General features: G+C 40.0%; 54 protein-coding genes (2 of these 54 cut by a window edge). 37 read left to right on the top strand and 17 right to left on the bottom strand.

Annotation, left to right across the window (positions count from 1 at the left end):
* Positions 1–346, top strand: partial view of an ABC transporter substrate-binding protein gene (locus tag H6G69_RS15505; RefSeq protein ID WP_313951071.1) — the final stretch only. It extends 902 nt beyond the left edge of the window; only the last 346 of its 1,248 coding nucleotides appear in the window; its start codon lies beyond the left edge, outside the window; its stop codon occupies positions 344–346.
* Positions 347–468: 122 nt separating this feature from the next.
* On the opposite strand, the gene H6G69_RS15500 is transcribed toward H6G69_RS15505, so the two are convergent.
* Positions 469–1,545, bottom strand: coding sequence for a patatin-like phospholipase family protein (locus H6G69_RS15500; protein WP_190688535.1), 1,077 nt, complete (start codon positions 1,543–1,545; stop codon positions 469–471).
* A gap of 356 nt (positions 1,546–1,901) precedes the next feature.
* Positions 1,902–4,340, bottom strand: coding sequence for a 26S protease regulatory subunit (locus H6G69_RS15495; protein ID WP_190688532.1), 2,439 nt, complete (start codon positions 4,338–4,340; stop codon positions 1,902–1,904).
* Between the two features lie 136 nt (positions 4,341–4,476).
* Here H6G69_RS15495 and H6G69_RS15490 point away from each other — a divergent pair, with 136 nt between their 5' ends.
* The 9 genes from H6G69_RS15490 to H6G69_RS15450 all read left to right on the top strand — a co-directional run bounded on the left by H6G69_RS15490 (position 4,477) and on the right by H6G69_RS15450 (position 10,790).
* Positions 4,477–5,385 carry an ABC transporter permease subunit gene (locus H6G69_RS15490; RefSeq protein ID WP_190688529.1) on the top strand — a complete coding sequence of 303 codons (909 nt, stop codon included), beginning with the start codon at positions 4,477–4,479 and terminating at the stop codon, positions 5,383–5,385.
* On the top strand, positions 5,382–6,218 hold the full coding sequence (locus tag H6G69_RS15485) for a carbohydrate ABC transporter permease (RefSeq protein ID WP_190688526.1): 837 nt from the start codon (positions 5,382–5,384) through the stop codon (positions 6,216–6,218). Before H6G69_RS15490 ends, H6G69_RS15485 begins: the two co-directional genes overlap by 4 nt.
* A gap of 247 nt (positions 6,219–6,465) precedes the next feature.
* Positions 6,466–6,732, top strand: coding sequence for a hypothetical protein (locus tag H6G69_RS15480; protein WP_190688523.1), 267 nt, complete (start codon positions 6,466–6,468; stop codon positions 6,730–6,732).
* Between the two features lie 65 nt (positions 6,733–6,797).
* Positions 6,798–7,289, top strand: coding sequence for a photosystem II cytochrome c-550 (psbV, locus tag H6G69_RS15475; protein ID WP_190688521.1), 492 nt, complete (start codon positions 6,798–6,800; stop codon positions 7,287–7,289).
* Positions 7,290–7,712: 423 nt separating this feature from the next.
* On the top strand, positions 7,713–8,132 hold the full coding sequence (gene petE / locus H6G69_RS15470; protein ID WP_190688518.1) for a plastocyanin: 420 nt from the start codon (positions 7,713–7,715) through the stop codon (positions 8,130–8,132).
* Positions 8,133–8,601: 469 nt separating this feature from the next.
* Positions 8,602–8,946, top strand: coding sequence for a cytochrome c6 PetJ (gene petJ, locus H6G69_RS15465; protein WP_190688515.1), 345 nt, complete (start codon positions 8,602–8,604; stop codon positions 8,944–8,946).
* A gap of 52 nt (positions 8,947–8,998) precedes the next feature.
* Positions 8,999–9,430: an EamA family transporter gene (locus H6G69_RS15460; protein WP_190688512.1), complete on the top strand. Its 432-nt coding sequence runs from the start codon at positions 8,999–9,001 to the stop codon at positions 9,428–9,430.
* A gap of 181 nt (positions 9,431–9,611) precedes the next feature.
* Positions 9,612–9,995 carry a nuclear transport factor 2 family protein gene (locus tag H6G69_RS15455; RefSeq protein ID WP_190688509.1) on the top strand — a complete coding sequence of 128 codons (384 nt, stop codon included), beginning with the start codon at positions 9,612–9,614 and terminating at the stop codon, positions 9,993–9,995.
* Positions 9,996–10,199: 204 nt separating this feature from the next.
* A complete protein-coding gene (locus H6G69_RS15450) occupies positions 10,200–10,790 on the top strand; it encodes a PadR family transcriptional regulator (protein ID WP_190688506.1) in 591 nt (196 codons plus the stop codon).
* 106 nt (positions 10,791–10,896) lie between these two features.
* On the opposite strand, the gene H6G69_RS15445 is transcribed toward H6G69_RS15450, so the two are convergent.
* Together H6G69_RS15445 and H6G69_RS15440 are read right to left on the bottom strand one after the other, a co-directional pair.
* On the bottom strand, positions 10,897–12,195 hold the full coding sequence (locus H6G69_RS15445) for an APC family permease (RefSeq protein ID WP_190688503.1): 1,299 nt from the start codon (positions 12,193–12,195) through the stop codon (positions 10,897–10,899).
* A 91-nt stretch (positions 12,196–12,286) separates the two neighbouring features.
* The gene (locus tag H6G69_RS15440; protein ID WP_190688626.1) at positions 12,287–12,880 is read right to left on the bottom strand and encodes a Uma2 family endonuclease; all 594 of its coding nucleotides are present in this window, start codon (positions 12,878–12,880) and stop codon (positions 12,287–12,289) included.
* A 101-nt stretch (positions 12,881–12,981) separates the two neighbouring features.
* Here H6G69_RS15440 and H6G69_RS15435 point away from each other — a divergent pair, with 101 nt between their 5' ends.
* The 12 genes from H6G69_RS15435 (at position 12,982) to H6G69_RS15380 (ending at position 26,056) form a co-directional block, all read left to right on the top strand.
* On the top strand, positions 12,982–13,335 hold the full coding sequence (locus H6G69_RS15435; protein WP_190688500.1) for a hypothetical protein: 354 nt from the start codon (positions 12,982–12,984) through the stop codon (positions 13,333–13,335).
* A gap of 95 nt (positions 13,336–13,430) precedes the next feature.
* Entirely contained in the window at positions 13,431–13,781 is a 351-nt protein-coding gene (locus H6G69_RS15430) for a YtxH domain-containing protein (protein WP_190688497.1), read from the top strand.
* A gap of 11 nt (positions 13,782–13,792) precedes the next feature.
* Positions 13,793–14,305: a hypothetical protein gene (locus tag H6G69_RS15425; RefSeq protein WP_190688493.1), complete on the top strand. Its 513-nt coding sequence runs from the start codon at positions 13,793–13,795 to the stop codon at positions 14,303–14,305.
* 454 nt (positions 14,306–14,759) lie between these two features.
* Positions 14,760–15,137, top strand: coding sequence for a hypothetical protein (locus tag H6G69_RS15420; protein WP_190688491.1), 378 nt, complete (start codon positions 14,760–14,762; stop codon positions 15,135–15,137).
* Between the two features lie 87 nt (positions 15,138–15,224).
* Entirely contained in the window at positions 15,225–16,967 is a 1,743-nt protein-coding gene (locus H6G69_RS15415; protein WP_190688623.1) for an ABC transporter ATP-binding protein, read from the top strand.
* On the top strand, positions 16,964–18,748 hold the full coding sequence (locus tag H6G69_RS15410; RefSeq protein WP_190688489.1) for an ABC transporter ATP-binding protein: 1,785 nt from the start codon (positions 16,964–16,966) through the stop codon (positions 18,746–18,748). Before H6G69_RS15415 ends, H6G69_RS15410 begins: the two co-directional genes overlap by 4 nt.
* A 202-nt stretch (positions 18,749–18,950) precedes the next feature.
* Positions 18,951–20,594 (top strand): pentapeptide repeat-containing protein, encoded by a 1,644-nt coding sequence (locus H6G69_RS15405; RefSeq protein ID WP_190688486.1) that lies wholly within the window; start codon positions 18,951–18,953, stop codon positions 20,592–20,594.
* A 188-nt stretch (positions 20,595–20,782) separates the two neighbouring features.
* Positions 20,783–22,330, top strand: a complete 1,548-nt coding sequence (locus H6G69_RS15400; RefSeq protein ID WP_190688483.1) for an FAD-dependent oxidoreductase — start codon at positions 20,783–20,785, stop codon at positions 22,328–22,330.
* 145 nt (positions 22,331–22,475) lie between these two features.
* Positions 22,476–23,450, top strand: a complete 975-nt coding sequence (locus H6G69_RS15395; protein WP_190688480.1) for a GTP-binding protein — start codon at positions 22,476–22,478, stop codon at positions 23,448–23,450.
* Complete coding sequence (locus H6G69_RS15390; protein ID WP_190688477.1) at positions 23,438–23,656, top strand: hypothetical protein; 219 nt, start codon at positions 23,438–23,440, stop codon at positions 23,654–23,656. Before H6G69_RS15395 ends, H6G69_RS15390 begins: the two co-directional genes overlap by 13 nt.
* Positions 23,657–23,736: 80 nt before the next feature.
* The gene (locus tag H6G69_RS15385) at positions 23,737–24,768 is read left to right on the top strand and encodes a WD40 repeat domain-containing protein (RefSeq protein WP_190688474.1); all 1,032 of its coding nucleotides are present in this window, start codon (positions 23,737–23,739) and stop codon (positions 24,766–24,768) included.
* A gap of 298 nt (positions 24,769–25,066) precedes the next feature.
* On the top strand, positions 25,067–26,056 hold the full coding sequence (locus H6G69_RS15380; RefSeq protein WP_190688471.1) for a metal ABC transporter solute-binding protein, Zn/Mn family: 990 nt from the start codon (positions 25,067–25,069) through the stop codon (positions 26,054–26,056).
* Here H6G69_RS15380 and H6G69_RS34385 read toward each other — a convergent pair whose 3' ends face one another.
* From H6G69_RS34385 to H6G69_RS15360, 5 genes are all read right to left on the bottom strand, one after another.
* Positions 26,057–26,185 carry a hypothetical protein gene (locus H6G69_RS34385; protein ID WP_277883395.1) on the bottom strand — a complete coding sequence of 43 codons (129 nt, stop codon included), beginning with the start codon at positions 26,183–26,185 and terminating at the stop codon, positions 26,057–26,059.
* Between the two features lie 393 nt (positions 26,186–26,578).
* Complete coding sequence (locus H6G69_RS15375) at positions 26,579–27,076, bottom strand: DUF427 domain-containing protein (protein ID WP_190688457.1); 498 nt, start codon at positions 27,074–27,076, stop codon at positions 26,579–26,581.
* 99 nt (positions 27,077–27,175) lie between these two features.
* Positions 27,176–28,756 (bottom strand): HlyD family efflux transporter periplasmic adaptor subunit, encoded by a 1,581-nt coding sequence (locus tag H6G69_RS15370; RefSeq protein WP_190688455.1) that lies wholly within the window; start codon positions 28,754–28,756, stop codon positions 27,176–27,178.
* A 54-nt stretch (positions 28,757–28,810) separates the two neighbouring features.
* Positions 28,811–31,810: a peptidase domain-containing ABC transporter gene (locus tag H6G69_RS15365; RefSeq protein ID WP_190688451.1), complete on the bottom strand. Its 3,000-nt coding sequence runs from the start codon at positions 31,808–31,810 to the stop codon at positions 28,811–28,813.
* Between the two features lie 541 nt (positions 31,811–32,351).
* On the bottom strand, positions 32,352–34,364 hold the full coding sequence (locus H6G69_RS15360; RefSeq protein WP_190688448.1) for a sensor histidine kinase: 2,013 nt from the start codon (positions 34,362–34,364) through the stop codon (positions 32,352–32,354).
* A gap of 293 nt (positions 34,365–34,657) precedes the next feature.
* On the opposite strand from H6G69_RS15360, the gene H6G69_RS15355 reads away from it, so the two are divergent.
* The 3 genes from H6G69_RS15355 (at position 34,658) to H6G69_RS15345 (ending at position 38,904) form a co-directional block, all read left to right on the top strand.
* Positions 34,658–35,344, top strand: a complete 687-nt coding sequence (locus H6G69_RS15355; RefSeq protein WP_190688445.1) for a RibD family protein — start codon at positions 34,658–34,660, stop codon at positions 35,342–35,344.
* Between the two features lie 241 nt (positions 35,345–35,585).
* Positions 35,586–36,773 carry a GNAT family N-acetyltransferase gene (locus H6G69_RS15350; RefSeq protein WP_190688443.1) on the top strand — a complete coding sequence of 396 codons (1,188 nt, stop codon included), beginning with the start codon at positions 35,586–35,588 and terminating at the stop codon, positions 36,771–36,773.
* A 568-nt stretch (positions 36,774–37,341) separates the two neighbouring features.
* Entirely contained in the window at positions 37,342–38,904 is a 1,563-nt protein-coding gene (locus H6G69_RS15345; protein ID WP_190688439.1) for a 4-hydroxyphenylacetate 3-hydroxylase N-terminal domain-containing protein, read from the top strand.
* Between the two features lie 216 nt (positions 38,905–39,120).
* On the opposite strand, the gene H6G69_RS15340 is transcribed toward H6G69_RS15345, so the two are convergent.
* On the bottom strand, positions 39,121–40,242 hold the full coding sequence (locus tag H6G69_RS15340) for a tetratricopeptide repeat protein (protein ID WP_190688435.1): 1,122 nt from the start codon (positions 40,240–40,242) through the stop codon (positions 39,121–39,123).
* A gap of 423 nt (positions 40,243–40,665) precedes the next feature.
* On the opposite strand from H6G69_RS15340, the gene H6G69_RS15335 reads away from it, so the two are divergent.
* Positions 40,666–40,974, top strand: a complete 309-nt coding sequence (locus H6G69_RS15335) for an RNA-binding protein (RefSeq protein ID WP_190688432.1) — start codon at positions 40,666–40,668, stop codon at positions 40,972–40,974.
* Positions 40,975–41,213: 239 nt separating this feature from the next.
* On the opposite strand, the gene H6G69_RS15330 is transcribed toward H6G69_RS15335, so the two are convergent.
* The gene (locus H6G69_RS15330; protein ID WP_190688429.1) at positions 41,214–41,867 is read right to left on the bottom strand and encodes a hypothetical protein; all 654 of its coding nucleotides are present in this window, start codon (positions 41,865–41,867) and stop codon (positions 41,214–41,216) included.
* Between the two features lie 621 nt (positions 41,868–42,488).
* Here H6G69_RS15330 and H6G69_RS15325 point away from each other — a divergent pair.
* The 4 genes from H6G69_RS15325 to H6G69_RS15310 are packed head-to-tail and all read left to right on the top strand — an operon-like array spanning position 42,489 to position 46,025.
* Positions 42,489–43,946 carry an APC family permease gene (locus H6G69_RS15325; protein WP_190688426.1) on the top strand — a complete coding sequence of 486 codons (1,458 nt, stop codon included), beginning with the start codon at positions 42,489–42,491 and terminating at the stop codon, positions 43,944–43,946.
* Positions 43,947–43,966: 20 nt separating this feature from the next.
* Entirely contained in the window at positions 43,967–44,605 is a 639-nt protein-coding gene (locus tag H6G69_RS15320; RefSeq protein WP_190688423.1) for a cadmium resistance transporter, read from the top strand.
* Positions 44,606–44,656: 51 nt separating this feature from the next.
* A complete protein-coding gene (locus tag H6G69_RS15315; RefSeq protein WP_190688420.1) occupies positions 44,657–45,493 on the top strand; it encodes a sulfite exporter TauE/SafE family protein in 837 nt (278 codons plus the stop codon).
* Between the two features lies 1 nt (position 45,494).
* Positions 45,495–46,025 carry a DUF1634 domain-containing protein gene (locus tag H6G69_RS15310; RefSeq protein WP_190688418.1) on the top strand — a complete coding sequence of 177 codons (531 nt, stop codon included), beginning with the start codon at positions 45,495–45,497 and terminating at the stop codon, positions 46,023–46,025.
* 422 nt (positions 46,026–46,447) lie between these two features.
* Here H6G69_RS15310 and H6G69_RS15305 read toward each other — a convergent pair whose 3' ends face one another.
* Positions 46,448–46,717 carry a hypothetical protein gene (locus H6G69_RS15305; RefSeq protein ID WP_190688415.1) on the bottom strand — a complete coding sequence of 90 codons (270 nt, stop codon included), beginning with the start codon at positions 46,715–46,717 and terminating at the stop codon, positions 46,448–46,450.
* A 260-nt stretch (positions 46,718–46,977) separates the two neighbouring features.
* Between H6G69_RS15305 and H6G69_RS15300 the strand changes: the two genes are divergently transcribed.
* A complete protein-coding gene (locus H6G69_RS15300) occupies positions 46,978–47,445 on the top strand; it encodes a hypothetical protein (RefSeq protein ID WP_190688412.1) in 468 nt (155 codons plus the stop codon).
* A gap of 72 nt (positions 47,446–47,517) precedes the next feature.
* On the opposite strand, the gene H6G69_RS15295 is transcribed toward H6G69_RS15300, so the two are convergent.
* Complete coding sequence (locus H6G69_RS15295) at positions 47,518–48,324, bottom strand: prohibitin family protein (RefSeq protein ID WP_190688409.1); 807 nt, start codon at positions 48,322–48,324, stop codon at positions 47,518–47,520.
* A 310-nt stretch (positions 48,325–48,634) separates the two neighbouring features.
* Between H6G69_RS15295 and H6G69_RS15290 the strand changes: the two genes are divergently transcribed.
* The gene (locus tag H6G69_RS15290; protein WP_190688405.1) at positions 48,635–48,919 is read left to right on the top strand and encodes a hypothetical protein; all 285 of its coding nucleotides are present in this window, start codon (positions 48,635–48,637) and stop codon (positions 48,917–48,919) included.
* Positions 48,920–48,926: 7 nt separating this feature from the next.
* Here the strand turns inward: H6G69_RS15290 and H6G69_RS15285 are convergent, their stop codons facing one another.
* Both H6G69_RS15285 and H6G69_RS15280 read right to left on the bottom strand, forming a co-directional pair.
* Entirely contained in the window at positions 48,927–49,292 is a 366-nt protein-coding gene (locus tag H6G69_RS15285; RefSeq protein WP_190688402.1) for a Lin0512 family protein, read from the bottom strand.
* A 435-nt stretch (positions 49,293–49,727) separates the two neighbouring features.
* A complete protein-coding gene (locus H6G69_RS15280) occupies positions 49,728–51,377 on the bottom strand; it encodes an alpha/beta hydrolase (RefSeq protein ID WP_190688399.1) in 1,650 nt (549 codons plus the stop codon).
* A gap of 111 nt (positions 51,378–51,488) precedes the next feature.
* On the opposite strand from H6G69_RS15280, the gene H6G69_RS15275 reads away from it, so the two are divergent.
* Positions 51,489–51,953: a hypothetical protein gene (locus H6G69_RS15275; protein WP_190688396.1), complete on the top strand. Its 465-nt coding sequence runs from the start codon at positions 51,489–51,491 to the stop codon at positions 51,951–51,953.
* Positions 51,954–52,009: 56 nt separating this feature from the next.
* Positions 52,010–52,489 (top strand): GNAT family N-acetyltransferase, encoded by a 480-nt coding sequence (locus tag H6G69_RS15270; protein WP_190688393.1) that lies wholly within the window; start codon positions 52,010–52,012, stop codon positions 52,487–52,489.
* A gap of 235 nt (positions 52,490–52,724) precedes the next feature.
* Here the strand turns inward: H6G69_RS15270 and H6G69_RS15265 are convergent, their stop codons facing one another.
* On the bottom strand, positions 52,725–53,756 hold the full coding sequence (locus H6G69_RS15265) for a M20/M25/M40 family metallo-hydrolase (protein WP_190688390.1): 1,032 nt from the start codon (positions 53,754–53,756) through the stop codon (positions 52,725–52,727).
* A gap of 176 nt (positions 53,757–53,932) precedes the next feature.
* Here H6G69_RS15265 and H6G69_RS15260 point away from each other — a divergent pair, with 176 nt between their 5' ends.
* Both H6G69_RS15260 and H6G69_RS15255 read left to right on the top strand, forming a co-directional pair.
* The gene (locus tag H6G69_RS15260; RefSeq protein ID WP_190688387.1) at positions 53,933–55,126 is read left to right on the top strand and encodes a sulfite exporter TauE/SafE family protein; all 1,194 of its coding nucleotides are present in this window, start codon (positions 53,933–53,935) and stop codon (positions 55,124–55,126) included.
* Positions 55,127–55,167: 41 nt separating this feature from the next.
* On the top strand, positions 55,168–55,767 hold the full coding sequence (locus tag H6G69_RS15255; protein WP_190688384.1) for a hypothetical protein: 600 nt from the start codon (positions 55,168–55,170) through the stop codon (positions 55,765–55,767).
* Between the two features lie 5 nt (positions 55,768–55,772).
* Here H6G69_RS15255 and galE read toward each other — a convergent pair whose 3' ends face one another.
* Complete coding sequence (gene galE / locus H6G69_RS15250) at positions 55,773–56,771, bottom strand: UDP-glucose 4-epimerase GalE (RefSeq protein WP_190688382.1); 999 nt, start codon at positions 56,769–56,771, stop codon at positions 55,773–55,775.
* A 515-nt stretch (positions 56,772–57,286) separates the two neighbouring features.
* Between galE and H6G69_RS15245 the strand changes: the two genes are divergently transcribed.
* Positions 57,287–57,671: the 5' portion of a hypothetical protein gene (locus tag H6G69_RS15245; RefSeq protein ID WP_190688379.1), read on the top strand. The gene runs 320 nt beyond the window's last position; the window shows 385 of its 705 coding nt (coding positions 1–385); the start codon lies at positions 57,287–57,289; its stop codon lies beyond the right edge, outside the window.

The following is a 57,671-nucleotide window of genomic DNA, read 5'->3' as shown; positions in this document are numbered from 1 at the left end:
AGCCTATGTAATGAACAAGCAATCTCAGCATAAAGCTGAAGCTTGGGAGTTGATTTCTTACCTGACTGGTAAAGCCGGAATGCAAAAATGGACAGCCACAGGATTTGCGCTACCAACCAGAAAATCGGTAGCGCAAAAATTAGGTTATGACAAAGATATTCTGCGAAAACCATTGCTTGCAGGAGTTAGTTATGCAACACCGTGGCAAGTTGGTAAATATCCCGCAGCAATTGTAAATAATTTTGATAATCAGTTTGTCAGTGCTTTTTTAGGACAACAAACATTAAATCAGGCAATGATCAGGGCGCAAAATGCAGCGAATCAGCAAATTAAAGTGATGGAATAACTCTGTTAAAATAATAGGCGATCGCTTGTTTATTCTGGTGTTGAGTAAGATAGCGATCGCACTTTCTAAATTTTACCTCAAATAACTATTTCTAGCTTTGAGATGTTCTTGCTTCAGACTAACTAAATAGTCACTAAATCTTGAGCTTTAATGAAGGTCTGAATTTCAGTCTTTCTGGCTGCGGCATATTTTGATGCAGCCTCCAGTAAATCATCAATATTTTCTTTACTGGCATTATCCATTGCTTCATTAATTCGTTTTTTTGTATATTTATTTACTTGGTCATCGTGATCAAGCAATTTTTTATTTTCAAATCTTTCATTTAAATCAAATTGCAACCTTAAGTAACCGTTGGGATTAAACGCCTGAATAATTGCCTCACACGCAGCAGTCGCAATTTGAATTTGTCCTCCCATAAATACATCAGTAATATGTTCTGCCCAGGTCAGTTTACCCCAATTGAGAATTCCTGCGTATTCAAAAGGTTCAGTAGTTCTGCCAGTGCCAATCGAAAGGATAGAGATATCTTCAAGGTGAAATTCTTTATTTTTAATTTCCTCTTTTTTCACAGACAAAACATGACATAGTGCCGCCATTGCTGGACAATTTGCACTCACACCTCCATCAACGTGAGGAAATGACCACTCAAAATTGTCTAATTCTGGGTCTTTCCATCTAAATTCATAAGGATGAAAAAATGTAGGTGCTGATGCAGAACTAGCACAAATTTCCCAGAGTTTCATATCGTTGAACCAACGTTTTTTCTCATAGCAACCACTTTGAAAAAAGGTGGTATTGCGATGTAGCATGTCATAAGCTAATATTAATAGCTCTGGTTTTGGTGTTTTTTCATGCAGTTCTCGAAGCGTAGTTTCTTTGAACTGATCTTTTAAAACTCGAATGAGTCCATCATTAGAATATTTCGGGCCAAAGAGCCAGCTGGTGATTTGTTGGGGGATATTTTGCTTAAAGATTGTTTCTCCTTTGTTTTGATAAATACCAATCATCTCTTCAATTGATTTACCCATCACTAAACCAGCAGCCAAAATTGACCCAGTAGATGTTCCGGCTATTAAATCAAAGTATTGGTTTAAAGGTTTACCAAGCTGTGATTCAACTTCTTGCAGAATTTTTGCAGTTACAACTCCTCTAATTCCACCACCATCTAAAGCTAAAATCTTATATTTTCCCGATGACATATGCAAATCCACCTGAATTAATTGTGTAAATATTCTCCTAACACAACAAAAAACAGATATTTCACTCTCACATCTTGCGGTAATAAAGATGATGAAATTAGAAAAAATCCTTCATGAAAATAATATTGAAATTATTTGATGTGTTAGGAGTTAACCTTCAAGTGAATACTTTAAGACAGTACATTTGCTGGACGTTTCAGTATATTTACTGAAAAAATGGTTAAGTTTAAATGATTTTTATCAAAAAATTTTAATATTATCAATTATCAAGATAGTGTCAGCGTGCGTTACGCTATCGATAACGCACTACTGTCAAGAGTTTGAGAATTACATAATACCAAATTCAGGCGATCGCCCTACTCAATTTCCCACTCTACTCTCAAGGTTTCCAGCTTTGGATTTTTGACACTCAATCTCTTACACTCATCCAAAAATTCTTTTACCTGTTCTTGAGTCAAACTCAAACCACCATCTTGAAGATTATGAATATAAGTAATCACATCGGAAGTTGTCAAATATGAACTTATCTCTTCCAACAAAATAGCATTATTGACTTCTCGACAAACTAACTCAATATCCGATGAAGTAAATCTAATACTTTTCTCAGCTAACATTTCAAAATTAACCGACTGTTCCAAATTAATTTGTGATAAATAATGCTGAAATATTTCGGCTCTTTCTGCTTGATTAGGCGGAAAAATTGGTACTTTCCAGTCTAATCTGCCCGAACGTTTTAAAGCATTATCAATGCCACTCAAATAATTAGTCGCAGCAATCACAATCACATCACTATTTTTAATATTGTTCAGTTCAATCAATAATTGATTAATAGTGGCTCTTTGGTCAGTATGGGAATTATCATCATTCCGGTTGAAACCAATACTATCTAATTCATCAATAAATAATACCGAAGGAGCTTTTTTCTTAGCTTGGACAAAAATATCACGAATATTTTTCTGGCTTTGACCTATCCAGACACTGACAATATCAGCCGGGGAAAATTTAAAGAAATATCGACCAGATTCATGAGCAAACGCATTGGCTAGTAATGTTTTACCACAACCAGGTAATCCATAAAACAAAATCCCCCCAATCGCGCCTTTATGCCCTTTAGATTGTAATTTCAGCAGTTTATTTAATTTTTCTTTTTCTTCGTTAAGACCTTTAACTTGGCTAAAGTCCAGTTTGACTTGCTTGCTAACTGGGGTGATTTGTTTTGTAACTTGTCTTTTAACTCTATATTCAAAAGTCGGATAATCAATGGTGTCAAAGGCAACAGGTACTAATTGATGTTTTTCATAATCTGGTGTCATCACTATAGTTTTAAAGTTTGCACCATAATATTCTGAAAGTTTATGCTCTAAAATCTCTTTAGTTTTTTTGAGTTGATAGTAGTTGCGAGCAATTTCAAATCCCGGTACAACTAACCAAATACTTTCTAAGGTATTGGGCCATACTTGAGATTTTCGCAAAATTCTCTTAATCATATCAAAAAACAGATTGCTGTCAGAAAACTCTTGATATTTGAGAGTTTCGATTTCCACAACAATTTTATTTTTAATATATACTTCTACTTTTTCAGTTTGATATTCTTCATATTCAGATTCTTCCTCATCGCTATTATCTTCATCTTGAGAAGTTAATTCAACTTCACAGCCAATGTGCGATAATTCATATCCCAGACTTTCTAAGGTTTTGATAGCAAAATATTTCAGATAGATATATTCAATGCTTTCTTGTTGCCACTTCAAATGATAAAGATGTTTAGGATTCATCTTCAGTAATAATTGCGATTCGGCTTGAATTTGCGCTTTTTGCAGTTCTAAAAAATAATTGAGCAGAGAAACATCATCTTCATCAGTTTGATAATAAGGTAGTTCTAATAACAAACGGAAGTGAGCCAATATCTCTTCTTTTTGTGTAATAGCAGCTTCCTGAGAATATTTACATCTGAGGGTAAAAGTAAAAGGAATTTTACTAGCAACTGTATCGACTAAATGTCCTAAGCTATCTTCTTTTTGTTGGGCTTGAATTTCTAATAAGGATGGACAATGAAATAAAATGAACGATTGCGTCGAATTATATTTATTTAAAGATAAAGATATAGATTCAAATTGCTCGTCAAATTTTTCTGAATCTAATAATTCTAAACCAGTGTCACCTAAAATCACACTTGTCATAGTTGAACGATAAAAGTGAAATATGTTAGCACCCTTAATTGAGTTTTCTTTTTCATTTTCACAATCATCATCCGAATCAATAATTTTAGTGGAAAATTGGCGCACAGAAGAACTGGCCACTTCAGTTAATCCTTGATATTGAAACTTTCTAATCAGTTCGTAATTAAAAATTTTGACAACAATATCAGAAAAAAAATCGACATCTTGGGGGATGAGAAAAATTCCCATCGGTTGATTTGAATCTAAACAAGCTTGAAAGCGTTCATATTCTTGATCGGAGCCAAAGTCAAATAGATAATAAAAGAAATCATGTTTAACTTGAATTACTTGTTTTAGTTTTTGATTTACTGATTCAGAATTCACTAATTCCTCAGCTAGTTCTACACCTTTAAGTGAAATGTCGATTTTGGTGTCTAAGGGAATATATAAATCAAAAGTAGGGTCAGCACACAAACCTAAGTTATCAAGATTTGCATTAAACTCATCAATAAACGCTTGACTTCTGCGTTGATAACCAAACTGTTCCATAATAGTTTTAACCCGCAGACTTTTTCTGGCTTTACCAGTTCTTTGGAGTTCATTTTTAATAGAACTTAAGTAGGCGGTATACGACATTTTGTATCCTCAAAGAAACCAAACTTATATTTCCCTAAATTAAATCTAGAGTTAACTTACACAAGTAAGCGATACCATAAATAATCATGCACCACCTATCGCTTCAACTAGGCAGGTATTAGGCGGAGGTTAAGTTGTGTTGCAAATCAGCAGGCGGCAAAACAGTCCTAGGTGGAATTTGACAGAAAATCTGGCTGGATATCTGTTTCTTGCGCCGACTATTTTGGTTTTGGGTACTTTTGTCGTCTTACCAATTCTTGATGCAGTCTTTCTGTCATTCCACAAAGTACAACTGCTTGGGGGAATTGAGTATGAGTTTATCGGTTTTCGCAATTTTGGCCGTTTAGTAGAAGATGAACGGGTGTGGATAGCTTTGAAAAATACGGCAGAATACGTTGCTATTGTCGTACCTTCGCAAACTATTTTGGCGTTAGTTATGGCGGTAACTTTGAATTCGGGAATTCGCGGCAAAAACTTGTGGCGTATCCTCTACTTTTTACCCACGGTGACATCTTCGGCGGTGCTGACGCTGATTTTTATGTGGATTTATAACACGGATGGGTTACTGAATGATGTTTTGGCTTTTTTAGGCTTACCTACTTATAACTGGTTGGGTGATCCGGCGGTAGCACTTAAAGGCATCATGATGATGAATATCTGGTCAACTGCGCCGTTTTATATGGTGATTTATCTAGCAGCGTTGCAGGATATTCCACAAAAATTGTATGAGGCGGCAGAACTAGATGGGGCCAATGCTTGGCAGCAGTTTATTCACATTACAATTCCGTTGTTAAAGCCTGTAACTTTTTTTGTTGTCGCTATTGGCATCATTGGGACTTTTCAATTATTTGACCAGTCTTATATTTTTTCTGCTGGGACTGGCGGGCCGAATAATGCGACTTTGACTTTGGTGTTGCTGATTTACCAAGCTGTATTTCGCAATTTACAGATGGGTTATGCTGCTGCGATCGCATTTTTACTAGCATTAGTCATCATCACCATAACTATAATCCAACGGCGTTTATTTGGAGGCGAAAAAATTTGAATACAATTTCTCGCACTCCTTGGTTGAAAGTATTGTTATACGTGGTGTTGACGCTGTATGCAGTTATTACCGTAGTTCCCTTTGTTTGGGCATTGTCAGCATCATTTAAACCACTATCAGAAATCGTTAACGGTGGCAGTGACTTTATCCCCAAAAATTTTACCTTAGATAATTACAAGCAAATATTTGTACAAGAACCACTATTTTGGCGTTGGCTGTTCAACAGTGTATTTATCGCCGTCAGCGTGACCATATTAAACCTGATATTTAACTCAATGGCGGGATATGCCTTGGCAAGACTGCGCTTTGTGGGCAAAAACTTCTGGTTCTTTTTGATTTTGGCAGTGTTGGCAGTACCAGCGCAAATTACCTTGATTCCGACATTTTTGATTTTAAAGGCGATCGGTTGGCTAAATTCTTATCAAGGTATGATTGTGCCTGGGATGGTAAATGCCACTTTTATCTTTATGATGCGGCAGTTTTTTGTGAATTTTCCCAAAGAACTAGAAGAAGCCGCGCAATTAGATGGCTTAAATACCTGGGGCATTTTTAGATATATTGTTATACCTTTAGCCAAACCCGCACTAGCCGCCCAGGCTGTTTTTGTCTTTATGGGTAGCTGGAATAATTTCTTATTGCCTGTAGTTATCTTATTTGACCCCGAAATGTTCACCTTACCTTTAGGCTTAAACACATTTAAAGGTCTATACATCAGCTATTGGAACTACATCATGGCAGCATCGATGGTATTTACCCTGCCTGCTTTAGGTATATATGCTTTCTTCAATCGCTATTTTATCCAAAGTGCCACCTTTACAGGCGGTAAAGGGTAGTCATTTGTCAATAGTCATTAGTCATTTGTAACTCCCCCACTCGTTCAAAATAGCAAGCCGACAAAAATGCTCAAGAAAAATTTCATACTTCATACTTCACACTTCATACTTCATACTTCACACTTCATACTTCATACTTCACACTTCTTCCCACCCCCTACTCCAAATTTTGGGCAACAAATTGCACACCTAACGTGATATTGGTATTACAGCGACTCAATCTCTATTTGTCAGTTAACAAAACATTATGGATTTTGCATATCTACCGAGCGCAGAGATAGCAACAGACTACAGTATGACTGTAGAGAAAGTGTTTTCTTTGTGTAACCAATGGGAAATTGCCTATAAATGCCAAAAGGCTAATTGGGCGTTAGACAATGCAAAAGCAATTATGGCGCAAAGGTCGCCTGAAATTTACCATCAAGGCACTAGCAACTCGGTTAATGATACCAGAGTCACCTTATGGGCGATTTCAGGCTTGAGCGAATCTTTAATAACATATAACCACCGTTAGCGGCACAGAGATTGAGCATCGCATGATTTAGCTGTGTTGAGCGTCAAAATTTTTAAGGGGAAACAATGTTTAGAAGATTAATTGGCGTTGTTGTGGTTACTGTGATACTGACATTTCAGTTGATGGTTGCTAGCGCTACAGCTGTGGAACTAGACAAAGCTACCAGAACAGTGCCATTAAATGACAAGGGTGAAAATATCACACTGAGCCTCAAACAAGTTAAAGAAGGCAAACGTTTATTTCAGTACGCTTGCGCGCAATGTCATGTTGGTGGCGTTACCAAAACCAACCAAAACGTAGGTCTGGAACCAGAAGCATTAGCACTGGCTACACCAAACCGGAATAACATTGAAGGTTTGGTAGATTACATAAAAAATCCCACTACTTATGATGGGGAAGAGGAAATCTCTGAATTACACCCCAGCCTCAAGAGTGCAGATATTTTCACAGCAATGCGTAATCTCACTGAAGATGATTTAGTCTCTATAGCTGGTCACATTCTCCTACAACCCAAAGTTGTAGGCAGCAAATGGGGCGGCGGCAAAATCTATTACTAAAATTCAGGCTGATTACTGAGTTATGGGGAATTGGGTACTGGGAAGAAAAAAGTCTGAAGTCAGAAGCATGAAGTATGAAATTTCAATTGTGACATCCTTCAACCTTAAGACTTCGCTCTTAATACTTCACAGTACCTAATTCCCAGTTTTTAATAATTTTTTAGTAGTTGGGATTGATTGTTGAGTTTGCTTTGGACTTGAAAATCAAGGGAATGTAAAAAACGTTACTATTCCATCCTGCCATCAGCCAAAAATTTTTAGTGCTAGGCAGTCTAGTAATTATTGCTGATGGGTAAGTTTTTGCATATTGGTTGAATGCCAGATTATTAAAAAAAATTGGATCTACGACATATTGTCATACTTTGGCGTTGATTTTATTTAAAATGAAATAGGGAAATCAAAACTATCTGTTAGGAGAAAGCCATGAAATTGATTGCGGCCAGTCTGCGACGCTTGAGCCTAGCTGTATTGACAATTATTTTAGTTGTAAGCAGCTTTGCTATTTTTACACCTTCAGCGTCTGCTGAAACCCATATCATCAAGTTGGGTAGCGATAAAGGAATGCTGGCATTTGAACCCAAGAAGTTAACAGTGAAGCCCGGCGATACAATTGAATGGGTCAACAACAAAGTTCCTCCCCATAACGTTGTGTTTGATGCGGCTCTCAACCCTGCCAAAAGTGGAGATTTAGCGAAATCTTTGTCTCACAAAAGCTTGCTTATGAGTCCTGGTCAAAAAGAAACCACCACTATCCCCGCTGATGCACCTGCTGGTGATTACACCTTCTATTGTGAACCTCACCGTGGTGCTGGTATGGTTGGCCACATCATTGTTGAAGGCTAAAAATAGCACTGTAGAAACTAGTTAGTTTTCTAGGCTCTTCAGTCAGATTCACAAACTAACAAATGCCATAACCTGGCGCATACAAAAAATTAACTAATAGCGGTGACGAGTTTTATTTCCGCCCAGAATGCTCAACAGTGCATAAGCAATGTCAGAGATAGACTCGTCACCGCTAATTTTATGCAAATTTACAACAGAGCCAGCGAAAAGTTGAGCTAGTTCTTTGAGCAGACAACACTGTTGTTGGTTTTGCCGACTTGTAGCAACAGTGTTTTTGCTCCCATCTTTTGCCTTGTCTGAATTACAATATTTGATTTTTGAAAAAATTGGTATATCCTACAATACCTGATTTACTGCTGCTTGTTTCCTCACTCCACAAGTATTTTCAGCAATCAAACCAGATTCCTATATAAAATGTTTAGTGGAGAATTTTGTTTAATCGCTGGAGCCTGTTTGCGAGGAGAATGATTTGAGAATACTTTTATTAATCTTATTTCTGGCGATCGCTCTCTTTAATTTAAAATTTACTGATGTCGCACTAGCGGCTGAGGCATCCAACGGTGCTAAAATCTTCAGTGACAACTGTTCTTCATGCCATATCGGTGGCGGTAATATCTTAATCCCTGAGAAAACTTTACACAAAGAAGCTCTGTCCAAATATCTTGCAGATTATAATACCGACTCCATTCAAGCAATTATTCATCAGGTGCAGAATGGCAAAAATGCTATGCCATCTTTCAAAAATAAGTTAACTCCCGAAGAAATTGTGGATGTTGCTGGATATGTTTTTCAAAAATCAGAACAGGGTTGGTAGTAAACTCATTGAATGAGCTTGCGATCGCAACCTTGATTGCTAGGATATAACGATGAACAGCAACACAAATATATGGTGGATATATGGCTTACTGTCGGCTGGTTTTGCCGCTTTAACCACCATATTTGGCAAAATCGGTGTAGAAAATGTAAATTCTAATTTAGCAACAGCTATCCGCACAGTTGTAATTTTGGTAGTTGCTTGGGGAATTGTCTTTTTTCAAGGTAACGCTGCTAAAGTTTTAGAAATTTCTCCCAAGACTATGTTGTTTTTAATATTATCTGGCATAGCAACTGGTTTGTCTTGGATTTTTTATTTTAGAGCCTTACAAACAGGAAAAGCATCATTAGTTGCACCTATAGATAAATTTAGTTTGGTATTAGTTTTGTTATTTTCTGTCATATTTCTTGGCGAACCTGTAAATTGGAAAGTTGTATTAGGCAATTTATTAGTAGTTTTAGGTACTTTAGTTATAATATTTTGATATTTAAGTGGCTTCGATATTGCACTTCTCGGCTTCAATTTAGTTCTAAAACACATCTCACTGCCAAAAGCATACTGCCTTATTCAAATCTCACTGTGTCTTGCTATTTAGCCACCCTTGCTCACTGGCTTCACAGCCTGTAGTATGAACTTATCTAGGGTCAAATTCAACAACAAACAGCATGGATGCCACCCACAAAGCCCAGGTCATCGCTAACGAGAAAAAACTCCTAAAAGCGATGAAAACCAATAACGTGGAACTTTTAGATCAACTGCTGCACGATGAGCTTCTGTTTAACGGGCCTAGTGGCGAAACGGCAACTAAAGCGATGGATATAAAAAATTACCGTTCGGGAAACATCAACCTGCATACAGTTGAATCAAGCGATCTAATGCTAAACATGATCGCAGACGACGTTGTTGTTGCTGTCACGGTAGAGATCAAAGGAAACTATTTAGGGCAAGAAATTGATGGCAAATTCCGCTATCTCAGGGTTTGGAAGCTATTTGAAAACAACTGGAAAGTGATTGCAGGAAGCGTGGTTACGTTAAGCACCGACAACTGAAGACTGGCATACCACTCATCACACTTGATTTTCATTTTCATCCGTAAATCCTAACGATATAACTGCCAAACCCCACAAACGCTTGTATATAGGCAGTTTCACAAGTATTGAAAATTTTTTGTTGACAAATCCGATATATCGCAATATATTGAATACAGCGATAACGATATATCGTGATATTTCAACAAACACAAGGAATTACATATGTTTAGACAATTTCATCCACATTTTCCGATACCAGCCCATGCAGAAGAAGGATTTGCCCATCATTCCATGAGTGGACGTGGACGACATGGACATGGAAAATTAGGTTCATCAGGTGGTGGCTGGGGAGACGAACCGCCTCGTCACCGTCGTGGCGACATTAAATTTATGCTGCTTGGGCTTTTATCAGAGCGTCCTCAGCATGGTTACGAATTGATTAAAGAGCTAGAAACCCGTCATGGAGGCTTTCGCCGCCTTAGTCCTGGTTCTGTTTATCCAACACTTCAAATGTTGGAAGAAGGCGGTTATTTAACTAGTGAGCAAGTCGAAGGTAAGCGTGTCTACACAATTACAGATAGTGGTAGACAATTACTGGGCGAACGCCACCCGCAGGCTGATTCCCACAACGCTCACGACAGGTTGGCAGACAACAAGCCTTCGGAATTGATTGATTTGCGGCGCGCTTTAACCGAGTTAAATGATGTTGTTGCACAGGTGGCTCGTAGTGGCAATTTAGAACAAGCAAATCGAATACGCGATTTACTTGTTCAGGCAAAGCGTGAGATTTATAAATTTCTGTCCGAGCAATAAGTAGTTTGATGATGGAAATTATTTGCGTAGTCAGGGAGTAGGGAGTAGGGAATAGTAGTAGGAAAGAGTAAGTTTGGACGTTCAAAAATCAAATATGAGTCCTATATTAGCTATCTTTATTACCTACTATCCGTCGGGTTTTATGCCAAATTAAACCAACCGCAATTAACCCTAAGCCAAATTGCCAGATAGCAGACTCTACCCAAAAAGCCAGAAATAAACAAGATAACAGACCAAACCAGCCTACCCATAAGGGATATAGCCTTTCGGATGAACTGAGTTTGAGGGAAGCTAAGTTAGTAATTGCGTAATAAATTAAAACGCTAAAAGCACTAAACGACCAAGTAGTTTTGACGTTACCTAACAATACTAAAATTGCGATCGCAATTCCCACCACAACTACAGCCCAGTATGGCGAATTTTGTTCACGGTTTAATCTGGCTAAAAATCGCGGCGCATCTCCACGACGACCCATTGCGAGTAACACGCGAGATAAGCCTAACACTAAGTTTAATAGTACACCTAACATAGCAGTCATCGCGCCGATAGCTAAAACCAAAGCGGCACTTGAACCTGCTAAACTCCGCGCTACTACTTCTAGTGGTGCGGCTTTTGCTTGTCCTGTAGCATCAGTTAAAAAATCTACGCCTACAGCCCCAATACCAACAGTTGCGACAACTATATATAACAGCATTGTCAGCAACAAACAAATAATCATCGCTTTAGGAATTGTATCTCTAGGCGATCGCGCTTCTTCTCCCATTGTGGCAATACGGCCGTAACCAGTGTAAGCCACAAACATCAGCGCGCTAGTATGAAGTACTGCCCCTGGAGAACTAGTAAAAAATGGCGTGAGATTTGCTATACCCGTAGTTGCAGCACGGGGTAAACAAATCAAAATAAATAAACCTAAAGATAATAAAGTTACTGAAACAATTACAGTATTAGCTAAATTAGACCGTCGAATTCCACTTAACACAATCACGGTCATTACTACCACAGCTAATACTGCCACAGGTATAACCCAATTGCTACTCCAACCTAAAATATTCAGAAAATACCCAGCAAAACCTAAAGCAGCAGTAGCAGCCGAAGCAGTTTTCGCTACTAAAAACATCCAACCAGCAGTGAAACCAAAAGCCGGAGTTAGATATTTATAACCATATTCATAAGTACCACCACTCACAGCATGATTAGCTGCTAACTGGGCGCTGTTTAAACCATTACAAGTCGCCACAATTGCCCCTATGACCACTGCCAGAATTACCGCCGGGCCAGCTATTCCCGCAGCGATACCAATACTCACAAATACACCCGTTCCCACAATTGAACCGAGTCCCATCAGGGTTGCACCAAAAACCCCTAACTCGCGTTTGAGTTGGGGCGGTGAATTGCTAACGGACATCTTGCGGCTCTCCTGATTTAGATTGATAGAAAGGATATCACTACATCAAGGTTGGTCGATAGTAGCGGCGATACAAAATAAAAAGCTCAATTTACAAATTCAAAATGAGGCTTAAATCTAAAACAAACCCTGGTAAAACATCTTCGCCCGAAAGTTGGGGTGGTTGGTCAACCGAAAAGTTCAGCGTTTCCACCGCAACACCAGGGCGGTAAATTTCGACTAAGGGTGTGATAGGGTCAATCAACCAACCTAAACGCGCACCATTATCTTTATACTCCTGCATTTTGGCCCGCAGTGTTTTAAGCGAATCAGTTTGAGAGCGCAACTCAATTACAAAATCGGGACACAGTGGTGGGAAGCGTCGCCGTTGGTCAGTGGTGAGTGCATCCCAGCGTTCTTGTTTTATCCAAGAAACATCTGGCGAACGATAAGCACCATTTGGTAAGCGAAATTCTGTAGAAGAGTCAAATACTTTGCCTAGCTTGGTTTGACGATTCCATAAGTTTACTTCGGTTGTGAGTTCCGAATTTTGGATGCCGCTTTCGCCGCCAGTTGGGGGCATAATTATCAGTTCTCCTTCGGCGGTAAGTTCGATGCGCCACTCATCATTGGCTATACACAGTTGATAAAACTGCTCGTCTGTCAAACCTACGGCAGGTGGTATGTTGAGGATAAGAGTTTCCATAGGTATTTTGCCAAGAAGATTAATTTTATTATGAGCGATCGCTTGCTTAGTTCCTCTCACAGCCTTTTAAGGCCTAACCTCCACTGCTATTAAAAGTAACAATGGTAACGCTAGTAGTCATTATTAACACTCTCATTTCCCTCATGTTGTTATTCATTGCTTGGCAAATTTGGCAGATTAAGCAGCGAATAGCATTGATCACAGACAGGTTGAATTTTTATGAACAATGTAGCTATGCTTTTTTATCTCAAGCACCGATAAATCTGGAAATTAGTCAAAGAAATATCAATAACCTCCGTCAGGGTAATCAATCTCTACAATTAAAAATCCAACAAGTGCAGCAAATTGTTAGTCTCCTATTGTTAGCAAACCGCTATTTCCCTAGACGTAATTCTGCCTTTTTGAGAAAGACAGCAACCAAAGCTACCAAAAGTAGTGGCAACATTCCACGATAAGAAATTGTCACAATAAATTAACTGAAGAACCATTATTCTAGTTATTCAAGAGAGAAAACCCACCTAAAATAGGTGTAAGGAGAGAAACAGTCAAAATGTCTAATAACCGTTCTGGAGTCTTTTTCGGCGGTTTGATGCTGGGAGCTACTATTGGGGCTTTAACTGGGCTGCTGATTGCTCCTCGTACAGGGCGCGAAACGCGTAAACTTCTGAAGAAATCTGCTGATGCTATCCCAGAATTAGCAGAAGATTTATCAACGAGTGTACAAATTCAGGCAGACCGTCTGTCTAACAATGCACTTAAAAACTGGGATGAAACGTTAGATAGACTCAAAGAAGCGATCGCAGCTGGTATAGATGCAACTCAGCGCGAAAGTCAAGTCTTAAAACGAGAAGCAGATCCAGAAGACTCAGATCCGCTTCCTCAGCCTTTGGAACGTTCATAAACAGCATAACCGTGATTGATCCCCTGTTTTGGTTGGGACTATCCCTACTTTTAGTTGCCGCCAGTTTGACGGCTGTGTTAGTGGCGGCTATACCCGCTTTGCAAGAGGTAGCACGCGCCGCCCGCAGTGCCGAAAAGTTTTTTGACACTCTCTCACGCGAACTACCACCAACTTTAAATTCCATCCGTACGACAGGCATTGAAATCACTGACTTAACCAACGATGTAAGTGAAGGTGTCAAAAGTGCTGGGCAAGTCGTTAAACAAGTTGACCAAGGCATTGATGGTGCAAAAAAGCAAGCACAAAATCTGCAAGTAGGAACTCGCAGCATTTTTGTGGGGATGAAAACCGCTTGGAAAACTTTTACACGTACCAAATCTAGCAAGCGAAACGTCGAACGTTTACCCAGTGCCGAAAAACAACTAACATTGCGAGAACGGGAAACTTTAAGACAAGAAAATCGCCGCCTCAAGGCAGAAGCTTATCGCTCTAACGATAGTTATGATGAGGATGAGTTTTCTTAACATTAGAGAATGGGAACGACGACAAAATCTCAGTCGTTCCCTGATGGTGTGTTGTTATTAACAGCTTAATAAAGTGTTTAGTTTTCTGGTTAAATTCTTAAAAAGTATTCATAAATATTTTGAGACTGGGTGTAGGGGATAAAGAAATTGCCAGATCGCACCAGATATATTATCAAACAGAATACATACGTCAGTCGCCAGAATTGGGAATTTCATGGGAACGCGAAGCGCGAGTCTTCAAGCGTCTTGATTCTGTCTCCTGGCTTTTGCAGCCTTCTTCAAATAACTTAAACAGTCTCAACAGTACCAAGAGTTAAAAATTTAACCACTGGTATAAAACTTAATTTACACATATAGCTATAGCCAGATACGCTAGAACATAAATTCCTCATAAAATCCATACAAAAAAGACCTTCCAGCCTATTCTTGGTTACTGCTAGAAAGGTGCAAACAAATGGTTAATAACACACAACTCGTCTACGAGCCAAAACCGCAAGCAGCAAGCAATCTGCAAGAAAAAGAGAAGCTAGTTAGTTTCATGCAGAATCGCCGTGCTGTCAAACGGTTAATGAGACGGCAGTCTGCCGCCGATCGCCTGTTTAAAGCTATCATGATTTTCTCTATCTTGAGTGTCAACTTATTTGGCATAGGTGCATTGGGCTGCTGGGGATTAGAGATCATTGAGGCGACAACCAAACCGATAGTTATCAGCCAAGAGCAAAAGTGGCAAGAACGCAAACATATCTGTTTAGGTTGGATGTTTTTTAGTTTGGCCAGCTTTTTTGGCAGTGCTTCTTTGGGGAAGAAATCTGAACAATTCCAGAATAAATAGCCAGACACAAGCCCAAAGATAATTTTTTACAAGATACAGGGGTAAATACCATTGGTTCAACAACCAGAAGCCCAAAAAAATTCTTCGATGCAAGCAATTAAGCGTGTCTTAGAAAGCTTGCGTAATTATCGATGGACTTCATTAGGAGCATTATTCAGCCTTTTATTATTAACAGCTGCTAATGCGCTGACACCCCAACTCTTCCGTTGGGGAATCGATCAAGGCATTACTAAACAAGATTTACGCATAATTCTTTATAGTGCAGCCTGGATGGTAGTTGCCGCGATCGCGCGCGGTGTGTTTAACTTTGGTCAAAGCTACTTGGCAGAAGCGGCTTCGCAAGGTGTCGCCTATGACTTGCGAAACAAAATTTTTAGCAAAATCCAAAATCTCAGTTTTAGCTATCACGACCAGTCACAAACATCCCAACTGCTGACTCGTGTTACCAGCGACATCGAACAAATCCGCACCTTTATCGGTACTAGTTTAATTCAGGTGATTGGTGCGCTCGTTTCTTTGGTAAGTGTGGCAATAATTTTGCTGGTGATGAATTGGCGACTAGCCATAATTACCTTAACAGTAGTCCCAATCACCGCCTTATTGATGGCATTATTTGTTACTCGTAATAGCCGACTATTCGGACAGATACAAGAACAACTCAGCAATCTTAACTCCGTATTGCAAGAAAATCTCTTTGGGATCAGGGTAGTTAAAGCTTTTGTGCGCGAGTCGGCCGAAAAGTCGCGTTACACGACTCTCAACAATGCCCTAGTCACGGCTAATATGACGACGATTCGCGCCATCCGCAACACATTTCCCTTCATATTTTTGCTGAGTAATGTGGTGACTCTGGCGGTTTTTGGTTATGGCGGTGCGCTAGTGATTGATAACAGATTCTCAATAGGGGAACTGGTAGCTTTTAATTCTTATTTGGCGTTAATTTTACAACCTATTTTATTAATTGGCTTTGCTGCCCCGGCGATCGCTCAAGCCACGGCTTCGGCGGGACGGGTTTATGAAATAGTCGATGCAGCCATCGAAATCCGCGATCGCCCAGATGCCGTTGATTTTGATACCTGCGGCGGTAGAATTACCTTTGAAAACGTTTCTTTTCGCTATCCTGGGGCAACCACCGAAGCTCTCAAGAATGTTTCGTTTGAAACTAAACCCAGAGAACTCATAGCAGTTTTAGGGATGACGGGTTCTGGCAAAAGTACCATTATGAACTTGATCCCCCGCTTTTATGATGTGACCGAAGGCGCAGTGCGGATTGATGGGCGAGATGTGCGGGATTTTACCTTCAAAAGTCTCCGATCGCATATCGGGATCGTATTTCAAGAAACTACCTTGTTCTCAGGCACTATCCGCGAAAATATTGCCTACGCTAAACCAAATGCCAGTTTAGAAGCAGTAATCGAAGTAGCGAAAACTGCCCAAATGCATGATTTTATCAGTAGCTTGCCGGATGGCTACGAAACGATAGTTGGGGAACGGGGCGTTGGCTTATCTGGGGGACAAAAGCAACGTATAGCGATCGCTCGTACCTTATTAACCGATTACAGTATTCTGATTTTGGATGACAGTACCTCTGCGGTAGATGCAAAAACCGCTTCCCAAATCCAAGCTGAACTAGATGATTTAATCCGTCAAAAAGCTTGTGTCACTTTTGTTGTAGCTCAACGCATCAGTACCGTCAAAAATGCCGATCGCATTTTTCTAATTGATAAAGGCAGACTAGTTGCTCAAGGAACCCATGAAGAATTAATGCAAACCAGCCCACTCTATGGTGCGATTTTGGAATCTCAAGTTAAACGCAAGGAGAACAAATGACAGCTACAGGCGCGATGATGGCATCCGAATCGCAAAAAACACACAAAAAATCTACCATACAGCGATTTTTACAATACTTTCGACCCTACCGCAAAGAAATTCCCATAGCCTTGACATTAGTTATCATTGGTGCATCTACCCAGGCGATCGGGCCGTTCTTACTGGGCTGGTCAATTGACAATTTAATTGCCAAGGGAGATTGGCAGGGTTTGTTGCTGCTATTAGCGTTATTAGGTTTAATCTACGCAATCGGAATTTGGGCAATTCGTGGGCAAATTGTCCGCGTCGGCTGGATAATGCAGCGATTGTTGGCGCAACTGCGGCAAGATATTTTCAACAAACTTCAAAGTCTACCACTCAGTTTTTTTGACCGCAGTGAAGCAGGCGATTTAATGAGCCGCCTATTGAATGATGTCAACACTGTAAATCAGGCATTTGGACAAACTATCGCCCAAATGCTAGGTAACATTTTTAGTTTGGTGGGCATTGTTATCGCTATGCTCTCCATCAACTTGCAACTTGGCTTATTGAGTAACCTAGTTGTACCGTTAATGATTTTGACTACAAGCTTGTTTGCTCGCTGGGCTAGAGCCAGATTCCGTGTCACTCGCCAAACCATCGGTGAACTGTCTGCCAAGTTAGAAGAAGATATTGGCAGTGTGCGCGAAGCCCAAGCATTTAACCGCGTCAATCTCAACATTGCCGAATTCGACATCCTCAACGCCGCAAATCGTGATGCGAACGTTCAAGCTGTAGCGATTACCTCAGCATTTTTGCCTTCAATTGATTTTCTCAACACCTTAGCCACCGCCGGGGTTTTGGCTTATGGTGGCTATCTGGCTGTCACCGGAGCCGCAACAGTAGGTGTAGTCACATCCTTTTTGCTTTACGTCCAGCAGTTCTTCCGCCCGATTCAAATTCTCAGCCAGTTTTACACCCAAGCGCAGTCAGCCTTTGCCGGGTTAGAGCGAATTTTCTTGCTATTGGATGAACCATCCCAACTCAACGACGCGCCCGATGCTGTAGAAATGCGAGCCATACAAGGCGAGGTCACATTCGAGAATGTCAAATTTGGCTATAACCCAGGGCAACTTGTTCTTAAGGGTGTGAATTTACATGCATACCCTGGGCAGATGATTGCATTAGTAGGGGGAACTGGTTCCGGTAAAACGACAATCATCAACATGATTTTGCGGTTTTATGATGTGACTGGTGGAGCAGTCAAAATTGATGGCATTGATGTAAGAAGCGTAACGCAAGCAAGTTTGCGCCGTCAGATTGGCATTGTCTTGCAAGACAATATTTTGTTTAGCGGTACTGTAGCCGAAAATATTGCCTTTGGTCGTCCTCAAGCTACTCAAGCAGAGATTGAAGCCGCAGCCCAACTAGCAAATGTGCATGACTTCATCACCTCACTGCCCCAAGGTTACACAACTCAACTAGGCGAACGGGGCGCGCCTCTGAGCCAAGGACAACGACAATTAATTAGTATCGCCCGTGCAGTATTGATTGATCCGCGCATTCTGATTCTTGATGAAGCAACTAGCAGTATAGATACGCGTACAGAAGAACTAGTACAAATTGCGATCGCCCGTTTATTACGAGGTCGTACCAGCTTTGTCATTGCCCACCGCCTTAGTACCGTTACCCAAGCTTCCCAAGTTTTGGTAATTCAGCAAGGGCAAATTGTCGAACAAGGTACTCATCAAGAACTAATTGCACGGCAAGGTGTCTACGCTAACCTTTATGCTCTGCAATTAGGCACAGCAACAGTCAATTAAAGTATAGAAGCTTACGCCTAAATCCTCTTTAACTCCGTGTCCTCTGCGTCCTCTGTGGTTCGATAATTAAATAAACCGTAATGTTTAGACATATTAACGTCGTATTCTGTAAAATTAGCTTTTGATTTAGCAATATAATAAATTAAGTATTAGCATATTTAAGCGCGTAATAAAATAAGCTCTAATTTCAGTAAAATTAAACATGAATTTAGACTTCTCAGAAAAAAATCTTCAAGGACGTAACTTTCAAGGACAAGACCTTGCAGGGGCAAACTTCAGCTATGCTGACATTCGCGGAGCAAATTTTACCAACGCCAACCTCAAAGGCGCAAATTTTAGCCATGCTCAAGCCGGACTGCAACGCAGTTGGGCGTTTTTTTTAGTCTTTGTCTCCTGTTTAGTCGCAGGACTCGCCGGATTTTTTTGGGCATTTAATGGTTATTTGGTGTCACAGATATTTAACGGCTCTAGTTTGCACAATCAAATTTCTGGTTGGACTGCTTTAATTGCCATCATTAGCTTTGCTGCAATTATCAATCGCTACGGCATAGAAGCCAAAACCTTGATGAAAGCCATAAGCATCGCTGGAGTTATAGCCGGAGCCTTAACTCTTGTTGGAGCCTTTGCCTCATCTGTCGCCATCGGTTTTGCCGTCGCGGGAGCCGTCGCTTTTGCTATTGCTGGCGGCTTTGGTATTGCTGTCGAATTTGCCGTTGCCTTTGTTGGCACTTTTGCAATAGCAGGAGCCAATTCATTCTTGTTTGCCGGAGTTTTTGCTGGGTTATTTGCCACAGCCGGAACCTTATTTAGTCTTGATATGGCGCGTAAAGCGATGAAGGGATCTCAAAAATATTCCTTAATTCGCCATCTTGCTATTGTTTTTGCCGCAATGGGAGGTACAAGTTTTCGCAGTGCAGATTTAACCGATGCAGACTTTACCGCCGCGATGCTCAAAAGTACAGATTTTAGAAATGCAATTCTGACTAATACTATTTGGCATAATGCCAAAATGCTTGACCATATTTTGCCTGGGTCAACATATCTGCAAAACAAACAAGTCCGTAAATTAGTAGTTACAGGACAGGGACAGGAAAAAAATTTTGATGGTCAAAACTTACGCGGGATCAATGTACAAAAAGCCAACTTAGCCAATGCTAGTTTAATTGGTACTGATCTGCGAGAAGCTAATTTACAAACGGCTTATTTATCAGGAGCAAAATTAAAGCAAACTCAATTAGGTGGGGCTGATTTAACAGGTGCAACCCTTACAGGAGCTTATATTGAAGATTGGCAAATTAGCAGAGAAACTAACTTACAAAAAGTGAAGTGTGAGTATGTGTTTACGCGCTTACCCACACTAGATGAGCCTGAGCCTTTCCGCAAACCTGACAATATTCAAGAAACGTTTGCACAAGGAGAATTTGCTGATTTTATCCAACCAATTTTTAATACTCTAGACCTATACCACAATCAAAAAATTAATCCTAGTGCTATTGCCATTGCGTTGATCAATTTGGCGGCAAACCATCCAGAAGCAGAATTAGAAATTGTAGCCTTAGAGAAGCGGGGAAAAAATACTTTTTTATTGAAAGTGAAAACTGCTAATAATATCAATAAATCTCAACTGAGCGCAGAATATTTTACTGATTATAACCACCTCAAGACTTTACAGCCAAGTCAACAATTATCAATTATAGAAAAAGATTCACAAATTCAGAGTTTAGCAAAAGTACTCAGAACTATAATTCAGCAATCAAAATTTTATCCACAAGAAGATACTAGAGTAGCAAATATGAATAGCATAAATATTCAAAGTAGTAATAATGCCGCCAACATATCATCATAATCAGGAAACTAGATTTGAAAAAGATGATGTAAGGCTTGACAGACTACTAATCAAGCCTTCCATCATCAAAAATCTAGTACAGGTTGGCGCAAATAAACAGACCATCGGAAATTGCTAAAAAGCTTGTGGTATCAGTATTCTTTCTTTTTACTTTTGCCTTGTTGTACTAGTCTCTAGCCTCTTATTGTATGCCTACTTCCCTAACACAAGAAATTCTGGCTCAACTACCGGGTGATGTTTTGCGCGGTTTGCGGCACACTGATGAAATTCTCAAATCGATTAGAGAGAATAATGCACCAATACCAACAGTAGTCAAGGAAAGTAAAGAAAATTTAGGCGATGTAGACTGGGATGTAATTATCTGTGGCGGTACTTTAGGAATTTTAATTGGTTGTGCCTTAGCTGTGCGGGGATGGCGCGTAGCATTGCTGGAACGCGGTATTTTGCGAGGTAGAGAGCAAGAATGGAATATTTCGCGCCAAGAATTAGCAGTATTTTTGCATTTAAACTTGCTAACAGAACAAGAATTAGAAAGAGCGATCGCCACTCAATATAACCCAGCACGAGTTGGTTTTCACAATGGTACAGAAGTTTGGGTAGAAAATGTTCTCAATATTGGGGTTGACCCTGTTTATCTGTTAGAAACTTTAAAAATCAAATTTCTTGCGGCTGGTGGGCATTTATTAGAAAATACGCCCTTCTGTGAAGCCGTAATTCATCCTGATGGAGTTATAGTAAATAACCAATTCAAAGCTAAGTTATTAATTGATGCAATGGGGCATTTTTCGCCCATTATTAAACAAGCTCGTCAAGGTAAAAAACCTGATGCTTTATGTTTAGTTGTGGGCAGTTGCGCTCAAGGTTTTACAGAAAATAGCTCTGGTGATTTATTATTCTCCTTTACACCATTACAAAATCAATGCCAATACTTTTGGGAAGCTTTTCCTGCTAGAGATGGTAGAACCACATATTTATTTACCTACTTAGATGCTCATCCACAACGTTTAAGTTTAGAAGATTTATTTGAGGAATATCTGCGGCTTTTGCCAAAATATCAAAGCAGAGAATTGCATCAATTAAAATTTCAACGGGCATTATTTGGTTTCTTTCCCAGTTACCGCGAAAGTCCTCTAAAAACACCTTGGAATCGCATTTTACCAATGGGCGATAGTAGCGGAAATCAATCACCTCTAAGTTTTGGTGGCTTTGGCGCAATGGTGCGTCACCTGAAGCGTTTAACTTTGGGTGTGGAAGAAGCACTGCAAACTAATCAATTATCGGCAAAATCTTTGGCATTATTGCAACCATATCAACCGAGTTTGAGTGTGACTTGGTTATTTCAAAAAGCAATGAGTGTTGGCGTAAATCAAAATATTAGCCCAGCACAAATTAATCAGTTGCTTTCGGCAGTATTTCTACAAATGCAACAGTTAGGTGAACCAGTCCTCAAACCATTTTTGCAAGATGTAGTGCAGTTTTCAGCATTGACGCAAACACTAATTAAAACAGGATTATCTCATCCAGGATTAATTGCTAAAATAATTCCGCAAGTTGGGTTAGGTAATTTATTAGACTGGATGGTGCATTATAGCAATTTAGGTATTTATAGTGCATTATTTAATTTGAGTCCGGGGTTAGAAAGTTGGATGAAGAATCAACCCAGTTCACAACAATATTATTGGCATCGTCTGATTGATGCTTGGAAATATGGTTCTGGTTCTGATTATGAATTATAGTGTAGACTTATCTTTCAGTTATGACTCAAGATAGTTGTAGAATTTTCCCAGGCTGAATTATCCGCAAATCTACACAAAAAAATAAAACCGCTTATCATGGGTGATAATGATTATCCGTCCAGGTAAGACAAGAGGTTTGAATCCTATGGTGGCCGATGTAATGACAGATTCCGCAGTTCCTGTGACAGTTTTGACTGGCTATCTAGGTGCTGGTAAAACAACTCTCCTCAACCACATCCTCACCTACGAACACGGTAAAAAAGTTGCTGTAATTGTTAACGAATTTGGGGAAGTGGGCATTGATAACCAATTAGTGATTGATGCCGATGAAGAAATATTTGAAATGAATAACGGCTGTATTTGTTGTACAGTACGCGGTGATTTAATTCGCATCATCGGTAATTTGATGAAGCGACGTGATAAGTTTGACCATTTAGTAATTGAAACTACGGGTTTAGCTGATCCTGCCCCTGTAATTCAAACATTCTTTGTTGATGAAGATATGCAAAGTCAACTAGCTTTAGATGCAGTGGTGACAGTAGTTGATGCCAAGCATATTTGGCAACACTGGGATGCAGATGAAGCCCAAGAACAAATTGCCTTTGCCGATGTTATTTTACTTAATAAAACAGATTTAGTCACAGCAGTAGAACTAGAAGAATTAGAAAAGCGGATTCGGGGAATGAATGCCATTGCTAAAATTTATCGCACCCGCAACTCAGAGTTATCAATGGATGCCTTATTAGGTGTCCAAGCTTTTGACCTCAACCGCGCCTTAGAAATCGATCCCAACTTTTTAGGCGAAGATGCCCACGAACATGACGAAACTGTTTATTCTGTGGCTTTAGTAGCTGAAGGTGCGCTAGATGGAGACAAATTACATAATTGGATGAGTGAATTATTGCGTACCCAAGGCCCCGATATTTTTAGAATGAAAGGCATTTTAAATATTGCCGGACAAGATAATCGCTTTGTCTTTCAAGGGGTACACATGATATTTGATGGTAGACCAGATAGACCTTGGAAACCAACCGAAACTCGGAAAAATGAACTAGTTTTTATTGGTCGCAATTTAGACGAAGCGAAGTTAAAGCAAGATTTTCAAGCTTGTTTAGTGTAACTGAAGGCAGGAGGCAGAAGGCAAGAGGCAGAAGGCAGGAGGCAGAAGGCAACAGGCAAAAGGCAGAAGGCAGTCTTGATGAAACAAGTTTCATCACCAAGTATGAAAGTGAGACTGGTATTTTTACTCAGCACTCAGCACGGGCTAAACGCCCCGCTACCGCTAACAGCACTCAGCACTTTCAAGTCAGAAGGCAAAAGAAGTAAATTTCATACTTCACACTTCATACTTCACACTTCACACTTCATACTTCACACTTCATACTTCATACTTCACACTTCAGATTATGAACTTGACAACTAGCAAATTCCAAGATTTTGAACAATATTATTCCGAGACGCTTTCAGAGTATGTCACAGCCATAACTTGGTCGCCACAAGGGAAAATTTTAGCTGCTACATCTGCGGCCGGAGACGTTGTTTTATGGAATGATGGCGATTTAATTAGCTTGCAAACTGGTAATAGTCAATCAGTAGATTGCGTGGCATTTTCGAGTGATGGTAAATTTTTAGCCGTTGGTGGACAGGATGGTAGAGTCAAAATTTGGCAAGAAAACGAACTCATTGCCACTTTAGAAAATAGTCCTGCTTGGGTGGATAAATTAGCGTGGAGTCCTACTAGCAACCAACTTGCTTTTAGTTTGGGGCGTTATGTGCAAGTTTGGGACGCAGAACGGCGCGAGGTAGTTGTCACGCTGAATTTTGATAACTCCTCAGTTTTGGGAATAGATTGGCGCAGGGATGGACAGTATTTAGCCATTAGCGGTTATCAAGGTGTGAAGATTTGGCACAATCAAAACTGGGATGAAGAACCATACTTTCTCAGTATGCCGACTGTTAGTGTAGCGATGGCTTGGTCGCCTGATGGCCAATTCCTCGCTTCTGGCAATATGGATAGGAGTGTGACTGTCTTGGAATGGGGAAACCCTGACCCTTGGGTGATGCGCGGCTTCCCTGGCAAGATTCGCCAATTAGCTTGGTCAGAAGCTACTACCCAACTAGGTGCGCCGATACTGGCCTCTTCTAGTGTGGAGGGTATTGTAGTTTGGGAAAAGTTAGAGGATGATTCATTAGGGTGGGAAGCACGAGTTTTAACTAATCACATGGATGTTATAAATGCGATCGCATTTGCACCCCAAAGTTTCCTTTTAGCTTCCGCTGGTGCTGATGGTTTGTTGTGTTTGTGGCAAGAAGCCCAGCAAGTCTGCCAAATTCTCACAGGCGTGAGAGCCGGGTTTTCTACCTTAGCTTGGCATCCCCAAGGCAAGATTCTCGCCGCAGGTGGTGAACAAGGTGAATTACTCCTGTGGTCAAATTAAAGTCTGAAGTTTGAAATCATTTCCCGCCTGTTTTATCCTTTTATTAACTCAAAGGCTCGCTGAGGTAAACGCCAAGGTAAACAAAAGATCATTATTGTCATAGCTTCTACCAATTTTGGAGAATGCGGCAACAGCTTTAGATGTTGTCGTAGTTTTTTCATGATAGGAATTACGCATGAAAACGACAAAACAAGGGTTTGGGCGGATTTGAGATGTTATTCCTGAATATTTAACATTTAACTGTTATTAAATAACAAAGAATATTCTTTAGCTTCAGTAAAGCTATTAAAACTTAATTATGTTAAATAAATTACTATTGAATATTTCATTACGTGCTGTTTTTGTAGCTTTGGTGTTTGGATTTGTTGGTTGTGCAAATCAAGCTGCTAGTAACACTTTTACGCAAACTTCAAAAGTTGATGAGACTCTGCCTAATGTTGTCGCTACAACTAGTGTGTTGTGTGATTTAATCAAACAAGTTGCGGAAAATACCGTTAACCTTAGCTGTTTGATACCGCCAGGGACAAATCCTTATAGTTATGAACCAACACCATCAGACCGCCAAGCGATCGAGCAAGCTAATCTAATTTTTTATAACGGCTATAATTTTGAACCAAATTTGATTAAAATTATTAAATCAACTAACAATAATGCACCTAAAATAGCTGTCGCGCAGGTGGCAGTTCCTAAGCCACAAAGATTTATTGAAAATAGGCAAAAAGTTATAGATCCCCATGTTTGGCATAATGCTAAAAATGGTATCACAATGGTAGATATAATTAGTAAAAATTTAAATCAGCTAGTTCCTAATAATGCTGATATTTATAAAAACAATACAAAACAAATTAACAACGAATTAACTCAGTTAGATAGCTGGATAAAAACAAGAATTGCGACTATTCCTAATGAAAAACGTAAATTAATCACCTCTCATAATGCACTAGCTTATTATGCCAAAGCTTACAGCATTCCCTTGCTAGGTGTGGTAGCTGGAGTTAACCGCGAAAACAATCTGACAAATACCCAGTTAAATAATTTAGTTAAAAATCTTCGCAAAACTGAAATTCCGACAATTTTTACGGAAACGACTAATAATTCCCAGTTAATTCAATCGGTAGCACAAGCCGCAGAAGTAAAAGTATCCGAAAGAGGATTGTATACTGATGGACTTGGGGAACCGAAAAGTGATGGTGATACTTATCAAAAAATGTTGGAGGCTAATACTCGCACAATTGTAGAAGGCTTAGGTGGGACTTATTTGATATTTCAACCACAAGTTAGTAATTAATTATCTAATTTTAGATTGGCGATCGCCTAAAGTAAAAGTGGATAACAAAACTTTAGAATTACCTGCAAGCGAATTCACCCTTGTAGAAACTTTCTTTCGCAACCCCGAAAAGTTTTCAGCCGTTAACATCTAGACAGTTTGCTTAATATTTATCCACATATTATGTAAGTGTTAAAAGCTTAACAGTAAACTTTGGTATCAAAGCTAATACTCTTGATTTAGCTGTGATAAATTAATAATTGAAGTTGAAAAGCTTCCCTGGCAGATTAACAGCCAATGTTCAAGTTAGTTATGAGGTAAAAACGCTGTTCAATTTCAATCTGTCTCGCATAAACTACAACACCCAACTCGAACACTAATATTTCCTCCTTTGGGTAAACTGAGGCGTTATAACTGATAGTTGAATGTATATCGGTTAAAGCCTAAGATGAAGGATATAGTTGAGGAAATCACTAAGTGAGTAGAGGTTTGGGTGTTGTTGTTTTAAGTAGTTTTAATTATTTCAACTCAGCACGCAAAAATTCACCATCCCCAAGTACCAGGCCCGCCTTTAAATGGCCCAACAATATCACTAGTAACCCAACCACCGTAGAAGTTTCCTGGTTGTGGTTGGACTTTTTCAGCATCTACATAACAAGCATCCATTAAATGAGCATAAAAAGCCACATGATCTTGAATAGATGCAAATGCTGATGTTGGGCTGGGGTAATACCAAGCGGCGTTTTGGGCTTCTTTATCGCCGACACGAATGGTGTAATAGCCTGCGCGTCCTTTCCACTCGCAAAAACTAGATTGTGGTACGTATATCAAGTATTCCATTTTGATATCTTCCGGGGGGAGATAGTAAGAAGGCGGATGGCTAGTTTCTAATACACGTTTAGCGTTGTGGGTGTCTGCAATGGTTACACCATTAAAAATTATCTGTATATGTTTGTTAACAAGTTCTAGACGGGGGGGACGGGGATAATCCCATACTGATTCTTGTCCGGGTGCTGGTTCGATGCGTTGAGGAAAAACCATACAAGTAGGTAAAAATAAATATGCGATCGCTTTTACTGTACCGTAAAGCCACAGCTTGGTGTAAATGCGATCACTGCAACAAAACTCAACGCGAGAAACTTAGCGTACTTCTTTCAAGCTTTCAATTTGCTTAGTAAACAACTCAGTAAACAAACTCATCACTGTTCTTTCTTCGCGTACCTTAATATTAGCGGTGATTGACATCCCGGACTGTAATGATAGTTGTTTACCATTCAGTTCTAGTGATTGTTTGTCTAAAGCTATTCTGGCTGGGAAGCGATAAAATTTATGAGTTTCATCTGGTGGTAAAGCATCAGAACCAACCGAGATTAATTCTCCTTTAATGTCACCAAATTCACTAAAAGGAAAAGAATCAATTCTCACATCTGCTTTCATACCTTCTCTGACAAACCCTATATCTTTATTAGTAATAAAGACTTCAGCGATATATTTTTCGTTAGGGACAATTTGCAGTAATTTTTGGGTGGTATTAGCCACAAAACCCTGATTTTTGGCTTGTAAATCAAAAACTGTACCGCTAACAGGCGCGCGGAGTTCTTGATATCTTAAATTTTGTTGCGCTTGAGAAATTTTACTACTAATATCTGAGATTTTTTGTTCATTTTCTAGTACATTCTTCATAAATTGACTATCAATATCAGCAATCCTTTGCTTATTGTCTGATATTTTTTCTAAAACATCTTTACCAGAAACAGCAACAGTATTTTTCAATTGTTGTCTTCCTTTTTCGATATCAAACAATAAGCGTTGTTCTTCTTCTTGTAATTGGGCTATTTCTGCTTTGAGAGTTTGTACTTCCTGTTGCTGATTGAGATACTGTAACTGCGAAATTCCCCCAACTTCTGATAGTGTTTTTAGTCTATCCAAAATCTGCTGCTGAATGCCTAAACTAGATTTAGTATCAATAATTTTTACTTGCGTTTGCGAGAGTTGCTTTTTAATTTTTTCAACTTCTAACTGAGCCGCATTTGCACGACTGGCTAATTCTAATTTCGACACCTGTAAGCGTTGTTGCTCATCTATGCCTAAGCCTTGAGCAGTAGTCGAATTCCTCAATTCTTTGCGTAATAATTCATTTTCATTTACTAATGCTGCTCGACTTTTTAACAAAAACGCCGCATCTGTAGGTAAATTACTCCGCAAAAACTCTACTTCTGAAAGTACCGCATAGCTTGAACCCATCAAACGACGATAAATTTGATTTTCTCTAACCAAACTATTGCGGATTTTGGTTAATGAATTTAATTCAGCTACAGTTGTGAGCGGATCAAAAGTTAGTAATATTTGTCCTTTTTTGACAGTTTGTCCATCTTTGACATATATATCTTTCACTACTCCATTGACAGGAGCTTGTACATCTTTGACTGTTCCTTGGGGTTTTAATTGACCTGTCGCGGGTACAACTTGCTCGATTTTGGCAATACAAGCCCACACCACTCCAAAACAAGCTAATGCAATTAAGGTCAACATAATTGTGCGTGACCAAAATGGAGATTGGCGTAAAACAACAGATTGTTCAAAGTTATGATTTTCTGGTTGAATTAAAGGCTGTTGAGAAATTTTAGTTGCTGATTTTACAACAGGTGCATCTGTGATATTCTCTGAATATTTACTGTTGCCATTATTGCCATTTAAACGATTATTATTAATTTGCGTCATGGTAGTTTACCCGTGATTGATTGTGAGAAGGCATAAGGATATGAGATTGAGCAATCACACATTCACTTCTTGCTGTTGATACAAGTAATAGTAATGACCCTTCGCCGCCATTAATTGTTGATGGCTACCTTGTTCGATGATTCTGCTAGCATCCATAACAACAATAGTGTCTGCATGACTGACAGTGTTGAGACGGTGGGTAATGAAAAATACTGTGCTACCTTGGAAAGTTTTGGCTAAGTTTAAACATACTTGGCGTTCTGTGGGGTAATCTAAAGCACTGGTAGCTTCATCTAAGACTAGCAGTTTTGGTCGTTGGAGTACAGAACGGGCGATCGCAATTCTTTGTCTTTGTCCCCCAGAAAGTGCTGCGCCTCGTTCACCGACACGGGTATTGTAACCATTGGGTAAACCCATAATAAACTCATGGGCGCAAGCAATTCGCGCGGCTTCAATAATTTCTTCGGTGGTGGCTTCGGGGTTAGTTAAAGCAATATTTTCTTGTACTGTCCCGTCAAACAATAATGTGTCTTGCGGTACTACACCTATTTGTCTTCTTAAAGAATAAAGTTCGACTTTGGCAATGTCATAACCATCAATTAAAATTCTGCCCGACTCTAAATCATAAAGTCTCAGCAATAATTTCATCATGGTGCTTTTTCCTGAACCACTTTGTCCGACAATGCCGACAAATTGACCAGCACTAAATTCAATACTAATATTAGTCAGTTGTAGAGGGCCACTGGCAGCAAAGCGGAAGGAAACATTTTCAAATTTGACTGCGCCATTAATTGCTGGTAAAGGAATATTATCCTTATCTACTTCGCCTTCTTCTGGTGTATCAACAATATCACTCAAGCGTTCTAAAGATAATGCTGTTTCTTGGAAGCTTTGCCACAGTTGCGCTAACCGTAAAATTGGGCTGGTGACGTAACCAGAAATAATCCGAAAAGCAATTAATTCACCTAATGTCAGTTCACCTTGCAAAACTAAATAAGAACCCACCCATAAAACTAATAAACTACTAAGTTTATTGAGAAAGTTACTAGTAGAATTGGCCAAAGTAGAAGTGACAACAGTTTTAAATCCTGCGCCAACATAACGAGCATAACGCTCTTGCCAGGAAAAACGCGATCGCAATTCGATATTTTGCGCTTTCACAGTTTGAATTCCTGACATCACCTCCACTAAATAAGATTGAGTTTCGGCATTGCGTTCAGCTTTGGTGCGTAATTGTTTACTCACTGTTGGCGAAGCAATTAAGGTAATCAAAATAAATACGGGAATCGTCCCTAAACCTACTAAAGTTAATTGCCAACTGTAAAAAAGCATGACAATAATATAAAGCACTGAAAATACAGCATCTAAACCTACCGTTAGAGCCGTACCTGTGAGAAATTGACGGATGTTTTCTAACTCATTAATTCTGGTGGATAATTCCCCTACAGGTCGCTTTTCAAAATAACGCAGTGGTAGCCGCAGTAAGTGGTCGATAATTTGCGAACCTAAGCCCATATCAATGCGGTTAGTCGTATCCACAAATAAATAAGTCCGCAAAGTCCCAATTACAGCTTCAAACAAGCCAACAACTAACAGTAATACTCCTAAAACATTTAAGGTGCTAATACTATTTTGGACGATTACTTTGTCAATAATTAACTGAATCACTAAAGGATTAGCGAGTGCCGCTAATTGGACAAAAAATGAAGCAACAAATACCTCAATCAATACGCGACGATAGCGTGATAAATAAGGCCAAAACCAACTAATCCCAAACCTGGCTTTGGGGGTTTCTTTTGTGGCACTCAGCAGTAATAATCGTATTTGTGGCGGATAATTGTTTTCATCAATTTCTAATTTTGCCAGTAGTTCTCCTGGCTTACAGCGCACCAAACCTTGTGACGGTACACCTAGGACAACTTGATGTGTATCTGCTGCATATAACACAGCATAACTGTCACGATAGCGAATTAGTGCTGGGGTGGGAACACGGGCTAAAGTAGCAGCTGGTAAATCGATTAACTGTGCTTTTAAACCAATTAACTCGGCAACATAAGCACAAGCAGGAAAAGATATACTACCTTGACGTTTGATTTGCTCAGTTAATAGGCGACGTACCACTTCTCGACGTAAGGGAACTTGTAAATGCTGCGATAGCATTTGAAAACAAGCAAAAGTAGCGTTTAATTCTCCCTTACCACGCACCAAAGGGTATTTTAATTTTGTTGGTTGATTTGGCTGTGGATAGGCTTCGGGAGTTGCTTCTTCCGGTGCGTAAGGAATATCTAACTCATCTGTAGTAGATGGTTGAATCTGACTATCTGCTGTAATTGTTTGTGTTTGAATGTAGCCATCTAAAAATGATAAATCTTCTGGGACAAAACCAATTAAACGTGCAGGAATTCCACCCAAAACTTCGATTGATTGATGACTCAATTCTAAACGCGAACCCGGTGCAAAATCTTTAATTGTGCCACCACTCACAAACCAAATACGGCCGCTATCTAGTTGCCTAGTTGGAGTTTTGCCAGGGGAAAGATAATATACGCTCGCTTTGGCCAAAGCGTTTTCGGATACTTCTTTAAAATTGTCTACAGCATTAGCTTGTTTAGCTACTTGTACACCTAAAATATCAAAAACTTCACATATATTGCTGTGATTGCGGCGAATTCTAGCAAATTCGGGGTAATTAGCGATTAGGTGTAAATATTCTTCAATATTCAACGCTAAACATATCACTTCTGTAGAGGCGATCGCAATTTCACAAGCTACTTGACGCAAACAGCTAATTTCCCCAATAATTGCACCTGGGCGCAACAAATTTAAAGTTGTGACTGATTGCGTTTGCGGCTCGTATCCTAATAAACGTACTTGCCCTTCATAGAGAAAGATAATTTTATTGGGTATGCCTTCTTTGCCGATAATTTTTTGACCAATACGATAACGCCAAGCCTCTAGTTTTTCGGCAACATTAATTAACACGGGCGATGGTAATTGAGCAAATCCCTCAAGGTGAGCAATAAATTCTTGAAAGGCACTTTTAATATATGTCATGCTGAAAATTGAATTAGTTGCTTTTGATTTCTACTATTTGCAGATTGGCCTTAATTAAGATAACAAAAAAGCAATGAGTATAAGTTATCAGTTGATTAAGCCCAAGCTTTTCCTGAATTTTATTCAATACTTCATCCCAATTAATATTATCTAGAGAGATAATAAACAGTGTGGTAACAAACCTGAATTAGACTTCTCTATTGATCTAGCCATCCACTTTAATTGACAAAATTATTCGTTAAAAGAGGGAACAGATTTATGTGGATCTCATTTAGAACAGCTCTATTTGAAATAAAAGTAACATAATATGTGACACTCGCTAAAGTTAATTAGTGATTAGCTACCACAGTTTGCTATCCCTCGCCTGATGCACAAGGGGATCTGTAGAGGTTGCTAGAAAAAACTAGCGTTACCTAATTGCGGGATGATTTATATCACAAACAAAGAATCAGGAGTTAACAATTTCAATACATCAAAATTTATTCTCTGATTCAGCAATATCAGAAAATACACAGTGATTTTACAATTCTGGAACCTAGCTTTAACTTTTCGAGATATTTTTCACTAAGGGAAGTTGATATTCATCTTCACTCGACCCAGGAAAATTCTCCCCATCGTGAGTAGTGGAATCTACCTCTGTGTTTTTTTCTGGATTAGCAGTAACTATTGTCACATCTGGATGATCTTTGTCGTTGGAGTTGCTGTTATCTGAACTTTCGAGAATTGGCAAAGTAATTTTGACTGTAGTTCCTTGATACAACCCAGGACTTTCTAGGGTAATAGAACCACCCATCAGTTCAATTAAATTGCGAGATATAGCTAGACCTAAACCAGTGCCATCAAACTTACGTGTAGTACCTGCATCTACTCTGACAAAGGGACGAAATAGCTTGTTTTGTTGAGCAGGTTCAATACCCAAACCTGTATCTGTAATAGAAACAGTTGCTTGCGATTTGCCATTTTCTGTATGCAGGGTAGTGGCGATTGTGATGCTACCTTCATCAGTAAACTTAGTGGCGTTGCCAATAATATTAATTAATACTTGTCGCAATTTAGCAGCATCGGCCTTCACCGGAATTGGCTCAGTACCCAACATTGCTTTTAACTGTAAACCTTTTTGCTGCACATTGAGCGATTGTAAATTAATTACTTCTAATAGTGCTTGTCGCAAATCCATTGGCACTGTGACTACTGAGAGTTTACCTGCTTCAATTTTAGAAATATCGAGTAAGTCGTTAATAATATTTAGCAAGTGAATGGCTGTATCATCAGCACGTTTGAGAAATTCTAATTCTTCCTCGCGGTTATCGCACATATCATCTCTGACTAACCGCACACAGTTGATGATGATATTCAAGGGGTTACGCAATTCGTGAGAAGTGGTAGCCAAAAACTGGCTTTTAATTTGGTTGGCGCTTTTTGCTTCTTTCCAAGCGAGTTCTAGTTCTTCTGACCAAGCTTTGAGGCGTTCAAACATCTGGTCTATAGCTTGTGCCAGTTGGTTAAATTCCCGAATTTTAAAGTTCTGTGGTACTGTTTGGGCGGCATGATGACTATGGATATTCAGTACATAATCGCGCAATTCTTCTACCGGGGTTGCTAAATAAGGAGCCAAGTATAGTGAGGCGACTAGGCTTGCACAAATTAAACCAACTGTCAATACAATCAAAATTAGTTTGATTTCTTCTAAACCAAACAGCGCATTATCTACACTGGTGATAGCTAAAACAATCCATTTTTGTGGTTCTTCGGAAATGGGATTGGCAATTACACTGTAACCTGCAACTAATTCTTGCCCTGGTTGAAAAGATAAGTTGATGGAATTAGCTTGCCCAGCGATCGCTTTTTTAATAATCTGTTGTAGTGCATTTGGTTCTACATCTTCTTGAATATTAGTTCCCACCCTGTCAGCTAAGGGGTGTGCCAAGATTGTTCCGTCTTCTGCCACCACTAAAGTAGAACCTGTGAGCGAACCTGGCTGAATGGAAGTTTGCTTGTATAATGACGACTGAATGCTTAAGGCATAGATTAATTGCCCATTTTGATTATAAACAGGCGCAGATATAACAAATTGTAATTGATTTTCTGTAGCTTTTTGTCCTGTTGTGCCTGCTTTGGAAGGAAGTATGGTTTTGATGTTAATCCCGTCTTCACCAGCAAAAACTAAGTTTGGTTCGGCAATTGCTTGATCACCACAACTACTCGCTGTGATGTTGCCATCTTGTAAATTAGTTAATTGTAAACACTCAACGTAGTTTGGAAGTTTGCGCGCTAGTTGATTGAGAAATTCTTGCATTTCCTCAGGAGAACCCGATCGCAACACAGCCGTTTGACTAGCAACCAACACACTAGTTTTGAGAGTAGCGAGCGAATTGGCAATTTTCTCTCCTTTTAATACCGCGCTTTCTGTGAGGTTTTGACGTGCAGTTTTCAGCAAACTGGAGCGGGCCTTATTTAAAGCTACAACTTCTCCCAGCAACAACACTGGGACAAATAGCAGCAAAATCCTTGTGACTAAAATACGTCTAAAAGACGATTGACGGGGCTTGACCATCTAGTGTCTCACTTCACATCTGCAAACCACAACAGCAACTAATATGCAATCAGTTTAGCCAAATGAGAAATTTTGTTATGTTATGAGAAATTTGTTAACAACCCCTAACAGTATCAAACAATTAGGACAAAAAAAGGAATCGGGTATACCAAAACTTGGATGAGGTAGACAGGACGGCGACCGAGGTGGCATAAAGATACAGTGACGAAATGGGTAAATAGTAGCCTGCACAGGCGAGATTTTTTACAATCAACACACTAGCAAGGAACATATAAAAGTATCAAACCAACCCAATGGCGCAACATCGTCCTTATACCACAGTAGTTTTGGCAATGAGCGCAGATGGCAAGATTGCAGATTTTAGGCGATCGCCTGCTCGATTTGGCTCAAGGGCAGATAAAGCACACCTAGAAAAACAAATCGCTGCCTCTGATGCCGTTTTATTAGCTGCTGGCACTCTCCGCGCTTACGGTACAACACTTACCGTATCACATCCAACACTGCTGCAACATCGAATCCAGGACGGTAAGCCCACCCAGCCGGTTCATATAGTAGTTACACATTCTGGCAAACTTAATCCGGAAATCAAATTTTTCACCCAACCAATCAAACGCTGGTTGTTGACAACAACAGCAGGAGCAAGTGTTTGGCAAGGACGCTCAGAATTTGATAAAATTCTCGTTTTTGAAACACCAACAGGACAAACTGATACTGTTGCTGCTTTGCGACACTTGGCATCTATAGATATAACACGCCTAGCCGTCTTAGGCGGTGGTCAATTAGTAGCTTCTATGATCAGCTTAGATTTAATAGATGAATTTTGTCTAACTGTCTGTCCTTTAATTTTAGGCGGTGCTACAGCACCCACACCAGTAGAAGGGTCAGGATTTTTATCCGATTTAGCACCTCGGCTCAAGCTGCTTGAAGTTTCTACCGTCGAACAAGAAGTCTTTCTGCACTATCAGGTGCAACGACATTAAACTAAGGAAAGTATGAAGTGTGAAGTATGTAGACGCGCAGCGGCTTGCCGCAGGCTAGTATGAAATTGATTGTTCCTCAAACTTACGTATTGACAAAAATAATGAAATATATTTTCGATTTTTTTACCATTAGTCAGCGATCGCAGTTGGATCTAAAGCTAATAGCCTGAAATAAAGTATTTTCCTTCACACTTCATACTTCACACTTCATACTTCACACTTCACACTTCATACTTCAAAGATGGTGGAACAACTTCAGCCTCGCTATTCTGTTGCTTGGATTAACAAAATCGCCGAAGTGCCTCAAGCTGCGTGGGATGCTTTAGCAATACCTCTGAAAACGCCGTTTTTAGAGTGGCAGTGGTTAAACAATCTCGAAACTTCTCATAGTGCCACAGATAAGACAGGCTGGTTGCCCAATCACTTAACACTGTGGCGAGACAGAAACTTAATTGCCGCGGCTCCTTTATATTTAAAAGGACACAGTTATGGCGAATTTGTCTTCGATCACCAGTGGGCAGAATTAGCCGATCGCATCGGCGTACAATATTATCCCAAGCTATTGGGGATGGCTCCATTTACCCCAGCCGAAGGTTATCGGTTTTTAATTGCGCCAGGAGAAGATGAAACAGAAATCACTGCCATGATGGTGCATGAAATTGATTCTTTCTGTACCAAATATCGAATTTCTGGATGTCACTTTCTCTATGTTGATCCCCAGTGGCAAAGCGTTTTAGAAAGTCTTGGTTTTAGCCCTTGGTTACATCACAGCTATATTTGGGACAATCTAGGGTTCGAGACTTTTGATGATTACTTAGCAGTTTTTAACGCCAACCAGCGACGCAACATTAAGCGCGAACGCAAAGCTGTAGAAAAAGTAGGCTTAAAATTGCAACCGCTAACTGGTGATGAAATTCCCCAATCTTTATTTCCGTTAATGTACCAGTTTTACGCCGATACTTGTGATAAGTTTGGCTGGTGGGGCAGTAAGTATCTGACCAAGCAATTTTTTGAGCAACTACACGCTGATTATCGCCATCGGGTAGTGTTTTTCGCCGCCTATAGCGAACAGGATCAACGCCATCCGGTCGGGATGTCTTTTTGTCTTTATAAAGGTGATAGATTATACGGGCGTTATTGGGGCAGCTTTCAAGAAATAGACTGTCTCCATTTTGATGCTTGCTATTACACACCAATTGAATGGGCGATCGCTAATGATATCCAAATTTTTGATCCTGGGGCAGGCGGCAGGCATAAAAAACGGCGTGGTTTTCCGGCTAAACCTAATTACAGTCTGCATCGTTTTTACAACCACCGTTTAGTCCAAATTTTGCTTCCTTATATTAAAGAAGTAAATCAACTAGAACAGCAGGAAATTGCAGCTATTAATGCGGAAATACCTTTTAGTCAGAAAGTCCACGATCAATGATCAGACGAAATCCGCTTTAAACCAGATGAAGTTATGTAACGGCATTTTAATTCACATTGCCCCTGTTGACACAGGCAGTTGACGATAAATTTTATTAAAAACTTACTTAATTTTCTTAACTGTCTTAACTGTCCTTGAACTTCTGTTACAAAACTGAAAAAATGCGATTTGTGTGATCAAAATGCCTATCACATATATTCGTGATATCTCACATCCTTCATTACTGTTACTAGTACTCTGCCCTATTTAGGCAAGACAAATTAACATTTGTATTTCTCGCGTTTTACCATTTGTTTGCGTCTATCTTTACCGAGAACACCTGATCGAAAACACTTGGCGCGAAGGGTGAATGCACTTTGTTGATTAACACTGCAAGCGTTACTGTCTAGAGTACTAGTAGCAGAGCTTAATAATATTTTTGATTTGAGCATTAAGGCGCGTGGGAAATTAACAAGCAATGCCGAACTGGAAGATGCTCCATTTAGGAAAGCTAATTTGGTGTATGCCGACGGTTGGCCAACTTTGAAGAACTAATCCAGTAATTAACAATTACATAATAAGAGAAACTATGTCGCCTACAACAATAGAGACTAAAATCAAAAGTTCCGTTCTTCCTTTTACCGGAGCCGAATATCTAAGTAGTTTGGAGGACGAACGAGAAATTTGGATTTATGGAAAGCGGGTAAAAAGCGTCCTGACTCATCCGGCTTTTGGCAACACGGCGCGGATGATTGCTCGGTTATACGATGCGCTTCACAATCCTGAAAAAAAATCCATTTTGACTTGCAAGACTGACACTAACTCAGGAACCTTTACTCACCCTGCCTTCCGGGTTCCCAAGAGCAGCGAAGATTTAGTAGCAGCCAGGGATGCGATCGCCGAATGGGCGCGCATGACATACGGTTGGATGGGGCGTACTCCTGACTACAAGGCTTCTTTTTTATTGACACTCGGAGCTAATCCTGATCACTATGCTCCTTACAGCGAAAATGCCCGGCGTTGGTATCAACAAGGACAAGACCGGGTTTTATATCTGAACCACGCAGTTGTTGATCCACCAGTAGATCGCCACCTGCAATTGGCAGAAACAGGAAACGATGTCCGCATCACAATTGAAAAGGAAACAGATGCGGGGTTAATTGTTAGCGGGGCAAAGACCGTAGCTACTAACGCGGCAGTGACCCATTGCACCTTAATTTATCACCGGATTCCCACGCAGGAGAACAAAGAAAAATTACTAGTTTGTATATTGCCGATGAATGCGCCTGGAGTGAAACTGTTGTGTCGTCCCTCCTACCAAACAATGGCGCAAGCAATTGGCAGCCCCTTTGATTATCCGCTCTCTAGCCGCTTGGATGAAAACGACGCGATTCTGGTGTGCGACAAAACGCTCATTCCTTGGGAAAACGTATTGATCTATGGCGAAACCGAAAAATTTACCCAAAAAGAATTGCGAGCAGACTATAGGTTTCATGGCTGCATTCGCTTGGCGGTGAAACTCGACTTTATCTGCGGGGTGCTGTTGAAGGCGCTGGAAATCACAGGTTCTCTCAAGCATTACAACGTTCAAGTCCAGGTAGGCGAGATTCTGGCGTGGCGCAATCTTTTCTGGTCGCTGACCGAGACGATGGCGCGCGCACCTATTACACTTCCGAATGGAACAGTCATACCCAATCAAGAAGCTGGGTTTTCTTATTTGGCACTGTCGCCTTCAGCTTATACCAAAATCAGAGAAATAATTGAGAACGTGGTTGCTAGTGGTCTGATCTATGTACCTTCTCATGCCGACGATTTCAAAGTACCGGAAGTCCGTCAATACCTAGATCGCTATCTGCGCGGCTCTAATGGGACGGATGCTGTCGAGCGGGTTAAAGTGATGAAATTGCTGTGGGATGCGATCGGTACTGAGTTCGCTGGACGGCACGAACTCTATGAGCATAACTATGGTGGCAACCACGAAATGATTCGGCTAATGAACTTTATCTGCGCCCAAGAATACGGTCAGGCGGATCAATTTAAGGCATTTGCTGACCAATGTCTCAATGAGTATGACCTCGATGGCTGGACGGCACCGGATCTTGTCAACACCGATGATTTCAGTTCCTTTATGAACAATTTTGGTGGAAAATAATCGGGTAATGTTCCCGGTTTGTGTCCCTATACCTGTAAGTTAGGGATTTCCCAGAAATAAATGATTCCTCTTGTGGGATGGGTGTCCTCACCCGTACCTGACAAAGGGCAAGATACCCACGCCACAAGAAAATTTAGGATATTTTTTTATCCGTAAGTCCTTTAAGCCTCTTGCCTCATAGGTAAAGAGGGTTGCCAAATCCCGTGAAAGGTTAATTTATTTAGTCGGTTTTTCAAAAGAAACTGGTACATCTGCTGGTTTAGCTGGGGTTTCTTGAGAAGTTGCGGGTGATGCTGGTGTTGTCGGATTTTCAGCAGGTGCGGGGGTTTTGCCGACTTGAATTTGTTGCTGTAATTTTTGTTGGGCGATTTGCTGGACAATTTGCTGCATAAGTTGTTCAGCTTTGGCTGTTTGTTCGGTGTTACCTTGTTGTTGATAATGATTGCGCGCGCGTTTTAAGGCATCATTGGCTTTTTTCAGGTCGCCCTGATTATATAAAGTTACGCCCAAATTATAGTAAGCTGCGGCATCTTTGGGATTTTGGCGAATCGCTTGGCGATAAGCTGTGATAGCCTCGGCTGTTTGACCTTGAACTACCATCAAACCTGCCATGTTATTGTAGGCTACGGTATTTTTTGGATCTAGCTGGATAACTTGGCGATAAGCGGCGATCGCTTGTTCGGCTTGTCCTTGTTCTTGAAGGGCGATCGCTAAGTTAAAATAGGCACTAGCATTACTGCTATCGAGATGTGCGGCTTGTTGATAAGCTGCGATCGCTTCTTGTGCTTGTCCTAATTCTTGCAACGCTACACCCAAGTTATACTGAGCTACTGCCATTTTCGGATCTATAACTAAAGCTTGGCGATAAGCAGTAATCGCAGCTTCTTTTTGTCCTTTGCGTTGTAACGCTAATCCTAAGTTGTAATAAACCTCACTTTGATTAGGATTTATTCTAATCGCTTCGCCAAATTCTTGAACAGCTGCATCTAAGCGATTTTGCCTTAATAAAATATTCCCTAAGTAATTCCGCGCCATCCCAATATTAGGGTCGTGTTCTAATGCTTGGCGAAAGGCTGATTCCGCACCTTCTAAGTCTGTGCGGTTATAGCGTGTCACTCCTTGCTGATAAAAAATCGCTGCATCCAAATCTTGAGAAATCACATTCTCAGCCAGTAATTTACTTCCTGGTAAATCGATAAATGTTGGTGCAGCCAACACCAAAAACGCCGAGGCCGCTGAGATAATTCTCAGATGCGACTTTCGCCAATTGATCACTCGGTGAAACGCCACGCCAGAAAAGCAGCAATACCACTGACGACTTTGATGCTGTTTATACATAAATTGCAGCCTGTGTTTGTAGTGAGATCCTATAAGACAGAGTACCCACTACAACAGTTAAAATTAAATACAACACCACATAACAATAATTCAAAACTCAGGCACAAAGGTTGTCTGTTGAGAATGAATGTAATCAGCACAGGCAACTGACGTTAGTGACGCAGAAACTTCACCCAGAGGAGTTTTGTCTGTGTAGCCGCGACTTCAATCGCAGTCGTGCAAGATATGTGTATATGTATTTTTTTATGAAAATTCTTCTATATTTCTTCCCAAACGTGACATTCTGTGTCAAGATTAGATGTGAGAATTAAATTCGGCGATATCGTTTGTTTTTAGTATTGATAGGCATTTCCTTTTGGTATTTACAGACTTCTTCCCGAAATCTAAATCTCTGCAAACTGGCGATTTCGGATCAACAAATTTATGTCAATTTACGTAGGTAATCTCTCTTACGAAGTTACACAAGACGCTCTAAACAGTGTTTTTGCAGAATACGGTTCTGTAAAACGCATTCAAATTCCTACTGACCGTGAAACAGGACGTTTACGCGGTTTTGCTTTCGTAGAGATGGGTTCCGACGCTGAAGAAACAGCAGCTATTGATGCACTTGATGGTGCTGAATGGATGGGACGTGACCTCAAAGTTAACAAAGCCAAGCCCAGAGAAAATAGAGACAACCGTGGTTCTTTCGGTGGTAATCGTAGCAACAGCGGCTACCGCAACCGCTACTAAATTTTGTCATTCATTAGTTTCAGCTATTTAATTTAGAAGAAGCTCAAGGATAACACCTTGAGCTTTTTTTATTCTAGAACTTACACATGAAAACGAAAAATCAAGGGTTTTAGCGAGGGTTTAGGGGTTCAGGGGTGTGTACTGATTCAAAATCCTTACACCCCATACCCTTTCACCCTTACACCCAATCTCCACAGATAATCTTTGTGCGTAAGTCCTATATTTATATCACCTATGAATTAAGCTTTTTTAGTAGGTGCAGTAGCTACATGAGCATCAACAATTGCTTGGGAAACTTTAGGAATATACCAGTTGACATCACTGGCTTTGAGTATTTTAGCCCCAACTTGATTAAATTCAATTGCGCCATTATCAGGATTCTTCTTGAGAAGTAAGTTTGTCCCGTTGGGAACCTTGACGACAACATCACCGATAAATTCTTGACCTGGGCGTTCTGGGTTGAAAGCAACAGCATTGACATCTGCGGGCAAATAAATGCCTTTGCAGTTCCATCTATCTTGGGTGGTTTCGCCATCACCTAAGAAATAAAGTGCAGCCCCTTTTGAGTATTCATCATCATCTAGGCCTGGTTCTGGCCCATAGATAGCGATAGTCTTTCCTGTCTGATTAGTGCATTGACCCCAATCAATTCCTGATTCAAAGGCGTATTTTTGTAATTCTAGTTCATTGATTGTTTGGTCAATTTGTTCTGGGGTATAACCTTCTAATTGTGTTTGTGATTCTTTGGCAGAGCGAAATTGCGCTAATTCTTTGGTTAGGCTGATATAATCAGGGTTTTTGCTAACTTTTGGTCTATCGGCTAAAGCAGGTTGAACAAATACAAGATTTGCCAATAAGACAACCGCCATCAAAAAGTATTTAAATCTTTTCATATCTGCATCCTAATTTTTCCAACATTGCAGCTTATGACTATCTCAATAGTGTTGTCAATATTATAACGAGTATCAATACTAAAAATTTCCTAATATTACTCTCTTATTCTTAGTTAATCTGGCTTATTTTGGACTTTAAATTTGCACAACAGCTTAATACATATGATTATTTCGATTTTTTATACTCGCCTATTTGAAGTATTTTTTATACTTTGATTTTCCAATTATCAGCCTTGTCATCTTTCCATAACTTAATTGGTGATAATGGCACTAAATCCTAGAGCATTATCGGGTATTTTTGATAACTTAATCTACTAGAGTAATTAACATCAAGTCTACAATAAATAATTACCGTTAACTCGACGTATTTTATGTATTTTTAATATTAAAAAATCATTAAAATAAAATTTTTGAGAACACTTGATTGTTAAAAATACATAAGGTAGTATTAAATCCATCTTGAGAAATACTACTAAGGATAGACACTACTAGTGATATAGATGTCGATATCTGTAAGTAAAAGTGAGGCAATGCTTTTTAAGAATATTGATTAAAAATTGACTAGCAATTCCTCATAAAATCATCGCTATACGCGCCATTTAATACATTAATACTTGCACGATGAAACAGGAAATATCTTCCCATGATAGTCTTCATGGCTTAAAGCCTAATTGTCTTTCCTTTACAGAAGTTTTAGCTCAATCTTTTGCGGTGATTGCACCAACAACTATCCCCGCCTCTAACATTGGTTTAATTGTTGCACTTTCTGGTAATGGCACTTGGCTCAGTTTTTTAATTGGTTTAATCGGGCTATTATTTGTCAGTATTAATATCAATCAATTTGCTAGTCGTTCTGCATCTCCTGGTTCACTTTATTCATACATTAGTAAAGGTTTAGGCCCAACAGCAGGCGTAGTTTGTGGCTGGAGTTTGGTGCTAGCTTATTTATTAACTGGGATGTCAGTTCTGTGTGGTTTTGCCAACTTTAGTGGTGTTTTAATTGGCCATTTAGGTATTCATCCATCAAGTATTACACTACTTGCGATCGGAGCCGGAATTTCTTGGTATGCAGCTTATAAAGACATCCAACTTTCTGCTGTGGCAATGCTGTGGATGGAAGGTATATCAATTTTATTGATTAGTGTTTTGTGTGTAATTATTTGGGCGCATAAAGGTTTTGCTTTAGATATTTCTCAATTAACCCTGAGTGGTACAACTCCAGGTAGTGTGGCAACGGGACTAGTGTTGGTGATGTTTGCATTCTCTGGTTTTGAAAGTGCCACATCATTAGGTGATGAAGCCAAAAATCCCCTGCGAACTATTCCAAAATCTGTGATGGGCAGTGTAATTTTAGCAGGGATATTTTATATTTCTACAACCTACATAGAGGTGTTGGGTTTTAGGGAAACTGGCGTATCTATCACCAACACAGAAGAACCTCTAGGTTTGTTATCCCGGCAAGCAGGAGTAGGTTTGTTGGGTGAAATGGTTGGTTTGGGAGCTTTGTTTAGCTTTTTTGCTTGCATTTTAGGCAGCATTAATCCTGCTGCTAGAGTCTTTTTTTTAATGGCGCGTCATGGCTTATTTCATGCCTCTTTAGGTACTGCTCACTCATCGAATAAGACACCTTATGTAGCAGTCACAATGTGTTCGCTGATTACATTTTTAGTGCCTGCTGTCATGTCTGTTTTTCAAATCAAATTATTTGAATGTATGGGCTATTTGGGGGCTATTTGTAGCTATGGTTTTTTAACTGTATATATTCTCATTTCTATTGCTGCCCCTGTTTATCTATACAAAATTAAAAAATTGCGTCCGCGAGATATTGGTTTTTCTATTCTCGGTGTGGGATTTATGATGATTCCGGTTTTAGGTAGTGTGGGAATTCCCGGTAGCAGTTTATTTCCAGTTCCAGAAGCCCCTTATGATGCTTTTCCTTATCTCTTTTTGATGTACATAGTTGCTACTAGTAGCTGGTTTATTGTCAAACGAAGACGTTCTCCACAGTTAGTAGTGGGTATGCGCCAAGCCATTGAAGATATCCACGCTAGATATAGCGACAGTCGAAAGATTCCTTAAGTTTGATATTTCCCATAATTATGAGTAGCTTAGTTAGTGCAATTAGTACCGGGGCATTTGCTTTTAGTGCGACAAATATTGATGATTTAGTGATATTGACGCTGTTTTTTTCGCAGATTAATCCTAAGTTTCGGCGTTGGCAGATTGTAACGGGGCAGTATTTAGGTTTCACCGCTTTGGTAATGGCGAGTTTACCTGGTTTTTTTGGTGGCTTAATTCTACCGCGCCCTTGGATTGGACTATTTGGTTTAATTCCCATTGCCATCGGTATTAGGTGCTTATTAAATCAAGAACAAGAGGATGAATCAGCAGCAATTGAGCCGCCATGTGAAGCCACTAACCAAAATTTTTTAACCAAGTTATGCAATTTGCAAACTTATAGTGTAGCTGCGGTGACATTTGCTAATGGTACTGACAACATTAGTATTTATGTGCCTTTATTTGCTAGTGCAACTTGGGAAAGCCTGTTGGTAATTTTAGGGGTATTTTTTACGCTAGTCGGATGTTTGTGTTATGTTGCGAATAAATTAACAAATCAAACTGCGATCGCTAACCTGTTAACTCGTTATGGTAATAATTTTATGCCTTTTGTGCTAATGGGATTAGGAGCTTTCATCGTAGTAGATAGTGGAAGTTTAACATTATTGAATTTATCTTGAATAAATGCAGGATAGAGCTAAATTAATACCAAAAATCAAGAGGTATGAGATTTGAATATCCTAGAATTTTCATTACTAATTTGGCTTGGCTCATTTAGCGCAGGTTTTGTGGGTGCATTAACTGGGTTAGGTGGCGGGGTTGTCATTGTACCTTTGTTGACTTCCGTTTTTGGTGTCGATATTCGCTATGCGGTTGGTGCGTCGTTGGTGTCTGTGATTGCGACTTCCTTGGGTGCTGCGTCTACTTACATCAAAAAAGGCTATACCAATTTGCGCTTAGGAATGTTTTTAGAAGTTGCAACTACCATTGGGGCGATTATAGGTGCAATGATCGCAGTGTTTGTTTCTGTAAAAATGTTAACAATTGTATTGGCGATCGTGCTGATTTATTCTGCATATCTGTCACAACGCCCGAGAATTGAACATAATGAAGATGAAGCCCCAGATTCTCTGGCAAATTATTTAAAACTTAACGGCACTTATCCAACTCCTGATGGCTTAATGTCTTACCAAGTACATTCTGTACCAGTCGGGTTTAGTGTGATGTTGATTGCTGGGGTACTTTCGGGATTACTTGGTATTGGTTCAGGTGCATTTAAGGTACTTGCAATGGATCAAGCCATGCGTATACCTTTTAAAGTTTCAACTACCACTAGTAATTTTATGATTGGTGTAACTGCTGCCGCATCAGCAGGAGTTTATTTAGCCAGGGGTTACATCGATCCGGGTTTATCAATGCCGGTAATGTTGGGAGTATTACCAGGTGCTTTTTTGGGAGCAAAAGTTTTAATAGGTGCAAAAACCCAAATTTTGCGAATTATTTTTAGTCTTGTATTAGTGGTAATGGCTTTTAAAATGGTCTACAACAGTCTAATGGGGGGGCTGTAAAATGTATGAGTTTAATTCTCAGTTGCGTTGGGAATCATCAGCATCGGCAGAAAGTGAAGCAGTAGCAATTACCTTAACTCCAGAAGTACCCGATTCTGATCTTCAACAACTAGAAGAAAATCGTAGTAGTGCAATAAATACTAATCAAAAAATTGGTAAAACATCTAGCGAGCAACAATTAGAATCTATCCTCAGTAATTTATTGAAGTATGGAGTATTGATAGCCAGTACTGTTGTCTTGTTGGGTGGCGTATTATATTTAATTCATCACGGTTCTGAACCTGCTACATATCAAGTTTTTCAAGGTGAACCTTCAGAGTTTCGTTCACCTAGAGGGGTGATAGATGCAGTTTTATCAGGTAGTCGTCGTGGCATTATTCAATTAGGATTATTAATCTTGATTGCTACTCCCGTTTTACGTGTGGTAATTTCTTTAATCGCTTTTATCTTGCAGCGCGAATTTACCTATATAGTTGTGACTGTATTAGTATTAGCGAGTTTAACTTATAGCTTAATAGGAGCTTATTTTTAAGGTTAGAGTAGGGAAGAAGTTGGAAAAACTAGTGAGATTTATGCAGGACTTACGCACAAGCTACGGAAAATCGTAGACGCGATAGCGGCTTGCCGCAGGCTACCACAGAGGCGCAGAGTTCACGGAGAAATGAGAGTTTGAGAGATATTTTGCGTAAGTCCTATTATGATTGTTTAGTTTTCGCCCTAATCTATACTTAAACTCCTATTAAACTCATCTCCATCAACGCATTTTAGGCATAGCTAGAAACTTCAAGCTTTAGTTATGAGGCAATCCGGTTCAGTTAAGAGAATAGTAGGTTGGGTGGAGGAACGGAACCCAACATTCACCAGTCTACACCCGTCTAAGTTGTTGCCTTAACTGAACTGTATTGAGTTATGAGGTTTCTAGCTCTGCCCATTTTCTTGTAAAATAAAGTCAATTTATGAGTTGAGCATTTCACTCAAAGAGACTAGATTTTGTTGAATTGCTTTGGCTAAAGAATTTTTAATTAAATCAATACTTTCAACAGGAAAATTACCACCTAAAAGAGCAAATGTCAAACTAGCAACACCAAGAAATAAAGCTAATAATCTGCCAAAGCAACCTGGATTAATTTCCAAAAATAATAGTTTTGATTGTCCTAAAACAGCAATTAAAAGAAAAGCAATACCTAAGATTAAGGCAATATTTGTTAAAGGTAAATTTGTCATAATAATTCAATCAAAAATTGCTGATATAAGTATTTTGATTATAGCGAATTTTTCTGAGAGTTTCTGTTATGAATACTGATAAACAGCAAAATTGGAGTTTATTAGGTAAGAAGCGATCGCAGTTTCTCTATCAATACTAATTGAGTAGCATTTGACACCGAAATCAAACATAAAACCCTGGATTAGAGCAATATTTCACTAGACTTGATGTCCAATTCTAGATTAAACTACACTAAGACTAGAGGGATTATGTATTTTTTATGAGCAACGTCCAAAACGTTCGTCAAGAATCGAGTTTAGCGGTAAATATAGTTTCCGAGCCTTTATCAACGGCTGATACTCAAGTATTTTCGTCTCCAAAAAACATCTTCAAAAAACTGCGAGGCGGATTTTTGCTAGTTCTGGGATATCTTTTATCGCCGCTATGTTGGTGGAATGACCTTTTATTCAATTTACCAATAGCTTACTTTTTTGGGTATTTATGCAGTTTGCTGTCTCCACAATTGCTCGTCCCTTGTTCAATTTTAGGCTACTGGTTGTCTAATGTTGTGGGCATTCTCTTAATGCAATTCGGTTCTCAGGATATTTTGCAGAAAGATTCTCAAGAACGCAATCTGAAAAAAGATATTTTATCGGGTTTAGTTTCTTCAACCGTTTATACTTTAGTAATTGTATTGTTAATTCAGTTGAAGATTTTGGATATGCCTGATTTGTTCTCTAATGGTTAACTAGAGATAACAATTCAGGAGATGGAGTATCTCTGACTCCTGAATTCTGACGAATGTATTTTTCCCAGCAAATTACTTGTAAGATTTAATCAATTCACTAAAATCCCAGATTTTAGGACTTTCTTTACCAATCACTAATGGTAATTTACCATTCCATTTTTCTATTGCCTGCTTTTGCAATAACTCTTTTGTTAATCCGTCCCGCAATAATCGATAAGTTTCAGCTTCTCCTCTGGCTAAATTAACTTTGGCTTCTGCTTCTTTAGCTGCTTTTAAAGCCAAGAATTCAGCTTTTTTTGCATCTTGTTCAGCAATTTGCTTGGCTTCGACTGCTTCGCCAAATAGCTCAGAGAAATGGACGTGGACTAGAGAAATATCATCAACCGCAATATGATAATTCTGCAAGCGAGTAGTTAAAGCTTGGTCTACTCCTAATTTTACGTCTCCCCGTTTAGTAATAATTTCTTCAGCAGTATATTGAGCAATCACAGCTTTTAAAACTTCTTCTACAGCCGGATTAATAATTCGCTCAATAATGTTTTCTTGATTACCAATTTGTTGATAAATAACGTTGGCTTCTTCGGGTATGATATGCCAATTGAGCGCAACATCTGTGAATACATCTTGCAAATCTTTAGAAGAAGCTTCCGCAGATATTTCTTGTTTTTGTACGCGGACACTTAACTTAGCAACTGTATTCACAACTGGAATAATAAAATGAAGTCCTTCTCCTAATATTTGTGCTTGTACTTCGCCAAATTTCATTAATACACCGCGTTCTCCAGCGTTGACAATTACGCAAGGTGTGAGAAAGATAGTAATTAAACATAAAAGAGCCGTCAATTTACCAGCATTATTAAAAGCTTGATTATTTTTCATCGTCGTCTGTCAAATCCACTAGGCTGGTTTAGAGTTAAAAAGACTCTTAAAATTCAGGCATTTTTGTGCTGGAAAAGAGATTTTCTGTACTGCCAACTAGTGGCTAAGAATGAAATACGGTAAATTGATAAAAATATAGTTTTTTATCAGGGTTGAGCAAAATTATCCCATAGCTGCGCTGGCGAAACAAGCCAATGTCAGCATAAATCATCTCTGCATAAATATGTATTTCACTCAACATCAGGTATTATGCAATCCGTATACCCTATTAGTACACTAGTAGAGTTGCGTGGTAACAGGGGATGAAAACATGAGAGTGTGGCTTGCTTGCTTTGTGTTATTGTTCGCTTTGGCAGAACTGTTTGACTGGTTAAAAGATTTTTCTCTACCACTACCTATTTATATTTTAGGTGGAGCATTTTTAGCCGTTGCTTCTAACTACGACAAGATTGTGGGTTATTATTTCAGCGACACTGCTATCACTACATCAACTGCGTCACTAGAAACACCACAGCTAGATGTGACTAATCAACCTTTAGCTTCAATTTCTAGTGCTGTTGAGGACGTGCAGAAATCTACGGAAAAACAGGCTTAAATAAATTTCAGTCTTTTTCGATTAAAACTGTCACAGCCGCGATCGCAATTAACATCTCATCGTTTTTATCATTAAGAGAGGGAATAGCACGTCCTTGAACGACCATTCCCCCAGACTCAACAGTGATGGTTTTGCGGCCAAAAGGTAGTACAGCTAAAACTTCATCTGTTCTGACTTGTTCAGGATAGGGTACTGCTACTTGAACTTCGACAATCATCTCATTGGGGTCACTCAAACCAGCAACTTCCCACACTCCTGGTAACGCATTGTGGGCGATGGCATTTCGTACCGCCCTTGCTGCTGCTACAGTCGGTTCCTGTCCGTGCTGATCTATACCCATCCCCATCTCAATCACTAAGCGTTTACGCCCCACAGCCACCTCCGAGGAAGATTCTACTTTTCACTTACGATTTTACGCACAGCTGTACTAAATATTAGTATAAAAATACTAACCTCTCCCTTAACAAAAAAAACCTCGGTTGTTCTTGAACCGAGGTGATTAGGAGAAGTCCAAATGTCGATGGGAGTTACCGATACCGAAATCTGTTGTTCGCCGAAATCCGTTGTTTTTAGCTAACTGTAAAAGAAATCAAATTCTTACAATTCCTTTGTGTTAGCAGCGGTGATTGAATTTGTTTCTTTGTTTATTAACTTATGTAAATAAGTGTAACAATATTGTTACGGCAAGTCAACAGAAATTGACATAAAAAAGTCAAAAGTTTTCATAAGTTAAATTTATAGGTATTGAGACTACAAAACAACGCTCAAGTTTTTTGGTGTCGTCGTGACTTCTCATCACCAAAAGCAATCACTTATCTATATAATCCTGCACCACTTTTAAGGCATCAGGAGGAATTTCAGTTACAAGGCGAAACGGAAATTCTTTAGTGGAAGCAGCCTGGGCATAATCAGGAGTTAAAAAGACAGTATACTCTTTTGCCTCTGGCGTTAACTGTGCAGCCATAGCTAAAACTATCGCTTTGAGATATTTACGAACATCTGCGGCTTGGTCTCCGACAACTTCACCGCCACTAAAAGGCGTATTTGGTTGCCCTGCTTGATCTAAAGTAGTGCTAGGGTCTTTGATACTCAGATGAGTACCGCCCAATACGCCAACCAGCCATTTAGGTGCAGGGATTTTTTGAAAGCCGACAACTTGTTCGGTTAAAGCGGGCGTAGTTTTATCGGCGGAACTTGCCCATATTAAGGTGGGAACTTGCACCTTAGTTAAACCAGTGTCACCAAACATCAAAGAAGTTGTAGGATTAAGGGCGATCGCTTGTTTAATCCGAGTGTCTCTTAACAAATAACTATTGTGTGGCAACTCTTGGGCAACGCACTGAGCCGTTTCACCTAAACTCAAAAGAGTTAAATTCTTTTGACAACGTTGTTTCAGTTTATCCAGTTGTAACTCCGCACCAGCCAGTGCTAAAGCTGTCCCACCACCAAAAGAATAACCAACAATCATCGCATTATCAGTGGCTAATTTTCCTGATAAAGGACTATCAGCACTTTGGTTAAGTTTGGCTAATTCATCTAACACAAAACTCACATCTTTGGGACGTTCTAAAACCTCTTGCGGTTTGAGGAGTCTATTTTTACCACGCAAGCCAGCATCAACATTTGCTTGATTACTACCAGGGTGTTCTAAAGCGGCTACTACATAACCGTGAGAGGCTAAATGTTGCGCCAGATAACGTAAATCAGTGCGAACAGAACCTAAACCGTGGGAAAAAATGATCACAGGTTTTGTCGCAGTTGCCGCCGTTGACCAGTAAACATCGACAGGTATTTGACGTTGGCGTGCTTGGTCATTCCAATTAAATTGCCGAACTTGAACTTGCGATGTACCTGCTTCGCTGGGGTCAAAAGGTAAAGAAACCTTAAGCGGTTGTTGATTGAGCAGGGGAGCGATCGCTAAGATAAATTGTTGAGTTCGCCAAAATCCGGTATTTAAATTGCCAGCAATTTTAAAAAGTCGGGGTAAATCAATTTCCAAACGTGGACTAGGATAAGCCGCAATAAAATTGAGTAAAGAAAGTCCTTGCGGTGCAGTCGAACCTAAAACTAAACCTGCTCTAATAGCTTGGACACCCGCTTTATCTTTACGCACAACAGCACTAGAAAAATCATTAAGAATTGTTGTGCCGATTTGAGTATTCAATAACCTATTAACCGTCACCACATTTAACTCAATAGGCATCTTTAGCGTACTCAATAATAAGCGACGCTCTTGTGTAGGTAAACTTCGTCCATAGAGCTTAAAATCACCCCGAAAGTCGCCCACTTCTGCTGCTTTTTGTAACTCAGCCAAAGATATAGATTCCGCCAACAACCCATAACGTAAAACCACTGTTTCCGCAGCTTTGGCAGCAGTAGAAAAACCTAAAATCTTTGTTAAGAAAACAGTGCAAAATAACCCGGTGAATAATTTGAGACTTCTGCGACTCATTCTCATAAGAATATTTACTAATGCATCCTGACGGGAATATAACGGATATTTTGCGATTTGACGAATTCTCTAATTCAGAATACATTGCGAACTTCACTCTTCACACTTCATAAAATTATGATTCGTCAAATCAGCTATGTTTTGATTGGGCTGTTGACAATGCTAATCGTTACCCTTTGGTGGCCTGTTAATGATTCTCAATGTAACTCGGAAGCTTTTTTAGCCTCAAAAACCCAAAAGTTCTCCGTACAGGCTGCGCAAGTAATTGTCCAGCCGTGGTTTGGCGAACATCATGTGTATGGTATTTTTATGGTTCCTGATGAATATCAAGCAGCACCATTTTTTGTGTTAACAGTTTCCGGTGCTGGTAGCTACTGTTCTCGGCCATTTGGTTACAGTCAAAACTATGATGATGTTTTTGCCGAACCAGGAACTCATTTGATTAGGTATTATTTGAGAACGCGCATCGCCTTGCGGTTAATATTTCAAGGTTTGTACTTTCATCTTAACGATAAACAAAATTGGCTACTTACTTACCCGCAAGTCAAAGTAATGAAAGATAAATTACAGAGTGACTCTTGATTGAGTTGATTTTTCGAGCAATATTTCAAGATAATTGATGAATCTCTGAGAAAAAAATGTCTCATCATCCTGCTATTGAAATTAAACAGGCAAGCCTAGAAGATGCCTCAAAACTTTTACCTTTGTTGACGCAGTTTTTCTATGATGAAGGATTTGACGCAGTTGTCAAGAAATTGCCAACGGCTTTAGATGCAATGCTTCAAGATTCTGGAAGTGCTATTTTCTTTGCCAGTAATAGAGTAGAAGTAATAGGCATAGCAACTGTAACTACAACATCTGTTGGATTAGAATTTTCTCGGTATGCCGAGTTAGAGGATCTCTACGTTTTACCTCAATCACGAAATCAAGGAGTAGGCCAAGCACTAATTGATAAAGTTAAACAGTGGTGTTGCCAGAAGCAGTATAGTGTTTTATCAGTTGTAGTTACACCAGAAGACCAAGCAAATCGTAATTTAATTAGCTATTACCAAAAAAAAGGGTTCCACGAAAGTGAGCGATTTACCCTTTTTTACTACTTTAATTCGAGTCAAGTTTAATTTGTAATAGACCTCCTGCATGAATCAGATTGTGCCTATTAAAAAAGTTAATTTTCCATGACTCTTTGCGTCTTTGTGGCAGCAGTCGCTACCCTTCGGGAACGCTTTCAGCGAACAAGTCGGGGAACCCGCCCAACGCGCTGCCTCGCCTCTGCGTGAGGTTGAAAATTCTTGTTTTATAACATTCGTGCAAGAAGTCTAATCAACTAGGATTGGTAAACTTTGTCCATTATATTTAGGATGGTTGAGTGACTAAACTATCTGTCTTATTTAACAAAGCAGTTGCCGTATTCACAATAACCTGGGCTGCACCCGTGAAAAAAGTGCGATCAATAGTGTTAGGGCGATCGCTAGATTTGTGATAATGGGGAGTACGCAGGTTTGCCGTATCTGTCACCAAAACTGCACCTACACCCTGATACCAAAACGGTGCATGGTCACTCCGCAGAGTGTCAGGTGTCAGCAAACCTTTTAAGGGAATTGGTACTTTTAAAACCGCAGGTAAATTAGCTGAATTTGAATCTGGAAAAGCATTGAGTAAAGGCAAATGTTCTATATCGCCTACAACCGCCAAAAAGTCTCCCTTATCACTGGGTGGAGTCACAGGTAAACCCGGTGGATATTGCTGACAACCTGCTGTATAGCAAGCATAACCCACCATATCCATGACAATCACACCACTCAAATTTTTTAAGCGTTGTGCTTGAGAAACAAAAGCCTTACTCCCTAATAGTCCTGCTTCTTCCTTGTCAAAAAAAGCTAGTTGTAAAGTGCGTGATGTCCGTTGAGAACCAAGCAGCCGTGCCACTTCTAACACCACAGCCACACCCGTAGCATTATCATCCGCCCCAGGAGAGTTAAAGACAGTATCGTAATGCGCCGCAACTAAAATTGTGCCAGCAGATTTATCTGTACCATTGCGTTCAGCAAGAATATTTACACCTTCAGCAAACTGTTGTAATTGAGCTTGCCAGCCGAATTTTTTTAATTCTTCTGTGATATATGTACGAGTAAGCGATCGCTCGGCTGTTGTATAACGTTGAAAATTTAACTTTTGAATGTGACCAAGCAAATTAGCAGCAGAAACTTGTAGCATACTTTCTTGTGCTTGGAGTTTTGATGGTGGTGCAAGTGTTTCTACTAGTGCTGGCTCAACAATTTCTGCGGCAGGACGTTGTGAGAAAAAACTATTAAATGCATCACTTCTACTACCTAGAATTACTACTGCTACCAGTGCCAACAGCCCCAGCCAAATCCGTTTTTTCATGTGTATTCAACCTGTCTCCCAGACCTAGGGTAGCGCAAACACCAAGTTTGACAGCTTGTCTGTTGACAGAGGCAGCAACTTCAAATATTGTTCCCTAGTGGACAAGTTCTGTGTCACTATTCTTTCTTGTTTTTCCTAGTTTTTATGCGTAATCCTGCGTTTTGCCGCCTAGGAATATGTTAGATTTGCTGCTAATTGCCATCCTCGGATTTTTAGGCAGCTTTGGGCATTGTTTCGGAATGTGCGGCCCCTTAACTGTCGCTTTTTCTCTACCTGGTCAGCAGACATCTCAACAAACAAAGTCTGCTCATTGGCAACAGCAATTAAAATTTCACTTTTTACTAAACCTCGGCAGGATGCTCAGTTATGCCCTAGTTGGTGCAGGTATTGGGGCATTAGGTTCAGTACTAGTAGAAAGTGGGCAACTCGCAGGTATTGGGAGTGACTTTCGCCGCTTCATGGCTATTTTTACTGGTGTTATGTTGATTTGGTTTGGCTTAGGACAAATCAAACCCAATTGGTTGCCCCAAATTCCCCTATTACACCCTCTACTCAAAAGTAGCTTACACGATCGCCTGAGTCGGGCAATGCTGCATCTTTCCTATCAACCCCAATGGTGGACACCAACCCTCTTAGGCATGACTTGGGGTTTAATGCCCTGTGGCTTTTTGTATGCAGCCCAAATTAAAGCGGCAGAAACAGGCAACCTCTGGATGGGTGCAGCCACCATGCTAGCTTTCGGTTTAGGAACCCTACCCACCATGCTAGGCGTTGGTGTTTCCACATCTTTAGTCAGCAAAGACAAGCGCAGTCAATTATTTCGTGTCGGCGGTTGGGTAACACTCGCCATTGGCGCAATTACCATATTGCGGACTGGCGACACAATGGTAGATTATACCGGACACGCCGCTTTATTTTGTCTGATGTTAGCGTTGATTGCCCGTCCGATTAGTCAATGGTGGGCTGCGCCAATGCGTTATCGTCGGGTGATAGGCGTAGGAGCATTTGTTTTATCAGTGGTTCACACCATCCACATGATTGAACACTCCCTGCAATGGAATTTTGCCGCTTTTTGGTTTTTTCCCGCCCAATTTCGCTGGGGTATGGCTGCGGGTGCTGTAGCATTGGTATTAATGACCCCGGCTGCTTTAACTAGTTGGGAATCATTGCAGAAATCTTGGGGTCAGCGTTGGCGACAAATACATTTATTAAGTGTGCCAGCCTTGCTGTTGAGCGTCTTTCATGCAGTTTTCATTGGTTCTCATTACCTGGGTTCTCAGTCAAGTTGGGAGAATCAGTTAACCACAGTTTTCTTAGGAATTGCCACCCTTGGTGTTTTCATCTTGCGTTGGGTTATGCGGTGGCGTTAAATACTATGTGTTGGGCGCGCGAATAGAGGAGCAGGGGAAGGATGAACTTTTACCAAAAGCAAAAAAAGCTCAAGTATGGATTATTGCTGGTTTGTTTAGCTACTGTAATTACTATGCAGCCTGTATTAGCGCATAAAGTACAAGTAGCCGCAGATGTAGGCGCAACGCTGCATCTGGAACCTAATGATAACCCCCGGGCGGGAGAACCTACACAAGCTTGGTTTGCCTTAGCGCGCAAAGGTGGACAAACTATTCCTCTGGCTCAATGTAACTGCCAATTAGCGGTTTATGCCCAACCTTATACTCCTGGAGAACCGCCACTCATAGAACCATCCTTACAGCCAGTTACAGCTGAACGCTTCCAAAATATTCCCGGAGCCGAAATTACCTTCCCCAAACCCGGAATTTATGAACTACAGCTAAATGGTAAGCCGACAAAAGGATCTAATTTCAAACCTTTTGCTCTCAAATTTGAAGTCACCGTGGCTGCTGGCACAACTAATACACAAAATGTGCAAATTGCCAATAGTAATGTAGCTCAAGAAAATACAAAAAGCTTACCAATTTGGGCGATCGCTATTCCCATCTTGGCACTAATAGCGATCGCCTTTACCTTTGTTAAAGGAATCAGGAGAAGTTAATTCGACTATTGATGCCGTTTTTGATGCCACTGCCAAGCATGGCTGACAATATCTTGAATCGATGGGTATTGTGGTTGCCAACCGAGGATAGTTTTAGCTTTTTCCCCACTACCAATTAGTACAGGTGGGTCGCCAGGACGGCGATCGCATTCTTTAATGGGAATAGATAATTCTGTAACTGTCTCGGCCGCCGCAATCACTTCTCTCACAGAGAAACCACTACCATTACCTAAATTGAAAACTTCGCTATCACCACCTTTTAATAAATATTCCAATCCCAAAATATGGGCATCTGCTAAATCGTTAACGTGAATATAATCTCGAATGCAAGTACCATCAGGCGTATCATAATCTGTACCAAAAATAGAAATAGATTCTCGTTTACCTAAAGCTGTTAACAATATCAAAGGAATTAGGTGAGTTTCTGGGTTGTGGTCTTCACCCAATAAACCATCAGGATTCGCACCAGCCGCATTAAAGTAGCGAAAACGCACCGACTTTAAACCATAAGCCACATCAAAATCAGACAGAATTCGCTCTACCATCAGCTTAGAAGCACCATAGGGGTTAATTGGGTCTTGGGGATGGTTTTCCGGGATTGGTAGGATGTCTGGGACTCCGTAGGTGGCGCAGGTAGAAGAAAAGACAAACTTATTAATAGATGCAGCTAGCATTGCTTCCAATAAAGTCAGAGTCCCAACCACATTATTGCGGTAATATTTGGCTGGGTCAGTCACCGACTCACCTACGTAAGCGTAGGCAGAAAAATGCATTACCGCCTCAAACTTACGGGTTTTAAATAAATCATCTAGTAAAGGGCGATCGCCTGTATCACCTACTATAAGTTCTACTTGTAAAACTTTTTCTACCAACTCTCGATGACCGTAAACCAAGTTATCCAGTATTACTACGTCATAACCTGCTTGCTTGAGAGCCAGTACCGCATGAGAACCAATGTATCCTGCTCCCCCTGTAACTAAAATGCTGGGCTTTTCAGGCGACATAGCTTTTTCCCTTAAGTTGACAACTACTCAAATAATTTAGACTACTGATGCTCTATAACCAAGCCCCAAAAAAATGGGTGTCTAGCAATACGGTTCGGCTAAGAAATTTACTGGTGAAAGCAAGCAGGGGAGATTGGATACAGGATTTACGCACAAAGATTATCTGTGGAGATTGGGTTAATGGGTGAAAGGGTATGGGGTGTAAGGATTTTGAACCCCTACACCCCTACACCCACACACCCCTAATTATTTGACTCATCTGGAAAATTATAAATAATGAACGCAGTGGGAAAAAATTGCTCTAAAATCACTACGACGGTAGTCTTTAGGTGTAAAGCAGGTAATATTTGCTCTCAAGTAAAAGTGCGATTACAATTTGACGGTCAAATACACATCTTGCTCCAAACCTAGGCTGACCTTTATCAGGTGTGTCAGTTAGCCATTAAGTAGCCCTGCGTTGCAGAGTTTACTTTGACGTACTGACTTACCGCCCCAAAAAATTTGAGAGTTAATCTATGTTCATATTGTTAAGCCGGGTACTACTGTGGCTGTTGATTGGCACTATTGTTTATTCTTTGTTCCAGAGGTTCTATCCTCAAGGAACTTTTGCTGGTCGAGTAGTCTTAGTAATTATTCTGGTGGTTTTAGCTTTGTCGTTCATTAACCCCAATGAACCAGCTGTTGCATCTTTGTGGAGGGTAATATCTTTTCCACTTAAACCTTTGGGAGCATCAACATTAATGATGATTTTCGCTGCCCAAAGAATTAAGGGTGGTGCTATAGATAAACCAGGAGGATATTTACTTGGTTGGGCATTGACAATTTTGCTGTTATCTAGTACACCAGCGATCGCTTACTTTTTAGTGAGAACACCAATCGCCGCAGCTGCTAATCCTACAC

It is taken from the genome of Nostoc sp. FACHB-110, from assembly GCF_014697425.1.
Taxonomy (GTDB): domain Bacteria; phylum Cyanobacteriota; class Cyanobacteriia; order Cyanobacteriales; family Nostocaceae; genus Nostoc_B.
The sequence above is the reverse complement of the archived record's forward strand: the minus strand, read 5'-3'. Positions and strand labels throughout refer to the sequence as shown.

What these genes read in the sequence shown, in the direction of transcription:
- H6G69_RS15430 (WP_190688497.1), top strand. Translation starts at nt 13,431, where the DNA reads ATGTCTAATAACCGTTCTGGAGTCTTTTTCGGCGGTTTGATGCTGGGA.
- H6G69_RS15350 (WP_190688443.1), top strand. Translation starts at nt 35,586, where the DNA reads ATGGTGGAACAACTTCAGCCTCGCTATTCTGTTGCTTGGATTAACAAA.
- H6G69_RS34385 (WP_277883395.1), bottom strand. Translation starts at nt 26,185, where the DNA reads ATGTTAACGGCTGAAAACTTTTCGGGGTTGCGAAAGAAAGTTTCTACA.
- galE (WP_190688382.1), bottom strand. Translation starts at nt 56,771, where the DNA reads ATGTCGCCTGAAAAGCCCAGCATTTTAGTTACAGGGGGAGCAGGATAC.
- H6G69_RS15495 (WP_190688532.1), bottom strand. Translation starts at nt 4,340, where the DNA reads ATGTCGTATACCGCCTACTTAAGTTCTATTAAAAATGAACTCCAAAGA.
- H6G69_RS15355 (WP_190688445.1), top strand. Translation starts at nt 34,658, where the DNA reads ATGGCGCAACATCGTCCTTATACCACAGTAGTTTTGGCAATGAGCGCA.
- psbV (WP_190688521.1), top strand. Translation starts at nt 6,798, where the DNA reads ATGTTTAGAAGATTAATTGGCGTTGTTGTGGTTACTGTGATACTGACA.
- H6G69_RS15270 (WP_190688393.1), top strand. Translation starts at nt 52,010, where the DNA reads ATGTCTCATCATCCTGCTATTGAAATTAAACAGGCAAGCCTAGAAGAT.
- H6G69_RS15295 (WP_190688409.1), bottom strand. Translation starts at nt 48,324, where the DNA reads ATGAAAAATAATCAAGCTTTTAATAATGCTGGTAAATTGACGGCTCTT.
- H6G69_RS15460 (WP_190688512.1), top strand. Translation starts at nt 8,999, where the DNA reads ATGAACAGCAACACAAATATATGGTGGATATATGGCTTACTGTCGGCT.
- H6G69_RS15300 (WP_190688412.1), top strand. Translation starts at nt 46,978, where the DNA reads ATGAGCAACGTCCAAAACGTTCGTCAAGAATCGAGTTTAGCGGTAAAT.
- H6G69_RS15260 (WP_190688387.1), top strand. Translation starts at nt 53,933, where the DNA reads ATGTTAGATTTGCTGCTAATTGCCATCCTCGGATTTTTAGGCAGCTTT.
- H6G69_RS15370 (WP_190688455.1), bottom strand. Translation starts at nt 28,756, where the DNA reads ATGACGCAAATTAATAATAATCGTTTAAATGGCAATAATGGCAACAGT.
- H6G69_RS15275 (WP_190688396.1), top strand. Translation starts at nt 51,489, where the DNA reads ATGATTCGTCAAATCAGCTATGTTTTGATTGGGCTGTTGACAATGCTA.
- H6G69_RS15255 (WP_190688384.1), top strand. Translation starts at nt 55,168, where the DNA reads ATGAACTTTTACCAAAAGCAAAAAAAGCTCAAGTATGGATTATTGCTG.
- H6G69_RS15335 (WP_190688432.1), top strand. Translation starts at nt 40,666, where the DNA reads ATGTCAATTTACGTAGGTAATCTCTCTTACGAAGTTACACAAGACGCT.
- H6G69_RS15305 (WP_190688415.1), bottom strand. Translation starts at nt 46,717, where the DNA reads ATGACAAATTTACCTTTAACAAATATTGCCTTAATCTTAGGTATTGCT.
- H6G69_RS15310 (WP_190688418.1), top strand. Translation starts at nt 45,495, where the DNA reads ATGTATGAGTTTAATTCTCAGTTGCGTTGGGAATCATCAGCATCGGCA.
- H6G69_RS15330 (WP_190688429.1), bottom strand. Translation starts at nt 41,867, where the DNA reads ATGAAAAGATTTAAATACTTTTTGATGGCGGTTGTCTTATTGGCAAAT.
- H6G69_RS15500 (WP_190688535.1), bottom strand. Translation starts at nt 1,545, where the DNA reads ATGTCATCGGGAAAATATAAGATTTTAGCTTTAGATGGTGGTGGAATT.
- H6G69_RS15450 (WP_190688506.1), top strand. Translation starts at nt 10,200, where the DNA reads ATGTTTAGACAATTTCATCCACATTTTCCGATACCAGCCCATGCAGAA.
- H6G69_RS15405 (WP_190688486.1), top strand. Translation starts at nt 18,951, where the DNA reads ATGAATTTAGACTTCTCAGAAAAAAATCTTCAAGGACGTAACTTTCAA.
- H6G69_RS15340 (WP_190688435.1), bottom strand. Translation starts at nt 40,242, where the DNA reads ATGTATAAACAGCATCAAAGTCGTCAGTGGTATTGCTGCTTTTCTGGC.
- petE (WP_190688518.1), top strand. Translation starts at nt 7,713, where the DNA reads ATGAAATTGATTGCGGCCAGTCTGCGACGCTTGAGCCTAGCTGTATTG.
- H6G69_RS15440 (WP_190688626.1), bottom strand. Translation starts at nt 12,880, where the DNA reads ATGGAAACTCTTATCCTCAACATACCACCTGCCGTAGGTTTGACAGAC.
- H6G69_RS15320 (WP_190688423.1), top strand. Translation starts at nt 43,967, where the DNA reads ATGAGTAGCTTAGTTAGTGCAATTAGTACCGGGGCATTTGCTTTTAGT.
- H6G69_RS15400 (WP_190688483.1), top strand. Translation starts at nt 20,783, where the DNA reads ATGCCTACTTCCCTAACACAAGAAATTCTGGCTCAACTACCGGGTGAT.
- H6G69_RS15375 (WP_190688457.1), bottom strand. Translation starts at nt 27,076, where the DNA reads ATGGTTTTTCCTCAACGCATCGAACCAGCACCCGGACAAGAATCAGTA.
- H6G69_RS15395 (WP_190688480.1), top strand. Translation starts at nt 22,476, where the DNA reads ATGGTGGCCGATGTAATGACAGATTCCGCAGTTCCTGTGACAGTTTTG.
- H6G69_RS15360 (WP_190688448.1), bottom strand. Translation starts at nt 34,364, where the DNA reads ATGGTCAAGCCCCGTCAATCGTCTTTTAGACGTATTTTAGTCACAAGG.
- H6G69_RS15445 (WP_190688503.1), bottom strand. Translation starts at nt 12,195, where the DNA reads ATGTCCGTTAGCAATTCACCGCCCCAACTCAAACGCGAGTTAGGGGTT.
- H6G69_RS15415 (WP_190688623.1), top strand. Translation starts at nt 15,225, where the DNA reads ATGCAAGCAATTAAGCGTGTCTTAGAAAGCTTGCGTAATTATCGATGG.
- H6G69_RS15380 (WP_190688471.1), top strand. Translation starts at nt 25,067, where the DNA reads ATGTTAAATAAATTACTATTGAATATTTCATTACGTGCTGTTTTTGTA.
- H6G69_RS15410 (WP_190688489.1), top strand. Translation starts at nt 16,964, where the DNA reads ATGACAGCTACAGGCGCGATGATGGCATCCGAATCGCAAAAAACACAC.
- H6G69_RS15365 (WP_190688451.1), bottom strand. Translation starts at nt 31,810, where the DNA reads ATGACATATATTAAAAGTGCCTTTCAAGAATTTATTGCTCACCTTGAG.
- H6G69_RS15455 (WP_190688509.1), top strand. Translation starts at nt 9,612, where the DNA reads ATGGATGCCACCCACAAAGCCCAGGTCATCGCTAACGAGAAAAAACTC.
- H6G69_RS15345 (WP_190688439.1), top strand. Translation starts at nt 37,342, where the DNA reads ATGTCGCCTACAACAATAGAGACTAAAATCAAAAGTTCCGTTCTTCCT.
- H6G69_RS15265 (WP_190688390.1), bottom strand. Translation starts at nt 53,756, where the DNA reads ATGAAAAAACGGATTTGGCTGGGGCTGTTGGCACTGGTAGCAGTAGTA.
- H6G69_RS15325 (WP_190688426.1), top strand. Translation starts at nt 42,489, where the DNA reads ATGAAACAGGAAATATCTTCCCATGATAGTCTTCATGGCTTAAAGCCT.
- H6G69_RS15290 (WP_190688405.1), top strand. Translation starts at nt 48,635, where the DNA reads ATGAGAGTGTGGCTTGCTTGCTTTGTGTTATTGTTCGCTTTGGCAGAA.
- H6G69_RS15280 (WP_190688399.1), bottom strand. Translation starts at nt 51,377, where the DNA reads ATGAGAATGAGTCGCAGAAGTCTCAAATTATTCACCGGGTTATTTTGC.
- H6G69_RS15435 (WP_190688500.1), top strand. Translation starts at nt 12,982, where the DNA reads ATGGTAACGCTAGTAGTCATTATTAACACTCTCATTTCCCTCATGTTG.
- H6G69_RS15480 (WP_190688523.1), top strand. Translation starts at nt 6,466, where the DNA reads ATGGATTTTGCATATCTACCGAGCGCAGAGATAGCAACAGACTACAGT.
- H6G69_RS15420 (WP_190688491.1), top strand. Translation starts at nt 14,760, where the DNA reads ATGGTTAATAACACACAACTCGTCTACGAGCCAAAACCGCAAGCAGCA.
- H6G69_RS15385 (WP_190688474.1), top strand. Translation starts at nt 23,737, where the DNA reads ATGAACTTGACAACTAGCAAATTCCAAGATTTTGAACAATATTATTCC.